Source organism: Bacillus sp. FSL E2-0195 (genome assembly GCF_038003645.1).
In the GTDB taxonomy this organism is placed as follows: domain Bacteria; phylum Bacillota; class Bacilli; order Bacillales; family Bacillaceae_G; genus Bacillus_A; species Bacillus_A mycoides.
Window position 1 is genome coordinate 1 of the sequence record NZ_JBBOPN010000002.1, and the last position, 57,671, is coordinate 57,671.

Consider the following 57,671-nt stretch of genomic DNA (forward strand, 5'->3'; position numbering starts at 1 on the left):
CCTCTACCTTCTTTAGAGTAGGTGGCAGTAAATCTACAGGATTTGTTGTCGTGCCATCGTTTTTATCTTTTTCTGGTTTATCTGGTTCTGTTGTTGTACCACCATTATTATCTTTTTCTGGTTTATCTGGTTCTGTTGTTGGTTTCTCTTTCATATTAATTGCATTGTATAAAAATTGCGCATATTGCTCACGTGTTACAACCATTTTTGGCTCAAACATATTGTTTCCTGTACCAGCAGCAATTTTATTTTCTTGTAATGCACTGATAGCATTCGTAGCCCAATAGTTTTTTTCCACATCTTTAAAAGTGTTAGTTGCTGTTGCTTTTAAATTAAAAGCTCTTGTTAACACAGCAGCTAACTGCTCACGTGTTAAGATATTATCAGGTCCAAAATTCCCATCACCATAGCCACTCATAATACCAGCTTTACTTAGAGATAAGATTTCTTTTTCAAACATATGCCCTTTGACATCAGTAAACGGATTTTTAATATTAGGGTCATCTGCAGGTTTCAAGTATGCATAAATCATTCTAGCTACTTGACCACGAGTTATGTTATCACCAAAACCAAACATACCATTTCCATAACCTGCAATAATATTTTTATTTGCTAAATCTGTAATAGCATTAAAGGACCAATGGCCTTGTGGAACATCATTAAACTTTTTGCCTTCTGCCTGCGCATCTATCATTGGTGTTAATGTTGTTGCTAACATAATACCGCCTGCTAATACCGTCTGTTTAAGTTTCATAAATTATCTCCTTCATTCAAATTACGTTTATATGATTATTTCCCCTCAATATAATACTTGAGTACACTCACTACTTCATCTAAACTAATGTGCTAGACTCATTACAGAAGTTCAATGTAAATCTATATCTTTATATTTTAATTCTATAAATTATAACATGCAATATATTCCTTTTTTCTCACTTTTAAATTTTTTTAAAAGATAGATTATAATAAAGGTCTATAAGCTAAAATTCTATTCGAAATAATAGTTACAATGGAAAAAAATAAAAAAACAGGCAATTGCATGTGAACTGACGCAATTACCTGTTTTTCTCACTTTCACCTATTTATTTTTTAAAATTTCATTAACCTCTTCTACACTTAATTCAGCAGCTTCCGCTACCTTCTCTATAGGTAATCCTACTTTTATCAAGTTTTTAATTAGTTGCTTTTTACCTTTTTCTTCTGCCGTTTCTATTTCAGATATTCGATCTTTTATTGCCTTCTCTCTCGCCTCATATAAGCGTAAAAAATCCTTATCGCTACTTAAACGCTCCCAATCCTCTATCGCCTTTTTCAAAACTGGATCTTTTTCCATTGCTATCGCCTCCAGGATTGTAGTTAAACTCTCATCCTCATGCGCAGGAAATAATAATAACCAACGCGCTAAAGAATCTTCCCATGGATTCATTCGTTCTTCTTGCCATTCTTGAATTACTTTTGGAATTTCAAGAAAATGCAACTGCATATTTTCGGTAATGATACGCTTGGATTTTCTGTTCATCACCGTATTAACATTATGAAATTCCTGCTCTTCTGGAAACAAAATGAAATCCACTATATTAATACAAATTGTTGGTCTTAATTCTGTGTACTTCATCCCTTGAGTCATTTGGGAATAATACATACCTGACCAGTAGAACAAAGAGCGCTCTATCATATCTTTTTTGTCTCGAACTTGAATCTCTATATTAATTTTTATACCACTATTTAGTGTAGCTCGCAAATCTAAAATAGACAATTTATCATCCTTTTGCTCTCTTGGAAGATGCGGATCATCTAAGTGTAAAGAAGTGATTTCTTCATTGATAGATGATTGTAATACCGCATTTAGAAAACCAATTAATATGTCTTCGTTTCCTTCTACCCCAAATAGACGCTTAAAAGCAAAGTCAATTCGTAAATTTACTAGTTTCTTTTTTACATATGCACTCATATTTTCCCTCTACCCTTCTACTTTTAAAAATTTTTATTTAAAGGCATAAAAAAAGATAGAATTACAATTCTATCTTTTTTCCCTTCTATTTATCTCACCAAATATGGCTACTAGCTGTTTAATATATATGAAATATCCTCTTCGCACATATTTGTCGCATTTGCAATCGTCGTAATAGAAACGCCTTCATTATAAAATCTATGAATTAGTTCTATTCTTTCTTGTTCCCTAGCTTTTTTGTCTACGTCCATTAATTGTTGCATAAGATTCATGTACTTAATACACACCTTTCTTTTATATAAAATCCCCTAGCTGAAATTTTACGATTTATTATATTGTGCGGAAAACTGGCTTGAAAAATGCTTGCATAGCATCATCCAAACCTTTTCCTTGTGCTGGATTCCATGCAGCAATCGTCACATTATAGCCCTCTTTCTTTAATTCTGTCGCAAAAGCAATTAAGGCCGCTCTTACTTTCTCGTTCTCTACTAAATCTGCGTCAAATGCTAAATACACATTCTCTACACTCATGTCTTTTAATACAGGCATAGCAAGTCGCCATGCATTTACACCTGGAATTGCAAGTACTGTTGTCCCTACTTTAGATATCTCCTCTTTGTTCAGCCTTTGAGGAATTAAATCAACAACCAAATCAGCTTTCATAGGACCTTCTGTAATCATTACTGATTTTGTTTGATGTAATGTACCCGAATTCCAATGTTTCAAGTGAGAGCTTGGTACCGCTACATGTACAGGAAGTGGATGTTCACTACCACCTGCACCAGTTCCATGATTTTTATTTGCTGATGAGAGCCACAAGTACTTTTGACCTTTATGAATCTTTACAACAATTCTTCCCTCTTGAAATGAAATTTCTACTTTTTTGCTCACTTCTAGTTCGCCTTCAAAGATACAATCACCATTCTTAGTTACCTTTACAACATTAGGTTGTTCAATTAATTCCGCTTGAACTCCAGTAGGTGCAGATTTCACATGAACTGAGTTTTTCACTTCATCCACACGAACCTGCCATCCAACAATTTGATTATACTGGTTTCGAAAAGGAATCAATATACCAGGGGAGCCTGCCATTAAACGAAGCGAAAGTGTACCTTTTTTCATTTCATAAAAGCCTGGCACGCCCTGCCAACAATCTTTCTTCCCAATCTGTTTGAATAACTGCTCCCAAACGGTTGTATACGTATTATCCTCTTCTAACACAATTTGTTGTTTTAAGAAGGAACGATATTGACGTACTTGTATTTGTTCCTCGTTCATTTTTCTATCTCTTAATAAATGTGCATGATGATTATCTTGCAATGGTATAAAATCAATTAACTTACGATTAAACACATCTAATTTCTCATTGCTTTTCTTATCATGAACCTGAACTTCATCCACTTCAGGCAATTGATACTTATCTTTTCCATTTATGTAATGAATGTAGCTTGGATTGCTCGTATTTTTCCCATAGACCCATTTGCTTTCTACACGGGTACATGCTACTTTCTCTTGCGAAACATGCAGCATACAATTGCCTGTATCATGACAAATTGGACAAGGAACACGATAAAACTCCCACCAGCTACCTCTTGGATACGCACTTGTTAAACGAAATTGACCTCTTTGAATGTTATAATTCATGTCTCCCAACTCCTTGTATACTGTTTATTATATATGGAACTATCACTTCCATTAAACTCTTTATACTTCTATTTAGATATTACCCTTGTACTTCTAACGTTTATACAAAAGAATATGTATCGCAAACTAAATAATCGCTTCTATGTTCTTGATCTAACAAAGTCGATTTCACACATCTCAAATCTTAAACTCTCCCCAATAAAATAAAAGGACAGAAATTCATAGTCATTTTTCACTACGGATTTCTGTCATTCCCTCTGTCTGTACACTTTCATATGGTTCTGTAAATCACTCATTACGATACACTAACACCCGTTAAAGAGAATAAGTCCTCTTTTGTCGGATTAAGTGCTTGCAACCAACTATCTACCTGTAGGAAGTTTACTTTTCTTAATTGTTCTCCCTTCTCCGCACGCTTTGCCACTTCTAATCCTCCATGATGATGAACAAGAATTGTAAGATCATCTTTCTTGAAAATACAATCTTCATCTGAAAACTTTACATGATGGCTTCGTAAAATCGGCTTCCACTTCTTAAGTGAATACCCTTCTACATCTAAAAAACCACGGATTGCAGTAAAGCGAAAACTTGTCCCTCTAAAACATCTTTCCAACAAAAAAGGAAATCTCGTACACATCCATTAAAATGAACATGATACAAATAGATTTCCCCTGCTTGTTTTGCTACTTACTGTGACAAGTTTGATGGTTTAATTGAAAACTGATAACAATCCCGTTCCCAAAAAGCTCCTCCTTTTGTAACTCTCAATCGCAATGCTCGTAAACTCGGAATAAAATCATCCGGATGTGCAGAACAAAATATAGATACTTCAAAACTCGTATTCATTATAAATCCCCCTAAATAATAATTTTGCCCACTGTGATAATGGGTTTTACCAATCAAACAGACTTGAAAACAACACAAAAAGGGCTTCTTCAAGTCGATTAATAATGTGCATAGCAAAATAAGCTATATATACACTAATCGGCTCAAAGAAGCCCTTTCAAAATTGAAACAAGACGCAACTTGCTTCTACAACTCAACCACAACACATAAGGTGTGGGAATAAACGGAATCAATTAAACAATAAATATAGTTTTATAATAATAAATTCATACCAGTATTTCAACAATTTTATGCCTCTTTAAATATTCTGATTATTCCTTTTATTTTCATTGAAATAATGTATAATAAAAGTATCCTACGCGAGATATTGAGTCGTATCTCATTCGTCATTCAAAAAAGGCCTGTATATAAAAATAAGGCCTTTTTTATTTATGTAAAAAATATAAATAAAAAGAGCTCAATGTAGCTTTGAAATAAAGTCTTACCGCAGTCAACGAAAGTACGGTCTAGATGCAGAGTACTGATAAAAAGTGAAATAATCAAAAAATTAATAACAGAATTTGTTGTAATTTGACTTGAGTTTCATTTATGTTAAGCTTTTATATTTTTTATAAATTAATTAGGATATAGTTCACTTAACATAGCATGTGGGTTCTTATTCCAAAATCTATCTAATGGGGTTCTTAACCCTTGATTAATTACCCACCTTCTACTATATATCCTTATTAGTTCTTCATTAGTTAATTTTTCTTTTTCCTCTATCGTCCATTTCAATGCTTCTAATGCCTTCTCCTTTGTCCAAAACCCACGAGGGGCCCTATTTAATTCCCATTCTTTAAACTTCCCTGGGTACAACTCGTGTAGCATGGCATATGGACTATTTTTCCAAAATCTATCTAATGGGGTTCTTAGCCCTTGATTAATTATCCATCTTCTACTATAGACTTTTATAAGCTCTTCATTTGTTAACTTTTCTTTTTCCTCTATCGTCCATTTTAATGCCCCCAGTGCCTTTTTCTTTGTCCAGTAGTTTTTAGGTGTCTTCTGGAATTCCCACTCTTTGAAACATCCAGGATATAACTCATCTATCATACTAAATGGACTATCATTCCAATATCTCGCCAATGGGGTCCTTAAGCCTATTTCTGAAAACCAAATTACACTAATTTTTTTTCTTATCTCCTCATTATTCATTTGTTTTCTTTCCTCTATCGTCCATTTCAATGCTTCCAACGCTTTTTTTCTTGTCCATAAACGACTAGGAGTTTTTTTAAAATCCCATTCCTTAAAATGGTCTGGATATAATTCATTTATCATTATGTAAGGACTATTTCCCCAAAAAATTTGGCAAGGTGAACTCAAATTATGCTTAGTTAACCACTGAATATTATAAACCTCCAATAATTTATTATCTGTTAACCTTTCTTTTTCTTCTATCGTCCATTTTAATGCTTCCAATGCCTTTTCCTTTGTCCAATAGTTTCTAGGTGTCATTTGAAATTCCCATTCTTTAAAACAATTCGGATAAACATCATTTATCATGGCATATGGGCTATCATGATATTTAACGCTAAGTACACCACCTAATTTATATTTAATAATTAATTGGGATTTCCAACTCTTAAGAATTGTTTTTTTATCCCTCTTTAAAACTTTTTCTATAAAATACTTAATTACACGTTTTGCTAGATTATTATCATAATCATCACTCCATGTACTTTTAGGAAATTGCTTTCTTTTACCTTCTAAAATTTCTTGATATATTTGTTCAATGCTATACATATTATTTACTCCTTTTGTTGTGCAAATAAAAAATCCATAAAATCATATACATTGTTATTAGATTCTTTAATCAGTTTCTATGATGATTTCCAAAAAGTACAAATAGAACCTATCATCCTTATTCCTGAGGAATAAATTTATATTATGGCGGATTCATCAGCTGTTAAACGTATAATTGAAAATTTAATTACCAATGCAATCAAGCATTCAAGTGAAGAGGTTACCATTCAACTTAATATAATGAATCCTGCTAAACAATTAAAAAAAGAAGAATTTCCTTTTCTTTTTGATCGCTTCTATAAAGTCGATCAAGCAAGGAAAAAAAGGTACAGATTTAGGTTTGCTTATTGCGAAAAGTCTAATGACAAAGATGGATGGTAATTTATCAGCAGAATTAATTGGTGATCAATTAAAGATGAAGTATGAATGGAAAAAAGGAACAATAATTACAAAAATCCCATCTATATAGATGTGTTTTCTCCTGGTGCATTTTTTGTAAATTCGTATAAGGCACATGCACCTAAAATAACGAATATACCTTCAGGAGCATCTATTTGGTATAGTTTTCCATACGTCTGAAATTACTAGTTCATTACCTATATAAGACGTAAAATATGCCTCAATATTACAGATTTCGCGATGTGGGAAAGCCCATATCGCACTTTAGTCCACCTTTAGGCATGGGATGAAAGGATCGCTTTTTCATAGAAAAACAGTTGTTTATTGGTTATACTGAAACGATAGACAAGTACAAGTCTTTAAAACGACATTGTGTTCCTTGAAAACAAGATATCATATGGAGTTCGGTAGCCGAATTCATGCTATCGGTAAAATGATATATGTCGTCAAGAACAAGACGCTAAAACATATGAACACGAACCTATACGGTCTGTCGTGAGAGTGGTGATGGCACACCGCAATCTTGCACGTCAGCGATACCAGAAATGGACTTCGCCTTTGGTAGCAAGAATCCCACTGACGTTTGTCAGCTTGCCCCTTTAGGGGTGGGATTGTCAATTATAGTAAATTGCACAACATATAAAATACCTCTTCTAATTAGATAAAAATATAAACTTTATTATCTTCTTTCTAATTTAAAACATTATATCTAAATATACAACTTTATTATAACTAAATTCTAAGTGAAATGAATATGCAAAAATGCATATTCACTTCACTTAGATTATACCTTTGTTTATCTACATTATTTTAAGGATATCCATTCATAGCTAGACCATTCTTTAGGCTGCTTGTCATACTTGATACGACCAGTGGTACAAAAAGAGGCAAGCATCCATTGAATAAGATTCATCTTTGCATAGGGATCAATACAATCCTCTATTTTTTTCAATTGATAGCCAGTACTATTTTTCTGCCAAATCGTATATAGACGAAAATGGGTAGTAGTAATGAGTCTAGCCCTTGTTGTAACCTGCCATTTTGCAATTTTCGTTAAATCTTCTTTTACCTTTCTTTCGTACTCTTGTTTTACTACCTTGTAACTCTTCTCTTTATTGATTAATCCATTAGAAAATTCTAAAGGCATTTGATGCACCTCATAAACTATGCCTTCTTCCCCCCCTAAAATATTCGATTCCACTAGAAATATATTTTTTAGCTTTAACTGTTCCGTTAATTCTTTTCCTCTTTGATAAAATGGCTTTTTCATCTTCTGCAACAAGACCACCTGTACAATTAATCCGATAAGTAACGGATACGCTAGTACAAACACCATATTAATAAACATGTTTACAAGAAGTACTCCTACTATTGCAAATATCGTAAAGTAAATATACGTTTCTCTTTGATGAATGATTCTACTGTTCAAGCCAAGATACCTCCGTTTTGATATATAGTGAAAGCAACATAAACAAGTGCTCCTAATAAAATAGAACAAGCCCCTGGAAAGCTCTGTATTAGCTGTATTTCTTTCTTTGGCAGTTTCGCACCAAATATAGAGGCAGTATGCTCTAATTGGTCTTTAATAGCTCCCATAAACCCTAAAATCTTAATTAATCGATACATACTAGCAATCCAAAAGAATAGTAAATGGAAAGCTGTTAATGTAATAGCGGTAAGCATAGCCGATTCTTCTACTACGTTGCTAACATATAAAGCTACCACCACAAGCATTTTCGTATCACCGGGTGAAGAAAATTTAAACGTCTCTAGCAATAAACCACATGCTAAGGCCATAACTAGTACAATCGCAATCTCCTTGCCTGTTCGTATTCCAGCAAAATAGGTGATTCCTATACCCATAATTAAGAATAGTAGATGCCACATATTTTTTGTTTTTCTATATTTCAAATCAGTAAATACATTCAGGAACATGTAGCTTAGTAATAATCCTATAATATACAAAGGCATTCTCTTCTCTCCTTTTCTGAATCCATATACAATTGCTGTCTAAAAAAGGGAACCACTTCTAGAGTAGCCCCCTTGATTTTTACATTTATTTTTTGTTCCAAGAATCCACATCTGCATTGCTTGATGCTTTTGTGAATCGAGCTAGAATTGTATCATACCCACCTTGAATTGCTTTCCATACAAATGGCCCAATGACTAGCACAATAATTACCGCTAAAGCGATTAACATACCGTTTTCTGATGATAACTGTGAATCTTCGTTTTTTAACCAATTTTTCATTTTTGCTAACATATTATTTTCTTCTCCTTTATATATAAATGTTAAGAATCTACTAATACAAAAAATCAACTATTAAAAGCCTTTATTTCTTGTTCCAAGAATCTACATCTGCATTGCTTGATGCTTTTGTGAATCGAGCTAGAATTGTTTCATATCCACCCTGGATTGCCTTCCATACAAATGGCCCAATAACAAGTACAATAATTACCGCTAAAGCGATTAACATACCGTTTTCTGATGACAACTGTGAATCCTCATTTTTTAACCAATTTTTCATTTTCGTTAACATTTTATTTTGCTCCTTTATATATCAATTTTAGGAATCTATTAAGATAAGAATTTACCTATTTACAGCTTTTATTTCTTGTTCCAAGAATCTACATCTGCATTGCTTGATGCTTTTGTGAATCGAGCCAGGATCGTATCATATCCACCTTGAATTGCTTTCCATACAAACGGTCCAATGACTAATACGATAATAACCGCCAAGGCGATTAACATACCGTTTTCTGATGATAATTGTGAGTCTTCATTTCTTAACCAATTCTTCATTTTTGTTAACATGTATTTTGCTCCTTTACCTATTCAATTTGGGATAATATCTTTTTATATACTTGCAAATCCTTGTGCTAAGGATTGAATAACAATGACCATTGGATATATAACGATACAACCAATAACCGCAACGTTAAATTTATTCATTTCCATTGGTTTATCTTGAACCAGACGGTTGTAGTTCTCATGTTTTAATTCACGCATCATTTTGATTTGCGAATCCATAATACGAAGACTTTGTACCTTGTCCGTTTTTTGCGCTTGTTGTAACGCAATCGTAAAGGTGTTTACTTCTGGACTATTTAAAGCTGTTGCGAAGTTCCTAAACGGTTGATCCGAACCCGCATACATTTCTAATTCCGCTGTAAGAGTAGATACATAAGGACTAAGATGCCTCCCTGCATATATCTGTGCCTTTTTTACTGCTTCTAATGTTGTATGTGTCTTTAACAACTGCAGCAACGGAATTAAATACTCCGGTAACTCAAACTTTCTTGCCTCTACAGCCTGTTTAATCTTTCTTTTTAATAGATAATCTGGATAGAAGTAAAGCAGTGGCGAAACCAGAAAACCTACTTTAAATAAGTAGTAATCATGGAACACAGTACAACTTAAGAAAACAGAGGTGAAAATGACGGGATACGCAACCTTCATTTTTAAATATTCTTCTGGCTTTGTATCCAAACCAGCTTCTTCTAGTTTTTTCTGAATCTGCTCTTTCTTTTCTTCAGTCAAATACTTATGCGATAGCGATTGGAAAGGAGCAAGCATCATTTGATTCAAATTCTTCTTTTCAATCCGCTTCGCATTTTCTACATAATGGGTAAGTACACTCCCACTGTCTTTTTTGCTTTGTAGAAAGGTGGAGAATACCCAATACATGACAACAAATATGACTAAACCTAAAAACGCAGCCATCTTATTCCCCCCTTTCTGTCGGGTTATAATTTGCAATTTTTTCTACACGTGTTGCTAGGAAAAATATAATAAATATATTTACTGTTAATGTAATTTTCCCCATCATAGAACCTGCTAAAAATCCATACGCTTCTTTTGACATCAACATAATGACAATCGGCATGGCGATGACTATTAAGCAGTTCTGTACAAAAGCACGTTGTGCTTGCGACAAACTAGAACGTAATCTTGCCAGGTATAGCTTTTGTTTTTCGAAATCTTCTGCAATATCTAGCAACACTTGCACTGAATTTGCTCCACCTTCTCGGCTACATACTTCCAACATTTCGTGGAAGAAAACCAATTCTCTAAAATTAAAGGTTTCATTAAATCCTCTAAATGCACGGTGCATCGTTGTTCCACCTTCTAATAAAAGAGAAACTTTTTCTATTTCTTCTTGAATACTGTCATGCATCATCGGTTTCACCTGAACTAATACCCGTTTTGCGTTGTTACTAATTTGAAGCGCATTCGCTACAGCCTTCATATAGATAGATAGACGGTCTATGACAACCAAGTAGTAACGTTTTTTTCTTCGATAGAGAAGAAATCTCGGAACTAAAAACCCACATAAAGCGGAAATCAGTGTAAAAGGATCTCTCCCAAAGGAAAAGTAGAATACTGCTGCAATACTCATGCCTGAAAGTACCGTATATACCCAGTACATACTTTTCGTCAGTTTCCACTCGTACTTTTGGGCTTCCTGGATAACGGATTGTGGAAGATACATCCTTATTCCTTTGATATTCCGTAACTCTAAGCGTCTTTCTTCTTTCTCATTTTCTTGTACAAATTGGGAAAGGGCAGAACCCTTAGATTTTGTAAAAAGTAAAACTAACAATAGTACACTCATGAATATTAGGAAGATACATCCATAAGCTAACAAACTATGCATACTGCACCTCCTGTTGTGAAAGGAATGGTGCATAAAGAGCTGGATTTACAGTAGAAAAACGGAACTTCCTTTCCATATCAGCCGACATTGTCGCTGTAGCGATATGATCTCCATGAATCTTCCCTACTCTCTCATTCATTTCATCATGTTCCTCATATGTCGGGATAAACTGAGAAAGCTGATTGAACTGTATATCATCTTGATAATCCAATAGTTCAATCATCTCTGTAATATAACGATTCCCATCATCTTTCTTCTCTAAAAAGACAATCACATCAAATGTCTGCGAAATTAATTCATATAAATACTGGGCGTCAATATTTGCACCACTTTGCAGACACATGAGCATTAAACGTCTAACTGCTTCTTTTGCACTTCTTGCATGGACAGAAGTAAAACCAGGGTGTCCTGTTTGGAAGAAGTTCAGCATTTTTAATGCTTCTTTCCCCCTTGATTCCCCTACTATTAATCGCTTTGGTCCTTGTCGTAACGCATTTGTTAGCAATCTATCAAAGTCAATTGCATTCTCTTCTACTTCCGATGCCCTACACTGCATCGGAACAAAATGATGTTCTGGAAAAATACGATGTAAATATAATTCAGGGTTATCTTCTACTACGAGAGTACGTTCTTTCTTCTTCCCTTTCGGAATATGAGAAGCAAGATATTTCATAAACTCTGACTTCCCTGTACCTGTTGCTCCCGCCACTAAAATATTCATTTTGGCTTTCACGGCTGCGGCCAAAAAGTCCAACATCTCTCTCGATGCTTGATTTGTAGATAACATCCGCTCTTCAGATGCTCGAAGGTGATCCGCATTCTTACGAATTGTTATCGTTGTACCCAGCCCACCAAGCTCATCTAACGCAATATTGATACGTATATACGGAAATACACAATCTACATATGGCTTTGCTGTATTTAATGATTCTGACGTACTGTTTACCATCTTATAGGCTAAAGCTTTGACTTCTTCTTCCGTTTCAAATCGGTAAGGAAATGTACATTCTCCCTCCCCAATTTTTTCGTAAATAATCTCTTTTGTGCCATTTATATAAATATCGGTTACGTCCTTATCCTCTTTCAAAGACTCTATAATCCCGAATCCCACAATATCATCACATACCATGTTTAATAACTGATCCGAAGGAACATCTGCGATAACAACTTGATTACTTAACAAAAAGTTTTTAATGATCGTTTCTACAGCAGCTCTCTTCTCCTTATTCATAAAGGACTCACTTAAGATATCACGATGTTCTTTTACTAAAAACGCACGAATTTCATCCGTTATATCTTTAATTTGTTGAGCTGTAGTCGTCCCTAATTTTCGAGCCGATTTGGAACGAATCATATAACCAAAATGGTATAAATCCACTCGATTTCGTTTTAAGGAGACTTGTTTTGCCTGTAAATAGCCCCACATACTACTAACCTCCCCTTTTAATTTCGAAAACCAAAGATACCCTTTTTCATAGAGGGTGTATGCTGGGATGCAATATCAAGACCAGCTGCTTCCATAATGTGATGGACCTTTGTATTAATTTGTGGGGAACCAATCTGCATTCCCCATTCATAGCTTGTACGATCTCTGTCATATGGAATGGTCACCGCAATTTTTTGAGAAGAAAGCTTTTCAATATCTTCTACATAGTTCTCATCTCCCATGTTCAAAACATGAATTATACGAGGTAATGTCAGCTTCGCTTCTTCTATCAATTGCAATTCTTGCTTAATTGCTAAAGCACCACGAGGGTTACTATTTAGCACATGAACCACAATATCTGATTGATATAAGATTGGGTAACTCAATACCTCTGATAATTCAGTTGGTACTGATAGAATGATGTAATCGTATTCTGTGGCTACAAGCGATTCTATAAATGTTGTTACAAATAATTCTTTGTTTTGAATCTCAGGGAAGTGAGCCATGTTATATCCTGATGGAAATACCAAAAAATCCATCTTATCGTGCAATTTTTGTATCAACCTAGGATTCAATTTTTTCTCTACCAAATCTTGTTTTGTACAAATATACTGCAAGAGATTGTACTCATTTTCTTTTTTAATAAGCTCTAACATATTTTTGCTGTCATGGGCAAGGCCTGTTCCAACTGCAAAGCTTGGTCTTACTTGGTCTGCTTCTACATAAAGCACCTTTTTCCCTAAATGAGCTAACTCATTTGCCATCGCAATACTTAACGTGCTTTTTCCTACGTTTTCGTTTGTCGCATAAAAGGCAACTATTCCTACTTGCCGCTCCATCTTAATACCCCCTTTCTTATTTGGATTCGTTCAGATACTGTGCAACATATTCTTTTACATTTTTAGAAATTGGATTGGTTGAATGTTTCTCTACATAGTCTAAAATGTTCTTCTGATCAGATATTTGTGAGAATCCTTCAGCTGGTTCTAACCCTTTCCCTGTTTGTTCCACCTTTTGGCCAACTGCAACGGGAATCACATCTCCAAGCGTTTTCGCACGATCTAAGTATTGGAGTTGTTCTGGCGAAACAGCCAGTGTATATAAACGAGTTACCTTCGGTTTTTGTTTCCCCTCTTGTTCCTCTTTGGATTCTTTCTTTTCTAACACGAATGCATCTTCTGTATTACTATCTTTTGCAGCCGTAACACGTACACGCTGGAAAAGACCACCGAATACAACCTTCTCATTGTCTCCTTCTTTCACGACCTGTTTAAAATACAAGTCCACGTATGTGTTAGGAATAATACTATTCCCTGAACTTGTTTCAAGATCGACGAGTAACGGGAAAGCAACTTCTCCATTTTTCAGGTTTAATATAGCGGAATCAGGTAACTCGTCTTTCTTTACTACTTTATTTTTGAAGAGATAGCTGTTTTCGGTAATGGGTTGCTCATCATTTGTCCACTTTCCTACAACCTCTTTTTTACTCACGCGTAAAGCATTGGGTGGAATCGCATCACCAGGCAATGTTCGTTCCACTAGCATATCCTCTTTAATCTCTGTATGAGCAGGTATATCCTTTGCGGCTACAACAATCTTTGTTGGTTTCACTGCATTTTCTACTGCAAAATGATTGTATCCATAGATACCAGCGACTGTTGCAGCAGCTAGACCTACCGCAGCAATCTGCTTCTTTTGAAACTTAGATGGCTTCAATGTTTGTATTCCTCCTTATGTAGTCTTTAAACGCAAAAAAAGGACACACCTATGGCATAATGCGCCTTAGGTGTGTCCTTTTAGCTAATCTAAAGTCTATATGAAAATGTTGGATTTATTTTCTTTAATATTACAATTTCAATATTATGATATATATAGTTTTATGTCAATCATTTCTAAAAAAATATCTGTTTTTTCTATTTAAAAGTACATATCCTACAAATCAAAAAACCTTCAAAAACGTTGTCATATCAAGGTTTACGAGCTATTAAACATCTCGTAAATATGATATAATAAATGTAACGTAACTGAATATTTCAGGGTGGTCGGTTGCTATCCTTTCTCTTTCATTTTATGTGGAAAGGAGGTGACCAAATGGACATTCTTTTCACTATAGCAATTGAAATTTTAAAAGTTATTGCTAGAGAAGTCGCTGTATTTTTTGCAAAACGAGTAGGTAAATTCCTATCAACGTCTTGGAAGAAAATACAAAAAAAGCGACGGAAAACGAAAAGAACCACCCAACGCCGCAAACGTACTAGGTGGTTCAATAAAAATAACTAAATTCTAGTAACCAACCACCTTGCGGTAGCAGTTACATAAGGCGAGATGTTGACGCATCTCGTCTTTATTAGTTTATGCAAAAACTATCTTTGTAATACTTCTACACATATTATAACATCAACTATGGTACATGTCATGTCTCTGCATCCACTATAGTGGACGAAATAAATAAAATTATTTCTAAAACGAAATCAATTTTGTTCCTGTTTCAAAATACTTTGCAGGAGCATAGCTTTTCCCATTACGATCCTGAAATTCACTTCCAATATACAAAGATACAATCATTGCGACAACGCTAATGAGAATCGCACGTTTAACACGATGTTTTTTCTTTTTATCCACTTTAAATTCCCCTTTCTACGAAAAAAAGGCACATCCCAATTAAGGGATGTGCCTTTGGATTATCCATTCAGCTACTAGTTTAAGATGGATTTCTTTTGTCGATTCATCTAATTATACTATATTTAATTTTTATTTCCCATTTTTCATGTAATACCAATCCGTCAGTTTATGAAGTAGTTCTTCTTTACCTACCCAGTTCCAGCCTACTCCACTTCCACCTGGGAATGGATCATCTGGGAAAACTCTTCTTTTTATAAAATCATCATACGCAACACCTTTACTTTCTACCTGCTCTGTTAGACACAGACTCATTTCATTAATACCTGCTGGAGCTGTTTCTACATTGAAAGTATATACCCCATCTTTCGTCTTCATTGGAGTATACCATTTTTGTCCCCCATCAATGATCTTTTCTTGCCCATCCCAATATAAAGACTTAGTTGGTCTTTTACTATCAAATACATGGCCTGTTTTCTCCGAAAGATACATATTTTTTGGAGAAAAACTTGATGTAGAGCCTGTATTTGTCTTACGTTCTAAATCTTGTTTAGATTTTAATCCTTCATCTGCGAACGGATATTGTGCTGTTGCTGCTGTAAATACACCAGGATAATTTGCATTCCAATCATTTTTGTATTTTCCGTTTACTTCATACGAAAAACCATAGCCAGAATGTAGCTTAGATGGTACTAAACTATCAATACTTCCGCTTAATGTTTCATAGTACATTTCTCCAACTGTTTCCTCTTTAGAAACACGTTCGCTGACTGTTTCTACTACACCTTTTACACTTGTTACACCGCACATACCTTTTTCATGCGATGGTGCATAGATAGCCGTTTTAGTTGGGTTATTTTTGTATGTGGTTTCTTCTATATCTATACGATTACCAGCAGGGTTAATTTCCGCTTGAATTGTTCCTTTCCCTTTATGCTGCCAGTCAAGGTTCAATGTTTTCTTTTCTCCCTCTGTTAGTCTTACCTTTTGTAACGCCACTTGTTGTCCGTTATGTTTTAGCACGACTACCGTTTCTGGGTTTGCATATTTTTCTTCTAACGAGTCTAACTTTTTAATTTTCTTCTTCTCTTTATCTAGTTTCTCTCTTGCTTTATCTAGCCTACCCGCAGCGTTGTCCAGTCTATTTTCTTCCCAAGAGCAATCCCTATCATAGTAGTGGTCATTACCTTCTGCATCTACTTCATGGATAGGATTACGTCGGCAATAACTTAGACTAGATTGAGCGCTATCTCTATCTGATTCAGTGCTATTTACTTCCTGCTGGGACTTATTAATATTATTGTTTACCTTCGCTCTATATTGATCACGTTCTGGTTTAAAGTTATCACGTGATACATCTACCCTTGTTTTAATATTCTTTCCTTCTCTTGCTGTCTCTCCTTCAATACGGTCAGCCGAGAAATCAATTTTATATTTATAATCATCTTCATTACCTGGATCTGGGTCTGGTGTAACCTCTGTACCACAGTTACCATCAACATTAAAGTTTACGGTCTTCTCATTTGAATCCCTTTGAACAGCGTCAGTAACTTTAATTTTTGCAGTGTAACGACCACACATTTGCGGCTGCCAGCTTACATCTTCTTTATTAAATTGTCCTGCATCGCCTTCATTTGGTTTCTGGTTATCTTTTTGCGGATTCGAACGTAAGTAATTCTCCTGATGATGCACTGTTTCACCATCTTTTGTAATGTCTAGCATCCATTTCACACGATTTCGTTCTCCAGCAGCTTTTTGATAAGGATTTATAGTTGTTCCATTTGGGTCTCGGTCATTATAACCCTTATTTTTACTTACATACTCAAAACCGTTCAATGTAAACTTCACAGGCATATTTTTTGTACCACTAGAGGCTTTAAAATCTTTTATTTCAGGTTTACTTGTACGTACATACCACAAGTTAAACTTATTAACACCATCTACACCTCCAGATCCTGCATAACCACCAGAAAGGTATGCAATATCTCTAATCCAGTAAAAACCTCCCAAATCCTTCTGAGTTTTATAAGTACTTATAACATGCCTATTTATATTATCTAAAACAAATTCTCCTTCTCCCCCATATTTAGTAGAAATGATTGTTGCATTGATCCTTTCTATTTCGGTTACCATTCGATCACCTGCTGGTACTGAACTATTTAGATAACCTTCATTCGCAATACGAATATACGGTTCTGAATCGTCCACACTTTTCACAAGATTCTCACGATCGTTCCCCCAATTAAAGGAACCATTGTATACAGCAGGATAGTGGATATCTGCTCTATATAAAGACTTCTCTGCCTCATAATCTTTCCCTGGACGATAGAATTTCCCTGTTAACTGTAAGTCTTTTGAAATTAAATACGTATTCTCACTTCCATCTAAGAATGGTACATCATTATTCATCGCTTGCGTGAAAGTAGGTGCAACTAATAAAGCTGATGTGCACACAAGTAAAAATTTCCGTTTAAACCCCATACTTTTCCCTCCTAAAATACAAAAAAGGACAAACCTGTACCTTTGGTTAGGTACGTAAGGTTTGTCCTTTACGTAATACGAATTTACATTAGTATATTTTTACATTCGGAATTATCATATCATTATTTTGGTTGAACGTCTATATACATTGTATGCTCTGTCATAGATTGTCCAACTCGGATTTTAAAATCACCCTTTTTATAATTATTAATAGTTTTAGCATCTACAGTTTCTTGAATTTCCTGATCCAAGTTTAATCCTATTAACATACTAGTCCACTTTTTCGCTAAATCTATTGTTGCAGGATGATTATCTAAGAACAAAATCTTGAAATCATTCGTACTTCCCGCTACAGAAAATTGTGCTCCAAGACTTCCCCCTGGAAGATACATACCTTTATCTATAATATTTACAGAACCTAGAAGGTCATTATATTTAAGATTCGTATTATATTTACTATTAATACCTTTTAAGATATTTTGGGCTTCAGAGGATAGTTGTTTTTTAACCATCGGATTTTCTAACGCCTCAGGGAAATATTCGAAATCCTTAGATACAATATTTGCATCTAACCCCTCTGGTAATTTAGGTGTCTCAGGTTTTGGATCTGGCTTTACTTCTGGTTTTTCTTCTGGCTTCGTTTCAGGTTTTGGATCTGGCTTCACTTCTGGTTTTTCTTCTGGCTTCGTTTCAGGTTTTGGATCTGGCTTCACTTCTGGTTTTTCTTCTGGTTTTGTCTCAGGTTTTGGGTCTGGCTTCACTTCCGGTTTTTCTTCTGGTTTCGTTTCAGGTTTCGGGTCTGGCTTCACTTCTGGTTTTTCTTCTGGTTTCGTTTCAGGTTTTGTTTCTTTTTCGATTACATTAATAGAGTTATATAGGAACTGACTGTATTGTTCACGAGTTACGTGCATTTGTGGAGAATACTTATTACTTCCTGTACCAGCTGTAACACCATTTTCCTCTATTGCATTAATTGCATTATATGCCCAAGAGTTTTTATCAACGTCTGTGAATAATGTTTTTGTAGTTGCTTTAAACTTAAATGCATTTGTAAGTACCTGTGCCATTTGTTCACGAGTTAAAATATCATCCGGACCATATTTCCCTTCACCATAACCACTTACAAGACCTGCTTTAGCAAGTGCTAAGATTTCCTTTTCAAACATATGTCCTTTGATATCATTAAATGGATTTTTGTAACTAGCATCTGCATCCGCTGGTTTTACATATGCATAAATCATACGAGCAACTTGTCCACGAGTTACATTGTCACCAAAACCAAACTGTCCATTTCCGTATCCTGCTACTACTTTACGGTTTGCTAAATCATAGATTGCTTTAGTAGACCAGTGATTTGCTGGAACATCATTGAATTTTAATGAATCTGTATTATCAGCAGCTTTAGCAGTAAATGCTCCCGCCCCTAAAAGTGATGTTCCCATAATTGTTAGTGCTGTTGCTGTTTTTAAAAATTTGTTAGCCATTGTTTGTTCCTCCAAATATATTAGTTTTTTATAGATTCTTTTATTGTACCTAATTTGAACATAAAATCCAGATAATTTAACATATAAATTATATGATATTGTTTTTTTATAACCGTTGTTCTATATGGAAAATATCACCATATAGAAATAGGCTTGTAAAGTATTTTTATATATTTATTTATTTATTTATAAATATATTTTTCTAGCAAAAAAACTATACTTTTCAGCATATTCTTTTATAGCAAGAATCTTATAGACCTCACTTTCATTATTTAAAATATACTTGTCCCATTCCATCCTTACTTGCCCATATCGGAGCCTTTACACCTTCTACTCCAATTAGCTTAAATATGAAGAAATGGTGTTCTGCATTCACCTTGAAAGAGAGTGGCTGACCATGCTCTATGCGACCTTTCGTATACTCATACTTCCAGCCATCCATCTTTTCTTCTTTCATTCTTTTCTCTATTCCAGGGATTAAATCAACCCTTTTCCCATTGTTATCATATTGAAATCCACCCTTATTCTCTGCACTTTCTACCATATCAGAAGCAAAGTTATGTGCTTTCACCAACTGAATCCCATACAATACACCTTCAGGTAGAAGACTAATTAATAATAAAGAAAGTGTAAGGAATAGAGCTGTAGTTACTGTATTTTGCATTCTTTATACACCTACTCTTTTTCTATTATTTTACGTTCCCACCAATTTGTTTTTCTTTTGCATTCGCATCGTAGATAATAATACTTCTTGCTTTACTCTTTATCGTTTCTTTTTTTTCATCAAATTGCTTAAAATAACTAGCAGCTTCTGCATCACCTTCAACAGCGATCATTGCTGGTTTTTCCTGTACAACATGAACAGAAAAGTGACGTTTTGAAGCAGGATCTTTAAAATCTGCATTACTGTTATATGCTTTTTCAAATTCTTTTTCTGCTACTTCTCGGTCAACTGTTATCTCTTCCTCTGCACGGAGAGTACCTACTTTTACAGCCTTAGATAGAGCTATCTCGCCCCCTCTTTCTAAAGACGATTTATTATCAGTATGTGTTGTATCCCCAATCACCATATCCGTTACAAAGAAAAGGCATCCAACAAATAATAGCAACGTACTTGCAGCTACAATAAATTTTTGCATTTTTTATCATCCCTTCTTAATTTTCGGTCTTTCGGAAACGAAATCCACTTAATATAGAGCTTTTCTTCTGGTTCAGCAATTCGTTTGGTAGTAATAACTCTGCTATCTTCTTCATTATTCCTTCTAACTCTCTATAATAGTTACGACTTGATAGTAACGTACTACTATTCAACTGTGCTTCAAATACATCCTCAATCCCATAAGGTGGTATAGCTGCTAATAACTTCTGTCCTAAACATTCTTCCACTACCTCGTGTTTTAACAATGATGATGAAAATTTATTCCCAATTACTTTTGTTTTCTCTAATGCTAAGTAGGAAACTAACTTTCTTTCTTTTTGCGTAAGAGGGTGTGCTATCTTTAACATTTGATGAAGATCTGGCTCCGCTACAAAGAATATGTAATCAGCCATTTCGCATATCTCATGGTATAAATCTTTGTCCCAATCATTCCCTGCATCAATAATAGAAATAGGTGCTTCTTGGTTCCCCAATAAGACCTTAATAAAATGGTCAAAGTCCTGCTCTGTTTCATTTTTTAATTCTTGGTCTACAATCGGATTCTTTACGATAAAGTTTATTTTTCCTTGCTTCCACTTTGGAATCGATAATATATCGGATTCCTTCTGTAACATCTCTTTATAGCGCTGTAACATGAACTCGCTGCGATAATTTTCTGGTGCTTCTGTGTAGCCCTTTAATAGTGGATACGTATATCCCTCATCGTATAGATTCTCTATATAGTTCACATCAATCTGTAGTTCATTCAAATAGGCAGCTAGGAGATGTGAAACAAAAGTAGCTCCACTTCTCCTATTCATACTGGCCACAACAATTGTTTTCCTTGGAATTGCTATACCAATCTGCTTCTCATATACAGGTTCAAACGATAATTTATATTGCTTTTTAATTATTGGTGCTTTTACCGTTTCCTCTTGTACAGACTTACGTTTTTGTTTGTTTTTAAATATTTTTGACTTAGAGGCAGGTTCATCATTGCTTCCTTCCTCTAAGTCACTTGGCACTTCCTCTTCTTCCTCAGCAGGAATGTCCGGTAATTTCGTTTGTTGCGGTGCCTGACTTGTTCCAACAATCTCGGCTACATTCTTAATATCCGACTCCTGTAGCAACTGCGGGATGACTTTATTATCAATATCAATTCTACGAGAGTTGAAAATGTCATAGATACCTAGATAAATCAGTTTCGCCAAAAACTCATCATCATTTTCACGTTCTGTAAAAACTACAATACGAATATCTCGATTAAAACGTATATCCCTTAACTTCTGTAAGATAATCAATTCACGTTTATCTTCCTGTCCCGCATCAATATTTAATCGTTTGTCATTAATACATAGAATCTCGGGTTGTTCCGTATCTAAAATTTCATCTAGATATTTAATATGCATTACATCACTATCAGCCACTTCAAATCCCGCGCCAACAAAATCTTCTCGTAAATATGCCGTATATACAGTATCACTGATGGCTAATACAATTTTTTTGACCATGGTAGACCTCCTTTAACTTTTAGCGTTGGATTAAAATCATGTTTTCAATTGGAATTTGCGCCTGTTGATGAATCTTCCCCAAAATCTCATTCAGAATATACTCCACTTCAACTTGCTCCAATGGTCGTGGTGCCTCAAAATCAGAATTAAGTTTTATTCGTATTTCCAGTCGATCTTGAATTTCATTTAATGATGTATCGAGATAAAGAATTCTGTAGTATAAAACACCATCTTCAATGCTTTTTTGAATCATCTCTCTTGTTTGATAAATAAATGTAACCTCTGCAAGCTCAATGAAAGGATTGTCTATCGTTACTCCGCTATTCCAAGTTAGATTCCAAATCTCACAGTGTTCTTCCGCATGCACAACAACTCCATTTACTGAGGGCGTAATTGCAAAAAGACGATCTACAGGAACTTTAGTTAAAGTAGTGGTATCCCCATTTACTAGTTCCAATCCTTTTTCCAATCGTTCGTGTTCAAACGCGCATTCAGCGCCAGCAAATGCAATTTCGCAAAATACTTGTTCTAGTAATGGACGAATCCCCTCAAATGTTCGTATTGCAAATACACTAAATTCCTGTGTTTCATCCGTTCGAATGATTTCATATAATTCAAACTCAGATGCATTTACTAAAGCAAAAGGAATATCTTTAATAAGATTCGAATCAGTATATAGCTCCTCTGGAATGTGGGTTTCAGGATGATGTACAAACTCAAGGCATAGTTGATATCCTTTTAAAAATGCATTCTTGGCTGCTGCTGGGAATAGAGTTTCAAAGCGCTTTACATTGTTCTTAAATTTCTTTTCTTCAACTTCGTTATTAAACTCCCTTTCTTGTAGGATATTAGCTTTGTTACCTAACAATAAAAAGTAATGATTAATGATACGACTAATACTTTCTTCAAACGTTGAATTATCCTCACAATACTTTGCAAATCTCTCTTTACTCATGCTTACAATTTCATTCATAGTTCTGATTTCTCCCTTTCAAATGTTATTAATACATAAAAAAAGACACACCGATGGCAGGTTATGTGCCTTCGGTGTGTCCGTTTAGCTAAAGAGTAAATCTATTAATTTGTATATTTCTCTTAGTAAATTCTTGTTCATGTATTAGAATACATCTCTGAATTTTAAAAGTCAACAGTTTCAAAAAATCCTAATGCTAATATATTCACTTATATTTTTCTTATTTTTTATGTATCTAATCTAAAGAAAACAATATTTCAAATAAAAATATATTCAAGTATTTTATATAAATAATACAAGAATCATATATAACTAAACTCAAGTATTAAATATAAAGAGAAAATACAAGTGCTTATGAATCCTTATATACCATAAGTTCTTTTATAATAAACCAAATTACATATCGTACTATCCCCATTACATACAAGTAATGAATCATAAAAAACACAAATTAAGAAGCTAAATATCATATTACTAAGAATTCACAGGTTTTAATATATAGTATTAAGATAATCACAAGTATTGAATCGAATTATAAACAAAATGAATCGTATCCAAAAGCAGCATAAACTGTTTACATATTTACGTAAAAGCGCCGGTAAAGACATTTCCTTAACAAAAAAACATGTCCTCAAATTAAAGAACATGCCAAATAACCCTTGCTTTTATGTGATTTTTTAACAAGGGCTGCTGCTTACTATATTTTTTAAGATTTTATGAAGTCTGGATAGGCACCATTTTGATTATAATAATTCATCATTACATCGTATCTTTCTTCTACAGACAAGCTTTTTTCCGTAAAATTAGTCCAGAATTCTCTAAATTGTACTCGCATAAATGCAGGAATAGAGAATATTTCTTGCTCTTTCGTATAATTTTCAACCTGATCTAATGCATAAGTCATTGCGGTAATCAGTAATACGTTTTGTTTTTCCTTTGTTGGCATGTATGCAGCAATGTCCACAATTTCCTGTTTAAATGCAATCATCATATTTTCACGATCTTTCTTTCGTAATGATTGTCCCATATATTTTAAACGAGATACTGCTTCCTTTCTGCATTTCGCAACTGGCCTATGTAAATCTTTTTTATCCTTCTCAACTACGCAGTTTGAAGAAAACACCACATTGAACTTTTCAATGATGACTTGTTTCACCTGTTTTCTAGCACGCGCTATGCGAGAGTCGCTAGACTTCTTTTCCTTAGAATCAATTGCTGTAAATTGCACAATTGGTTTCAAAATTTCTATGTATTGTCGTACCTTCTTTGCATTACGATTCAATTTATCCTTTAAAAAAGTCATTCTTCTTGTAATCTCGAACTCTTGAATCTGGTGCTTATAATGCTCCATACCAATTTTTCTCGAAAAAGTATTTATTAATTCTAATAGGAACATAATCCCTCTGTTATCACGAGCCTTTACAAGACTACTAAGTATAGTTGTTTGAATAAGATGAAATGGAATTCGGAAATATGATAGTGATATATCTGTAGTTTTTGTAGTTTCTGCAGCAGTATGGTTATACAAGGCATAATCTACAACCTCATATACAGTACGATTTCCAACAGGTGTCTCTTTTACGAGCTTACGCCCCAAGCAAACTTGAAACCCCGTATAAATTGTTGTGTAGGGAATCCCACTGTTCTTAGCAAGATCCATGATTTGAAATTCACGTGGTAGCGTTCCTATATCATTACATTCAAAGTGAAGCAAGATATAAGTAGCTAAAGCTGAAGATGGTAATTCTTTTCGTTCATTTTCTAGTTTTACGATGTTCAATAATCCATCGAAAAACTTAACCCCATGTACTTTAAAGTTCTGTTGGGAAAAAGTCATTTGCGTATTCATAGTTTTCTTTTACTCCCCTCCCAAAAAACACAAAAAAGACACACCGCTGGCAGATAATACGCCTTCGGTGTGTCCGTTTAGCAATTTTTTTATTTATTTATTTGTATATAATTCTTAAACAATTGATATTCATGTATAAGATTATCTTTATAAAATTAAAATGTCAATACATTTTCTCATTTAAGTTTTATAAGAAATAAAACCTATACTTGGTTTAATTAGAAGTTGTACCGTAGATATCTTCTTACTTTTAATAATACGCCTTCAACTTCCTATCATTTCCATTCGAACGGACTTTCCCCATAACAACCACACTTTTTTTAGCGTAACACTATCAGTATATCCAAGTTTAGGAGATTACTTGCAAAAACTTTAGAGTTTTTGCACCAAAACCTTGCAACCTTTATATACAGCCGGATTTTCAAAACTACTTAGTACATAATTAACTCACATATTAATGTTATGTAAACAATTAAAGCTCATTCCAGAGAACGCATTCACATTAACATATCAATTGACATTAACATGTGATCAAATTCCCACTGTTAAATGTTGATTTCATATCAACATTTAACAGCATTAGCAACCTTATAAGAAACACTTCTAAATGACTAACACCTATAGAACCTGCTCATGCCCAGGCTTGCACCAGAGTTAAAAGCTAACAAAATATAATAAAACTTATAAACCAATACATACTTCAGAGCATCAATAACCTCTATAACAAATCTCAATTATTTTTTGATATATTTCACCTAAATAAACACTACTTCGATGGAGCTTCAAAATTCACTCTTAACTCTATGAAACTAAACCCTTTACAAGTTGTCCTTTTAGTTGATACAAAATTAACAATAAGTATAGCGTCGTATTCAAATATCAATCTCTTGTTAATAGCATTATAGTTTCATGTTAATGTTAATGATAATAATATAGATATTCTTAACAGTATCACTCAATAACTGGTCAACATGTTAATTTCATTCTCTTTATTCACTTTGTTATTTGCACACATAATTAATCAATTAACACCGAAAAGGTATTGATCGACTTGTTTAGATGATCAATAGGAAACATTAGTATATTTAACCTTCATATCAAAGCGTTCTATAAAATCCATCACTATATATTTATTTTATTTTCATATTAATCAAAGCGATTATTGAACATTCTATATTAAAAGTGCCCCTTTATGGAAGACCACCGTAGATACAGCAGGCGCCTATGGTTATTTTAGTTGATAAGACATTAACATTGATGGAAAGCTGTTCTTATGTAACTTATTTCATATCAATGTCACATTCTGTGTTAATGTCAATACAAACCCAAGATCCGCCCCTGGATCGGATGATTTTCACCTTTATTAAAAAACAAGATGTTTTATGTTAGATAAATAACGTCTTTAAGTTGTTTAAAAGCTACTAGTATTAAATTAACTATGCAAATCCAACCAAGTATCCTATACCATATTAAAATACTCGTACATTTCACATTAATAGCAGCGTAGAGTGGGAATTAACTCTTACAGTTTATTTATCTTGATTCTGATCCTATATCGCTAAGTACATTTAAATTCACCAAATAATACTACTACATTAGTATTATTACCTTTTTTTCTAGTTTTTATACATTATAATTTAAATTCCTTAGTTTAGTATGCTTGTTTTTCCATAGTATACTTTAATTATATCCTTATAACTTATTTACAAAACACCTATATTTCCTTATCATTAATATTAAGTGACATGATTTGTTAATCTCATGGCAACTATCATTAATCTTACTAACATAAAAGATAGGTATTTTCATCGATAGAACATTACCATTTAGACACTTAGAGTTAACAGTAATATCAACAAATCCAGCGTATTACGTATTAACAGTTAATGTTTTGTTAACAAACATTCGGTTACATGTTAATTTTATATTTCATGTCAATTACTGAATGGGTAGGGATTTACATGATTATTATCGAAATAATGCCTAACATGTCAATTTCAGTTTACATGTTAATTACAAATCGGGTGTTTATGAGTTGATTTTTAAGGAGGTAGTTACAGTGATTGACCAAAAAAACGAATCACAAGACCATCAAACTAATGATGATGACATATTAAATGATACTGTTTTTGAAAAAGCATGGCGAATAACTGAATTTTCTAAACTAGTCGGGCGTCATCATAATACTGTTTATAATTGGTTCAACATTCTAGAGGAAAAAGGGCTTCACGAAACTTTAAGAACCCAAAACACAAACGAAAAACTCTATAATACGTTAGATCTTGAAATTGCTCTATTTATAAAACAAAAAAGAGATGAAAAATGGTCTTTAGATGCCATTATTGACCTTTTACCACACCAGTTTGATTTAAGACCAGTTTCACCAGAGAATCAAACAAATGAAGTATCTACCGAATTAAACCTTCAAGCCGCTGCAGAAATTATCGAAAAAATGGTAACTAAGCAGTTAGAAGAAAAAATAAAACATATTGAATCTCATTATGAAGAAAGGGTTGAAAATATACTAAAACAGTTACCACAACCAGAAGATGTAGAAACCATAAAATTACGCCAACGCCAAGATAGACTGGATAATTTCATTATTGAGCATAGAGCACGTCAGGAATTAAGAAAACAAGCAGAAAGCCTGTGGAATAGTAAACCTGAAGAAGAGCGTACTAGAAAAGTAGGGTGGTTTAAAAAAGAGGAAGATTTGAGTAGAAAACAACTCTTCATTGAGCAGTACATACAGGATAATATTATTGATTATATAAAATCTCTTATGAATACTGTGGAATAACAAAAAAGTCTGGATCTTTATCCAGACTTTTTCTTTATTTTGTAGTACCGAACATCTTATCTGGATCTAGGAAATCCGCAAATTCATCATCTTCATTTGCTCCAGCATCTTTATTTTCTTCATCACTACCCATATCAATAAAATCTCCAAATGCAAAGCCTAAGTCGTCATCATCATCTACATTCTCTATTGTACTAATTTGAGACTTTGTGTACTGAATTTGGCTTTGTCTTTCTTTAAACTCATTAAATTCTTCAACTAAACCTTTAGATAACCTTGATGGTAATGCATCAGTTTTATAGAACGTATATACACTTCCTAAGAAATCATTCTTACTTACTAAATACCCGTTAAAAACAGTACCATTTATAGGTAGATTATTTGAAACTTCTACTTTAGCATCATCCATAAAGGAATCATCAATGTTTTTTTGCTCATCTAAGATAGCCAGCATGCCAAAATGATGTACTCTTGACGCTTCAACAGAACCATCGTTATTTTTCTTCATCAAATCAATTGGAGGATGGAATGAGCTTCCTCTTAATGACTCTTGGAACATCTCTATAATTGCATGGCTATTTTCTATCTGGTTCATATTGCGTGAAACCTTATTAATAACTAAACAGCCCGTTTTCTCAAGTAAAATACGTTTAAAGTCTTGAGAATCAAGTATTACAGATGTACCAGATCCATTGGCAGCAGTATTTAACTCATGAATAATCTCACTAATGCGTTGATTTGCATAGTCTCGTGAATTGGCAATACCTTTTTTCTCATTTTCATTTAATTTCTTAAATTCATCATAAAAGTGCTGGTTATCAGCAAATACTACAAATGCTACACCTTTTGATTTATCATTTGCTAATTTCCAAATCTCCTGTGAAAATTTATTTACTTGTCGTAATACATCTGGCCCATCTGCTCGGACAGGCAGTGTTACAACAATCCCCATTTTTATAAAGTCTTTGCGTTCAATAGCATTTTCAAAGGCGATTCTCGTAAACTTCGCTTGATTTGCTTTTATTTCAGCCATTGGGTATTGCTGTGCAACTTTTTGTAATTCTTGTCTAATTACTGGCTTATTATGAAAAGCCGAAAACTCTTCAATGGCCTTAATGATTGTAGAAGTTCCTGTGCCTCCACCAAGTCCTGCAAAAAACAAAACAAGTTCATCAGATGGTCTTACACGTTCAGTTATAAATTCTTTTAATTTTTCTTTTGCGTCATCATTTGAATCAAGAACCTTTACCGCACGCTCAGGGTTTTTACCTAAACCACCTAATTTAAGTGAAACTTGATTGCTTTTTGGTACATTTTTTAGTTCGGCTAGATCCCCATCATTACTATTTAGCGCTAAGCAGTTATATACTGCTGTTCCGTCTGTATGTTTATATTCCGCAAATTTATCTACCATTCTAGTACCAGCTTGACCAAAACCAATCATCGTCATTTTAACTGCTACTTCATTCTTCAAAAAGTTCTTTGCCATTATTTTATCTCTCCTTATTCACTTTTTTTTCTTTTCCCTAATTCAATAAGTACTTGTTGTCCTCTATAAGTTAAGATTAAAAATTTATATGGGTGCATAGTCTTTTCATAAATTAAAGACATTGATGATAATGTACTCACACTTATTTCAGCCGAACGCCTTGATATATTTGTACGTTCAACTTCTAATGAATAAGATTTTCCTTTTGTTTTCTTTACTCTCCTGTCTATAACTACATTTTCCACTATTTCATTAATGGATATGCCCCTCATATATGTTGTCTCTTGAAATTGTTTGTTTACTACGTTTCCTATGTATAGAAATACACTGTATAGTATCTCATCTTGTTCAAGAATATCAGCAAACATGTTTACTACTTCATCTGCAAACTTGATTGTTTGATATTTTTCACTTAAAACCTCGTTCAAGTTGCCCCCCCCTTAAAGCATTGGTTAATTATTCCTAGAAACATAGTACATCATTATACGTCGTATATCAAGTCATTCTATATAAAACTTATATAGAAAACTTATATATAGAACTTATAAGTCTCTTAATAAAAGAAATCCGTATTTTACATAGGTTCTTATATACGACGTATATATAAAGCGTATATATGATATATCAATCTCACACTTCATGTAATTCACATTTTAACAAGGATTGATTTACTATCATGACTACATGAAATGAACATATCAAAAAATAGCTCTATTTTATTAACATAAAACTTATAAATTATCAATCCAAAACCTTGTGCATTTTATATATACACTTTGTATATACAGCGTACATTAAACACTATATATATCAATGAATTCCATTCTTATATATATCAATTTCACATCAACACTACATAGTAAGCGGTACATGTAAGTTGTGTGTATAAGAATTATATGTACCGCTTATATAATAATGAGGGAAAAGTTCTGTATTTTAATAATTAACATTGCACTCATCTATTTATATTGATTAAAAGCTTCCATTAAGTTTCTATAAAAATTCATACTTCATTTTCCCTTCATTAACAATTTGCTTTTACATGATTCATCTCTTGTTAGAAAAGGGATTGTTAATGTTATGTTAATGCATTTCTTCACTTAACTTAACTCTTTTATTAATTCGCACAACTGTGTATGCAGTAAAAACAAGGGTGCTGCATGTGAATCCAATTTCTTATCAATTTCAGTCATTCCTAAAAATCTATTAGGGAAGATTGTTAATTTCATATCCACAAAATTACTCAATCATTTTAAACACTTTGTAGTTTAAAATGATTGAGTAATTTACTTCGATCGTTCTGACATTTTCACTCCATTATTTTCATATGAACAAAAGACGGTATCTCAAAATTTATTATGTAGTTTTATGGTTTAGTGAATGGGGATCTATATTAAGGTAAAGAGCCCATGGACGTATTTATACCATGCCGTTGATTCAGAAAGAAATAACATTAATTTTCATCTAAGTAAATTGATGATTCAACACAAAAGGAAAAGCCTACAAAAAATTGAATCTCGCACTGAACCAGTAATAGAAGTAGACACTCAATCACAAAAAAGAAATTAATAATCTAATACCGAAGAAAGAAAATCACTCTTTGTTTTCAAAATCCTTTTTATAATTCTTGAATAATTTCAATCCATAAAAATCTTAATATTCCTATCTACGTCTTGTTAGGGCGGTATAACATCACCTTATTAGTGATTTTTCTTTTGAATGCTTGTTAGGTATCTAGCAGTACCCCGTCCTAACAATCAGAACAATCTCGTAAATCCCATTAAATCAATAATTTTCTACAGATTTATAAAGCAAGTTATCATCCCAACTTTGGAGTACAAGAGTAGGTATCTCTAGAAGGCAAATCCTCTCATTCATTTTTTCTTGTTTTACAACCAATATTTAGATGTACTAATATATATAAAATGATACTTATTTAGTTTAATTTAAGATACGAGGTGTATATAATGTTCAAAAAACCGTATAAATATAAACGACCAGGTACCCAAAAATATTTTCATCTAAAAGAAGCAGACATATTTGTTTTTACAGTTTTATATTACAAAAGAGCCCTTACAACACGTCAAATCACTACGTTATATAGTGCATTTGAGGGGAGGGAATGTTCAGAAGCAAGCGTATTTACAAAACTCGACCGATACTCCCAATATGGTGCTATCCTAACTAAAAAAATAGATAAAAGGGATGACAGTATAACAAAACGCGCTTTATTTTCCTTGAAAGAGAAAATAATTGAATTCTTAAAAGAAATAGGGAAGCTCCCACCTGGCGCTTCAAAAAAAAGATATTCACGTATAAATTCACTTCACACTTTATGTTCACATGAGGTTCTTGTTCGTACTCTACTAGCTACTACAGAGAAGACACAAAATAATGAGATTTTATATAAATTAGATATCCGCTCTTATTACCTGAAGAAAAATATGAAAATTGAGGATGGCCAGTTACCGGTGATACCTGATGAACACATTTCATATCAAGATAAAAATATCTATATTGAAATGGATATGTGTAAAGAAACCAATTCTACCTTAGTTGAAAAAGTAGGCAAGTATGTAGAATATGCTCAAAAAACGAAGGACAATGTTTCAGTTATTTTTGTCATGTACGACAAATCAATGTTCCTTGCAGAAGAAGCAGAACCACCATACGTACGTATGAAGAATCTATTATTTTCTATGAGGGAGTATCACGAACTTTTAACGACAATACCTAATCTAAATATGTACGTCTGCTCACTTAAAGATGCTGGAGACGTTATTTCAGATATCATTCTTGGAAAAGATGACAACCAAAATTTCGAACAAGATATTCTTGTGCCTTTATCTCAACGTACAGTAGGAGATGCTGAATGGCGTTATGCATTTGTTGAGAACGTACAAATATTTAAGGAACCAATAGATGGCGGTCTACGTCGAACTTATAGGCGAGACAAAGACGTTATACAAGATTTCTTCTTTATTTTTGGGAACGAAAATGATTATCGAATGATCGCTAGATTAGATGACGTCGTGTTTTCAAGAAGAGAAGGGGATGACGGTGTTCCACTTGTAGTTATCTATCCTAAACGTGAAAACCCCAGAGATATTCTTCTGATGGACACTTATGAAAATGTACGACTGCTATCAATCCAAAATGAAAGTATCCATATAGACATGGATGAACAGATCATGGTACGTACTGCAAATAACGTTCATCCGAAAAGACGTAAACTTTTTGAGTTATATTAATCTATTATTTTTTATATAACACTATATAATTTTATTGATTTTCATTATTTAAGGTGGTAGAATAACGTTTGAACATATAATTAAAACTACAATCAAATCAGAACATATGAATTAAGGCAAGCGACACACGCTGTTTTTACAGTGGGTGTCGCTTGCCTTTTTTTATTTAGAGAAAGGTGGAAAATGAAAATGAATTTGCAATTTACAACTGCATCAACAGCCAATGGGGGAGTGCTTTCTGTGAGAGAGGCATTAGCAAATCCAGAACTAGTACTTGAACATATTACAGAAGAAGGTGCGGAGTTCAGCGTTTCACTACAAGATATTAAAATACCTGGTAAGCCTAATTATTATTGGTACGACGTATTGATTGAAACTGCAACTGCTAAGAAAATAGAAGTGAATATTGCTGTACTTTCTCAAGAAGAATATGACAAGCTTTGTGAAAAAGCTAGTATCGACCTATATTTAAAACAGACTGAAGATGCAGCGAAGTTCTTTCTAGAAAAATCAAAAGAGCGATTTAATCCAGAGTTACAAGATCGTTTTATATTCCGCCATAAAGCTCAGCTGTTTCTGTAAGGAATAGGTGAGCCTTTATGGATACGTTTAAGCAAAGGTTACCTTTATTTACAACTATTACACTAATTAGCGCATTTATTATTTCTTTTGGAGTCGGTTTAATAAACTATATAAAGTTACTATACTATGCATTTGAACCACCGTCTTATCCTATAGAAATTACATATGTACCACTTATCTTAATGTTCTTCTCTTTATTTCTAGGAGAATTTAGTTTTCGTTTCTACAGCCGTATTCCAGCTTTACATGTGAAAAATGGGAAACTTTTCATTCTAATTGCTTCACACATCGCAGTTGATATCCAATTCTTATGGTTTGCAACTGCTCCTATTCACGCAAAAGTTATCCCTTATCTCACGGATAAAGCAACGCATGTTAATTTTGGTGAATATCAGGCAGTAGGACAAGTATTAACGGGGAATTTCCACACATTAACCATGATATTTGTGTTTTTACCGACTGTATTTATGATCTTGTTTACTCTTTGGTATAGCGGGCATATTGTTCGTTACCGGGAAGAAATTTTAAAATGGGTACAAAAATATGAATACAAAAACCATAAGTTACAAAAATGGTTTAATAGTCAGGAACAAAAAATATATCCTGATGTAGAAATTGGTCCTCATATTGAGCATAAAGAAATGGTTCGTATTAAAGGGAAAGATCGCACACTAAACGGAATCATTATTGGTCCGATTGGCTCTGGTAAAACATCTAGTTTAATCATTCCAATGATTAATCAAGATTTACACTGGATGGTACGTTTCATTAATAAGTTCGAAAATACTTATAAAAAAAATGATTATGATACGGAAGAAGTAAAAGGGACCTTTTTAAATGGCGTTACTGTAATTGAACCTAGTAATGATCTATGTCAGAAAGTATACAAATTAGTTCAAGCACACAAAATTCCAGAAAGCTCTGTTTACTATATTGATCCAACTAATCCAGATACAAAAAACATAAACATTCTGCGTGGGCCAGTTGATAAGGTAGCAGAAGTGTTCGCGATGGTTATTCAAGGTTTATCTGAATCAAACAATGCATTCTTTGAGCAAGCACAGCGTAACCACCTTAAGCAACATATCTATTTATTAAAGCTGCACAACCCGCAAAAAGATGTAACCTTCGATGACTTGATAGAGATGTATGATGATGTAGAACGTGTCCATCGTATGCATAAACTGTTAAAAGTACAGGTGGAAAAGTTATACGATTTTGTTCAAACTGGCGCTGCTTCCCGGGATCAGAACAACGAATATAAAATTATAAAAGGGATAGACGAGTGGTTTGATAATACCATTCGAGAAAAGACAGACTCTCAAGGTGAACCAGCGGTTTATAAAAAAGGAAAATACCGCGGACATCCCATGCATTATGATAGAGAAGAAGAATATGTAAAAGGATTACGTAACATCTTAAAAGACCTTGCTTCAAACGTACTGATACGACGTGTTTTATTTGGAAAATCCGATTTTGATTTCGATGTCCACTTAGAGCAAGGTGGTATTTTACTAGTGAACACGGCAAAAGGGGAATTAGCCGACCTTTCTAACGTATTAGGAAAATTTGTCTTACTTAGTATGCAGAATGCTGTATTCCGTAGAGAACCAAACTTATCACCGTACCATCATATTATTGTCGATGAATTTCCAGATTACGTTGTGCGCCCGTTTAAAGAATTCCCTGCACAATCTCGTAAATATAAAGTTATCCTGACAATTGCAAGCCAAACACTATCTCAATTAGCTCTCGATTTCACAGAGCAGTACATGTTTACCTTGCTGGGCTCATTCCGTAACAAAATGATATTTGGAGATGTTACGCCATATGATGCAAAGATATTCTCTGACATGTTTGGCGAAAAAGAGGAATTTAAAGAATCTGAATCTGAACAAGGTATTTCTCCTATGCAAGAGAATCCCGTTAGTCGCTTAGGATCAACCTATCAAAAAACAAAAGAAGTGGTTATGTCGCCAGGGGATATTATGGCACAAGGTGCATTTATTTGTGCTGCTCGTATCGTACAAGATAATCATGTGCAGCCTGTACAACAAATCACAAGTAATTTTGTACCCAAAGAAGAGTTTGCTAAAGCGATTATTCAAGTTGACGAAGAACTAGGGCAATATTGGGGAAATGAGCGTCTCATTCTAATTAAGGAATCTATTACTAAAGCAAATCCAATGAAGCACGTAGATGCAGAGAATATGAGAACAATAGAACCATTACCACCTATACAGAATGATACGATGGAGCAGAACAATTCTATAGGAACAGACGAGGGACAACAGCACATTGTCTCATTGGATAATTATAAGGAGAATAAATCTGAACCTGAAACAAAAGAAGTCGAAGATATAGTTGTATTAAATACATCCATTGCTAATGAACAACAGACAAGCCACAACGAGAAAGATGAAGAGGACACTTCTCTATATGAAGAGATTAAAAGCTTCGTAATTGAATCACAGCAAGTCTCGCCATCCCTGCTGCAAAGAAAATTTAGGATTGGCTATATGAAGACAGCGCGATTAATTGAGAAGTTAGAACAAAATCTAGTTGTCAGCTCCTATACAGGAAAAGAACCTCGTAAAGTTCTAATTTCAAAAGACAATAGTAGTCCACTATCGCCAGAGGCGTCTGATATAAATTCTACCGTCTTGTACGAAACAAATTCCGATAAAAGTATTCCTCAAGAAGTAGCCATTCCAAGCGAAGACAAGGAGGCCGCGCTTGAAGAGACAAGCTTTTTTAAAGATATCTTATATGATGATGTTGTAATTTTTGTGAAGCAATCCAGGGCGGCTTCCCTATCGGCATTGCAGGATAAATTTAATATTGGTTCTACACGTGCCTCACGCTTATTAGATGCCTTACAACGTCATGGAGTCTTAAATGACATAGACACGCAACAAAAGTTGGAATGTGTAACACCTGAAATACATGAAGAGGTAGTTGAAGAAATAATCAAGGAAGTAATTGAGCTAAAGCCAGAGGATATAGTAGATTCCTATGAAATAGATATGGATGTGGCCGAACTTAACAAAGGTTTATCCATTTCTATAATGGAACAAGAGTGGAACACAGATGCTTCAATTGAGACGGAGCTTTCAATTAAAACCGAACCATTCCAAGAGGAGTTACAAGAAGAAGTAAATACACTGCAAATAGCGGAAGAATCAGAAACAGATATTGGTGAAAAGCTGATTCCAGTTATAGAAGCAGTAGATTTTACAGAAGAAAACAAACTAGATGACGAAGTTGCAAAAGTTTACGAATCAATTAGTGCTACTGTTCATAAAAACTTAGAAAAAAACATGGTAGAAAACACAAAAAACACTGAAGAGCAACAAGAGTATAGCCGTATGACCTATAAAGAACGTCAAGAACGTCTCAAGGCTCAACAGAAAAATAAGTATAGTGGTGCACAGCCACTGTCATATAGAAATGAACAACCTAAGAAAAATACATCTAACGTGATGAGTAAGGAATTAAACGATATATTTGATTAATATAGCCTTTCAATTAGAACAATACTTTGAAATTAATGAGAGATGTTGACTTGTAATAAAATCACGATGTTATTACAAAAGCTTTATTGCCGATTAATAAAAGAATTGTTGCTAAAGATGGTGTGAATTGGAATTTCACACCTGTACCTTTGAAATAAAGTCTTACTGTTTATAAGAATGAGGTACCTTTTTTAAAAAAGTTATACCACTTTATCCCTTTGTATAAAGGGATATTTTTTGTGTGTATTTTTAATTACAAAAAACATTTTGTCAAAAATACTTTACGAATTGTAAGAAATAAATTACAATCTTTTCAAGAGGTGTTGCTATTGTTACATAATAAAATTGTGGTTTGTCGAGCAGAAAAAAGTTGGACTCAAGAAGAACTGGCAAAAAGAGTGGGTGTTAGTCGTCAAACTATCGCTACTCTTGAAAAAAATAAATATAATCCTTCTCTAATTCTTGCTTTTAAAATTGCAAATATATTTGAAAAGTCAATAACTGACGTGTTCGATTATCAGGAGGAGTGAGACATATGTTGTGGTTAAAATCTTTATTTTTAGTTTTAATATTCATCAGTCAGATGTATGTAATAAAATTTCAATCAAGTGATGAAGCAAAAGACGAAAGAGGAAGAGAAATTCAATATAAAACAAATAATGTGTTGTACAACATCCTATCTTTAGGTATCATTGCCATTATTATTTTTCAATCGATAGATATTGTTCCTTCAGAATTTCTACCTGATTTATTGTTATATTTTGTACTTTCATTAAGTGTGCTAGGCAGTATTATTATATTTATCAACAGAAACAGGAAAAATTACTGATATATTGTACTAGTTAGTTGTTTTATAATGTTCTGTTAGACGATTGAACAGTATTTTTCTTTAAAAATGAATTTTATTAATATCCTTAAACCAACAGTTGCATTTGCTTAAGTGGACAGCATAAAATATTTGAAGTTGATCCAAATAACACTTGCATAAATCCCCTAATACCATTATATTAAAATTAATAATTATATAAACAAAACATAACTTACGTGAAGGACACACCTTACGTACCATTCCAACGGTACAGGTGTGTCCTTTTTTACGTTCTAGGAGGAAAAATAGAATGACAGTAGAGAAAGAAACAACACACATTGCAGAAGAACTAGGGATGGCTTTTGAACAAGAAATCACAGTAGGAGACACACAAGTAGAAACAAACTTTAATCAATTTGAGCGAGTACGTGAGCATGAATTAGAAGAGTTAGCTCGTATGAAACGTGAACGTATTATAGGTAAAGGCTTAATTACAGTAGTCTCTGAAAAGTTGTTCCCAACTAAAAATGGTAAATCAGAACGCATACCCGTACTTACGATGCAAATTGGTACCCATACAACTGCATATTGCCCTATTACAGAGGCAGGGATAACAATTCCTAAAAATCCTCAATGGCTAGTTGGTAGAACAAAACCTGTTATCATTGAGCATTTCCAAAAGACAGAGGAAGGGAACTTTGCTGTTGTATCAATCACAGCAGGAGAGCTCGCATTACAAAAAAGATTATATGATGAAGTAACCTCACAAGGTGGGAATAAAGTATACACAGGAACAGTTTCAGGTCATATTCCAACTGCACAAACCGTTCTGGTTGAAGTCCATGGTGTAACTATAGGGGTAAGGTACTCACATTGGTCACATTCATTTGTACGTCCGGAGGATATTATTATTGGTGATGTTGTAGAGCTCATTATCGATAAAGTATTAGAAAAGAACGGCCGCTATGAATTTAGAGGAAATAAAAAGAAACTAGAAACAGATCCAATGGAAAAGCTATTAGATCTTAAGAAGCGACGTGACCGTTTTGTAGGTATAATTGTAGGTGTAGATGCCATTGCTGGTATTTTCGTAGAAGTTGCACCTGGTATTCAATTTAAAGGATTAAAGAGCCGTAATCTTGCTAATCCAACTCCAGAAGATGCAATTAACCAAACAATCGTTACATGTGAGCTGCTTAATATTGATCCAAAAAATCGCAGAGGAACTGTACGTATTTTAAATTATCCTCAAGGCCAAAGTAAAAAATCTAGTTCTGCAATCTTTCAATTTTAATGAATGACTATGCGTACAATAGAGAATCAAATGTCTCCATATCTCCCTTCCGTCCCACATTTATCAAATGAGGACGCACAGGGACTTCAGGTATATCGGATACATAGTCTGAATAAAACCTATGTATTCCATTCCTATGACGAATTAGTTACGTTAAAGCAGCGTTTAACAGAAGAACAGCATGCAATACTAACTTTCATCGGTATTCATACATCTGTTCGTTTTAATCATTTATTATATCTATTCAAAGATAAGTTTTTGCGTAAGAGAATTAATGATGCACTTCAAGGACTACTTTACTATCGTCTCATTGAAAAATGGCAAGTAGAGATTTTTGATATGGAAATTCTTGAGGAGGCTTATACGTTATCCGATAATGGGTTTAAGCTCTTAAAGTACTGGCAAGGAAATATGTTTTACTTTGCTCCGGAGCGCCTTGATAATCACGGCAAATACGTTCACCTACGTTATTGGCATGATATAGACTTACTCTGCCATCTACGCTATGCTCCGTCCTATGTGGGGCATATTATGCATCCATCTATAAGTAAAGGGGTTTTCACCCCTCCTTTAAGTTTTGTAGTAAGCGGTGGAGAAGATCGTAAATTTAATTTTGTTGTATACTCCACCTTATTATCAGATACAAAGGATCGATTAAAGCGGATTATCGCTAGATGGAAGACTTTTGTAGAGTCCGGGAAAGATGTTATTATGCAAGACTTAGGGAATAATCCTACAATCTTAGTTGTTTATGTTTCTACTGAAAAACAGGCAAAGCAAATTAATAATGATCTACTACTTGATTTAATTCCTGGTAAAGTATTGCTATGTATAGGAGAAACCTTACATTCTCAAGGATTACAACATGCTTTTTATCAGCCTCTTGCAGAAGGGGAGATTAAACAATTAAATACAAAGCTATTCGCAACAAACTAAGCCACCCTTACAAGCTATTGCTTTCTTTTAAAGGGTGGCTTGTTTACTTTTACAAATAGAGATGATTTGCGTGTTTTATCATTTGAAATCATCAAAAACCACGATGTTATCGGTATAGAAGATTTGCAAGTATCGAATATGCTAAAGAATCATAAGTTAGCAAAAGCAATTAGTGAGGTATCATGGTCACAGTTTTGAACCATGTTGGAATATAAAGCAAAATGGTACAGCAAACAAGTCATTGTCGTATCGAAAACATTTGCTTCAAGCCAATTATGCTCTTGTTGTGGATATCAAAACAAAGACGTTAAAAACCTAAACCTACGTAAATGGGACTGCCCTTCTTGTCGTACACACCATGATAGGGATATTAACGCAAGTATCAATCTAAAGAATGAAGCAATACAGCTTCTAACCGCAAGGACTGCGGGGATAGCCTAATAAATTAGAGTTCGATAGAACTCTTTACTTAGGAATCCTCCACTTCTAAACGAAGTGAAAGTGGGGGTAGTTCAATGCTTTGTATTCGCTGCTTAAACTCTTTCGGTAAACAGTTATTTTCTTTTTTAAACAACTTATAAAACTGTGACATGTTTGCAATTCCAACTTCGCATCCGACATCTGTAATACTAAGGTCACTTGTTATTAATAAACTTTCAGCTTGTTTGATGCGCTTATAATTCACATAATCTAAAAAGGAAATACCCATAATTCTTTTAAAGTATTTGATGAAATAATGATAGCTTAAATTTATTAATGCACATGCTTTGGTTACGGTTATCTTTTCTCCTAAATGATCTTCTACATAATCAAGTACTGGTTTTAAACGAGCAAAGTCGTCTTGTTCACTATAATTTAATATGTTATGTGTGTCATTTCTTACTAGTAATAAAAGTAATTTCTTAATGGCAGCACTAATTGCGATTTCATATCCGTTCATTTTCACTTTTGATTCTGTAAAGATTTCTGTAATAAGAGCATAAGCCTCATGTTTCACCACTTCATTTTGTTCAAAAATATAGTTTAACTCATTTAAGGATTTTGTTTGTTCTGAAAAGCAATGTAAATATTGTATAATGCTTCGGTCAAAGTGTTGTTTTAAATTTACTTGAAACACAACGTAGTGTAACGAACCTGCAGAAGGTTTATGTGACCGATGCAACTCAGATTTCCCAAAAATAAAAACATCTCCAGGGCCAAGAACAATATACTTATCTTTATTTTGTATACCTAAATATCCTTCTATAATTGCTAGAAACTCAATCTCTTCATGATAATGCCAAGGGGCACTCTCAATTTGATTATTATAAGAGGTTTCCATAACAATGTCCCATACTTTTAAAAATAGTAATGGATTTTGATAAATAACCTTTTCTTCAATTGCTTCAGCAAGCTTATTACAAATTCCTTCTGACATAGACGTTTACACCTCCTTATTAGGAATATAACACCTTTATCAAAATGCGATAAGTAAGTTGCCTTATTTCTTATAGAAAAAGGCAACTTTTGATAAAAACATAACGATATATAGCATATTTTTTCAGTGAAAAAATTTCTATAATAATTTTAAATCAAGCAAAAGGAGGCTATGATAGTGAATATTTTAAAAGTAGGTGTTATTGGCTGCGGAAGCATCGCACAGTATCGTCATTTACCAGAATACGAAGCAAACCCATATGTACAGATTGTGGCTGTTTGTGACAGTAATAAAAAGCGCGCAAAAGAAGTTGCCAATAAGTATGGTGTAAATATGTACACTGACTATAACGAGCTTATCAATTGTGAAGAGTTAGATGCAGTGAGTGTATGTACACCAAATGATTTACATGCATCAATTTCTATCGTTGCTTTACAATCGGGTATCCATGTACTATGTGAAAAGCCAATGGCGACGTCAAAAAAAGATGCGAAAATGATGATTGAAGCTGCTGAAAAAAGCGGTAAAAAGTTAATGATTGGTCATAACCAGCGATTTGTTACTTCTCACCAAAAGACAAAACAATTGATTGAAAATGGAGAAATCGGAAAAATATATAGCTTCCGTACAGCATTTGGTCATAGTGGTCCTGAAAATTGGAGTGTAGATGGAAAAGAGAGCTGGTTCTTTAAAAAAGATGAAGCGTTTCTTGGTGCAATGGGTGATTTAGGTGTACATAAAGCAGATTTAATTCGGTATATTCTTAATGAAGAAATTACAGAAGTTGGTGCCTTTGTTGAGACGAGCGCAAAAACATTTTCGAATGTAGATGATTGTGCTGTATGTATGTTGAAAAGCGAAAGTGGCATTATCGGAACACTTGCAGCAAGTTGGTCTTACGTTAGCAAAGAAGATAATTCAACAATTATTTATGGTGAAAAGGCCACTCTTCGACTAGAAGATGATCCGACTTACTCACTCATTCTTCAATATAAAAATGGTGAAGTTGTAAAATATGAGCTTGATAAAATTCAATCGAATGCTGCAGTTGGTCAAAGTAATTCACATGTAATTGAGCAGTTTGTAGAGTCTATCCTTTCTGATAAAGAGCCGTTAATTAATGGTGTAGAAGGAATGAAATCGTTAGAAGTCATTTTAGCAGCCATACAATCCAGTGAAGCAAAACAAATTGTTACAATTCCATTATGAGAAAAGGTGAAGACATGAAGAAACTACGCATTGGAATAATAGGGGCCGGAGGAATTGCACAAGGTCGCCATATCCCTGCATTTGTAAAATTACATCAATATTGTACGATTACGGCTATACATGATAGAAACATAGAACACGCAAAACAAATCGCTGAAACATATAACATTCCTTATGTATTTGAAACCTATGAAGAAGTCTTTAAAGAAGTTGATGCTGTTTGTATTTGTACACCTAATAAGTTTCATGCTGAGATTTCTATCGCAGCATTACAAGCAGGGAAACATGTATTATGCGAAAAACCGATGGCTTTAGCAGCGGCAGAATGCGAAAAAATGATAGAATCTGCAAAAAACAACGGTAAAAAACTTGCTATCGCTTATCATTATCGTTACATGAAAGAGTCGCAAGTTGCAAAACAAATGATGATAGGTGAGATTGGCACACCTCTTGTTGTTCGTGTAAAAGCACTCCGTCGCCGAAAAGTACCAGGCTGGGGCGTTTTCACAAATAAAGAATTACAAGGCGGAGGAAGTTTAATAGATTACGGTTGTCATCTTCTTGATTTAGCACTTTGGTTAATTGGAAATCCAAAACAAACAGAAGTCATTGGTAGTGTCTATAATGCCGTTAGTAAGCAACCAAATCAAGTAAATATGTGGGGAGAATATGATTATAAAACGTTTCAAGTTGATGATCATGTTACCGCATATATAAAGTTTGAAAATGGGGCATCATTGTTATTTGAAACTTCTTGGGCAGCAAATATTAAAAATGATGAAGAACATGTGAGTATTTCCGGAGTAAACGGTGGAATAAATGTTTTTCCAATTGAATTATATACAATAAAACATAATATGATATTAAATAGTGAACCAGTCTGGATAGCAAATAACGGCGATCCTGGAATTTTGCAAGCAGAAAACTTTGTAAAAGCTTGCTTATACGATGAAGAATTAATTGTAAAGCCTGAGGAATCGCTGCAAGTATCGCAAATTATTGATGCAATTTACGAAAGTAGTAACACACATGCAGAAGGGACGGGAAGATAAATGAAATTAGGAGTATTTACAACACTTTTCTCTCACATGGAATTTGAAGAAATGCTTGATTATGTACAAGAAGCCGGTTTGCATGCAGTAGAAATTGGTACAGGTTGTTATCCTGGAGGTTCGCACTGTAACTTAGATGTATTATTAGAAAGTGAACAAGCCAGAAGCGTATATATAGAACATGTACAAAAAAGAGACTTAATCATTAGCGCTTTTAGTTGTCACGGAAATCCATTATCCCCAGATGCTGCTTTTGCAACAGAATCTCATGAAACATTGTTAAAAACCATTCAACTAGCTTCACTACTAGACGTACCTGTTGTGAATTGTTTTTCAGGCGTAGCAGGTGACCATGAAAGCGCAAAATACCCGAATTGGCCTGTTGCACCATGGCCAAATGAATACAATGATATTTTAAAATGGCAATGGGAAGAAAAGCTCATTCCTTATTGGAAACAAGTTGGTGAATTTGCAAAAGAACATGGTGTAAAAATTGGTTTAGAACTTCACGGTGGTTTCTTAGTACATACGCCATATACATTACTAAAACTACGTGAAGAAACATGCAATGCGATAGGTGCTAACTTAGACCCTAGTCATTTATGGTGGCAAGGAATTGACCCTGTCGCTGCTATTAAGTTATTAATGAAAGAAAATGCAATTTATCACTTTCATGCAAAAGACACTTACATCGATCAAGATAATGTAAATATGTATGGTTTAACAGACATGCAGCCCTACGGTAAAGTGAAAACAAGAGCTTGGACGTTCCGTTCTGTTGGTTGTGGCCATAGCTTAGAAGAATGGTCGCAAATGATGAGTGCACTTCGTACATATGAATATGATTATGTTGTAAGTATCGAACACGAAGATCCACTCATGTCTATTCAAGAAGGATTTAAACGTGCCACAAAAAATCTTCAATCTATTTTAATTGAAGAAAACCCTTCACAGATGTGGTGGGTGTAACTTCGTTTAAAAAAGAAATAAGTAACATTTTTTTCAGAGAAGCCATTCGTAAAAGAATATTAGCTTCTCTTTTTTTTAAAGAAACGTTTAAAAAAGGAAGAAATATTCAAAAATAAATTGCGAAAACTAATTATCCTGTATCTACCTCTATACAAAGTATGGATTTTACGAAATAATATTGTTTGATACCTGTTTCAACAATAATGATATATACAGATGTAATTATTGTTGAAATAGAATATATAAGAAAGGAGTAATACATTGCTACGTATACAAAGAGGGTACATGTACAATCCAGATGATAATAAGGTAATTGTTAATGAAATTTTCTACGATGCTACATCAGAACAAAAGCTAGGAAGCAAAATGGGTGTGTTCGATGCGGTTAAACTACCTACTGCTATTTTTCAAAAGGTCCAAGAAACTGAAAGTATGTCCTACATGGAGACTGTTGAAGTTGAAGCAGAAACCATTAAAGAAATACTTTGTTATTTAGACCAACATCAAAAGCCAGAAAAACTATATTTTGAAATGCAGTATATGAAGTAACACCAAGAAATGAAAATAAGAGGGGATTTATAGCAGGGGAAACAGGGGCATTATTATACAATACATATAACATCTGCATAATAAATTCCTTCTTATCTTCATTTCATTAAAAACAATTGAATATAATATAAAAATAGTTTAATATAAATTTATATTTATTGTTTAATTGATTCCGTTTATTCCCACACCTTATGTGTTGTGGTTGAGTTGTAGAAGCAAGTTGTGTTCTTGTTTCAATTATGAAAGGGCTTCTTTGAGCCGATTAGTGTATATATAGCTTATTTTGCTATGCACATTTTAATCGACTTGAAGAAGCCCTTTTTGTGTTGTCTTTAAGTTAGGAAGCACATATAAATAGACCTTCGGGGCTAATAATATGCTAAATGAAAAAGCACTTATTTTGTGGTTTTTTTGTTTAATTAAGAGGAGAGATAATATGAAATTTTACAAGATAGGAAGTTCGAAAGAGTTTATGAGAGTAATTTATGCTCGAAATTCATATGAGGCAGCTGGGTACTATTTATTAGAAACAGATCACAATTGTACAGACTTAAATGAGTTATTCATTCAAATAACGGGCCTCTCAGAGCATATTCAGGTTCTGTACAATGGTTATCCTGTTACTAAATCTTTACAAGAAATCTCTAAAGAGAAGCGCTTTACAACATATCCTTGTACTGTAGTAGAGATACTAAACTAAGCAAGAATGAGAAGGCTAGATATTTAGGTATTATAACTAAAAAATACTGTGAAGAAATAGCACATGATTTGTGCTTTTTTTATTTGGAAAAGGAAATATTTATGATGAAACATGAACATGCAATTACATTAGATGAACTAGCATTATCACTAGGGGAACTTATATTAACCTTTCAAAATAAAGAAATCACCGAACCCATTAAAAGTCGTTTCCTGCACACTTAGGTGTACAATTTTCTTATAAAAAAGAATTGCAGGAATTCTATTTCTATTATGGAGAAAAACACTTACCAGGTCTTTATCGTCTCTTACTATTGTTAAAGATTTTTGAATTTGACAGCAAAGAAAGAGATTAATTTCTAATTTATAGTAAACTAGATAAAGAATGGAATATAAAAATTAAGAACTAGAGTATTTATATACGTAAGATACTTGTTGCAATGCTAAAAGCACAAGGGATTAGAATATGAAACTTGAGAGGAGTACTTTAATATGATTACAGTTAACCGAGGATATATGTATGATCCAGATGATAATGAGGTCTTAATTACCGAAATTTATTATGAGGCTGCTACAGATACTAAATTAGGAAGTAAAATGGATAGCTTATCTTACGCAGTTATTCCTAATGAAATTAAAGAAAAAATAGAAGCAGCTGCTTCATTATCCTATATGGAAAGCATTGAGATGTCTCAGCAATTAGCTGTCTTATATCAAAATGAAATTAACATGTATGGAAAACCTGGAAAATTGTACTTTGAGTTAAAGAATATATAAGAGGGAAAAAGACATTGGACAAATTTGTTCAATGTCTTTTTTATTAATCTGCAGAGGAGCATATATAATGAATGTTGTAACTGAAATTGAAACGAGTCTTTGGACAATTTGTGTAGGGGATGTTTTTAGCAATGGCCGTATGCCGTACCATCTAAAAGTTGTAAACATTGAAGTAGAAGATATGACGAAACCAGACGATGCGAAGATATTAGCCATGGGAATGAGGAACAGCTTCCTGCCTTTTCTTCACTAATCGTGCTTACGTCAGAAGGAAAGGAAAGCATTCACCTTAAACCACAAAATTCTCAAGTAGGTACTGCAAGTGTAGAAATTCCATGTAATCAAGTAGAGGCATTTACATTGGCTTGTAATGTGGAATATCTGCTGCAAGCACTACAAACGATATCTTCTGAAAAAATCGCGATAAAAATGATTAGTAATCAGAGACCTATTGTGGTAGTGGGAGCAGAGGATACAATTCATTCTAACTTGCAGTTAATCCTACCGGTTCGTGTGTAAGGGGGCATTCAAATGATTATCAACGGATTTATTGCAAACGAAATGCCTGATTTAGAAAACAGTGGTTATAACGGACAAGCAGTATGTGGAGTTAAATTGAATGGCGAGGTCATTCTTTCACCGCTTGGCGATTTATTTCCAGATGCTTTTACGAAAAAAGAAACGGCTCCAAGTCAATTAAGTTGTTCCGAATTAGCTGCTTCAGAACCACAGCGCGTTATTACAAATAAGTTCGCTGCCATGACTGTTGCACAATTCGTCAACGAACTCTTTGATGAAGGTACTGTATCGAATCACTATATCATTTTCCAAGCTCAAAAAGCGTTTATGAAAGCTGCACCAATTGAGGAGTAATGATATAGGAGGGGACAAGATGAGAGTGTATCAATTAGATTCCACTCAATTACAACACACTTTAACACCAACAAACATGTGTAATGGTGTTCTACGATACTATCAATATAAGAATTATACCGTTGTATCTGTACTTGATTTATCAAAGCAAGATTCCGAAATGATTCCATTGCTTCTGGCTTGTATAGCAGAGGCTCTGATTCATTTCCATCCGGATTCTTTTTTAGCTAAGGATGAATCTAACCTCTTATATTGGTGTAGAAGGAATTTTAAAGGATTTCATAATATCTCTTGCGATGGATTCTTACAAGATTTCAAGCAGGTATATGAATATTACCAAGCATTGCAGAACGTTGGGAAACAAGAGAACAATATAAAAATAAATATGTAATAGCAGGGAGCAGAGAAACGCATGTATAATATAATCAAACGTCAATATAATTCAATTATCCAAGAGGTGATTCGGATTAACGAAGAAGTACAAAGGGAATTAAACCTATTAGTACAAAAAATTTGTGAAACCGTGTCTTCTGTCCAAAAAATTATCCTTTTTGGCTCTCATGCTTATGGCACACCAAATGAAGATAGTGATTTTGATCTTTGTATTGTTGTGGATGGTGTAGGAGCAAGAAAAAGGGAAGTCATTAACCGTATTAATTGGGGTATTTACGATGTAATGGAAACACCAGTTGATATTTTAGTGTATGGACCGGAAGAGTTTCAAGAACGTGCTAACCGCAATGTAACCATGGAGCATAAGATTGCACAAGATGGGAAGATCCTATATGAAGTGCGAGACGTTCTCGAGTAAGCAATACGGAAGTATAAACGACAACGAGGACTGTTCTTAATTGGAAAAACAATCAAAGCAATAAAGAACAGGATAACTGTTCAGATAAGTGGTAGGAATGAAGGGGTAACAGTATCCAAAAACATGAGATAAGTAATGATTCCTTATTTTCACGTCATAATGACATGAAAAATATCCTCTACTTTAATCCGGTTAAATTTTTAACCGGTGATGAGGTATGGATGTTACTTTTAGATAGAGGAGTACTGCCTTTTGGTGTAGATGTGGAAGAAATGAGCATACAGTATGGACAGGCTATGTTTGAATGTGGCATAAAAACAGGTGGAAAACAACAAGAAAATGCTTGTGGAGCTGCAAATTCGCGTAGCGGCTGTTGGACTTGTCTTATGATGAATGGTGAGGATAAAATGCTAACCCAGCTAATAAGTGAGGGGTATACAGACAATGCTTATCTACAATCATGGAAAAGCTTCTTACGGTCCATTAGAAACGATATTCGCTATAGGAATGTAATGATAGACGCAGTCTACAAACACTCCTTATAAGCGAAAATAAGCGTGATTCGGACCTGTTTTCCGTACATAATCATATTGAATACGATTATATTATGTTTGAACGTACAGAAAAAGGGGATTATGCACCAGGAGGACTTACAGTAGAAGGTAGAAGAATGCTTTTAGAGTACCTACTTTATACGCAAGATGAAATGCATACGAGTCTTATATCTGAAGAAGAAATTGAAGCAGTATTACAAGGTTGGTATGAAACCGATGGGATTAGGGTATATCGAGATGAATTAGAACCAATACATCACGCATATCTTGGTGAACTAGTGTTCAAACCTGATTGTACAATAAATGAAGAAAAGACGACTTCCCCATTTCCCGTATTTTTCGTTGAGATTGATATTCATTTAGGAAAGCAGGAGATATTTCGTTGGATAAAAGAAAGACAAAGAATTACGCAGCATAGTTTTTTCTTTTTCCCTTCAAATTATTCAAATGATTTCGCGAAACTAACTTGGAATAAACTTACTTTTGTTGTATCTAGAGTGGATATAACGGATGCAAGAGATGCAGAACGCATTGTACGCAAATGGTTAGGTATGGAGATGTACCACGGTAAGAAAGAAGGGCAGCACAAACAAATGCTTATTCAGTTCTTAATTCAAGCAATGAAGAACGAATCACTGTTCGAAGAAGAAAAAGCTAGTACGAAATCTTTGTATGCTGCAGAGTTTACAAATAGACTTGCTAGGTTAATAGGAGAAGGGGGCCAGTTATCTGAAGAGACCAATCATCTTTTCGCAAAAATTCTTAAAGAATTAGGCGACATTAAAATACAATAATCATATATATGGATCATATGTTTTTATCAAAGCCTAATGTAGATACTGTCGAGTTTGCCGTAAGGACACTTGGCGGTTTACTTGCAATTGGCTTTATATTATGGTCAGAGAAATTTGTAGATATCGCAAAAGTGATCAGTAATTCATTGTAAACAATGTAAAGGGATGAGAGAGTTGTTAAATTACTTTATCATCATCTTTATCAATGAATTTGCAGAAATCATATGTTTTTTACACCTCTTAAAAGCCCAATTATATTTTATATATAATTGGGCTTTTGTTTTTCTATAATAAATTGAAACTATAATTTGAGCGTAGAGAAAGGAATGTAGAATGTCACTTAAGACTCTAATGAAAGAATATAGAGTAAAGTTTAATATGGTTCTGGAAGATGGACGAATTCTGATTTTAAACTAATATGTATAACTAGATTATTACACCAAATAATTAGTTATATAAACACAATAAATATTTCTCAATTTTTTACAAAATTTTCAGTTTTTGCCGATAAAACCGCGTCGCTATAGCGTTTTACGGAAGTTTAACATCAATCAAATTCACTAAATTCAGAATTTTTAATGAAATAGATATAGACCTGTTGTTATTTTTTTCCTATAATCAATCTGTAGTTTTGATATTTAACTTTCTGTGAATTCGCGCGAACTAGGAATTGTTTTAAAATATCTTTTACTAAGTAAAATAAAAACTACAAAAATCAATTATCATTTTATGGAAATAAGGTGATTTTTTGTTTGTTTGCAAAGAACATGTATTAGAAGTGATTCAAAATCTAAATGTACCGCATATTTGTGAAACAGACAAAAATATAAAATGTAGGTACTGTGACCATGTCTCTCAATATGAATTGTATATATTTGATTTCAGGAATATATCAAAAACATTAAGAATGATCAGTACCCAATAGGTTATGTTATTTTTAAAAAACACTATATAGATTATTAGTCTATGCAAATAATCTTTTAATCTAGATTCTGAAAAGAATACATAATCAGATTATTACGTCACTTATATTGCGGTTTAGTAATGTTCACATTATAATTAAAGGGGAGAATAGTTAATATGGCATCTTATATCATTGGTAAATTAAATTTAAACGAGGAATTATTAAAGAAAGATTTAGTTACAATCGCGAACTTTCCAGTTATCCCAGAAGAGTATGATGAATTCAGTTCAGGTTATTGGATGAACAATTCTTTATGGAATGCTTCAAATGATAAAAATGATACAATGTATCGTGATTTTGATCATGCAGCGCAACAAACGGAGTACGGTAAGCAGTTACCATACATTAACTCACTTCTTGAAGAATACTTCACTTTTGACAATTTAAAAATGGTTCGTACACGTAATTTAGTGGATGCAATGGTTATCCCACATAGAGATTTCGTTGAATTCTCTCATAGTACAAAACAACGCTTCCGTGTCTTCTTAGCTTTAGAAGATAATGAAAAGGCTTTCCATTCAGATGAAGAAGCAGTATTCCGCATCAGAAAAGGCGAAATTTGGTTCCTTGATGCAGCAATTGGACATGCAGCCGCTAATTTCTCTAAAGATAGCCGCGTTTTCCTTTGCCTAGACTATGTATTCGATGGTGATTTTGATCCATCTGATATCTTCAAAGATAAAAAGACATATAATCGTGATTTAGAAAGATTTATTGTCAAACGCGATACACTAGATGAAACATTTGAAGAGGAGTTAATTACTTCACTATCTAAAGTAATTTCAAGAATTAATTTTAGAGATGTTGTATTCTTCTTATCAAAAATTCATTTTGAAAAAGATATTCCTGTTGCAAAATGCTACGATTGGCTAGATCAAATCGCAGAAAGAAGCGGTGACAAGGCAATTGTTCAGAAAGCAAAACATTTACGTGCGTATATTATTGAACATCGTGATTTAGGTGAGCGTTTCAGTATGGATAACTGGAAAGAAGAAGTTACCGTCTGATTTTAGAACAGGTAATGTATAGTTCTTCACATAAACAACCGATTTTATCAAAATAAAATCGGTTGTTTTACTATTTTTAATGTAGGAAAGGAGAATAGTTCGTATGGAGATATTAATTGGTATATTGTTTAGTATTTTATGGGCATCAGGTGCTATCGCCACAAAAATTGGTCTTTTATCTTCATCCCCTTTAATGTTTGCGACAACGAGGCTTATTAGTGCTGGTCTTATCATGTTTGTCTTTACTTATTTTATCAAATCCAACAGATGGCCTAAAGGAGTAGAGTGGAGGCAGTTAGTTGTACTAGGTATATTAAATACTACTTTGTATGTAGGCTGCTGTTTCTTGTCGCTAAAGTTAGTATCATCTAGTTTATTTAACTTGTTTATCACTGTAAATCCATTTGTTGTTGCTTTGTTGTCTTCTATCTTCTTAAGTAGAAAAGTAACAAAACAAGAGTGGACTGGGATGTGTATTGCAGCGCTTGGTTTATTCATTGCCGTATATCCCTACCTAAAAGATACGCAAGCCACTGTATCGGGCGTCATTATTCTCGCGATTGGCATGTTATCTATGGGGATTGGGAGTGTATGTTTCACAAAATATGATATGAAGATCGATCGCCTGGTCATTAATACTTGGCAAATCATCTTTGGTAGTCTATTTGCGGTTCCTTTAAGTTTCTTATTAGATACAAATCCGTACGTTTATTTAGATATGAATTTTGCTATTGGTCTATTTTGGCAGGTCGTGATGACTTCAATTGTATCTATGTTACTATGGTTTTATTTATTAAAGAAAGATCCTATAAAAGCAAACAACTATCTATTCCTAACTCCGATTTTTGGTTATTTACTAGCTTGGTTAATACTCAAAGAAAATATTACAATGTATCATCTATTTGGTGCAATTCTAGTAATAGGTGGTTTGTTGATCTCAGGAACTATGAACATAAAAAAACTACTACGGTCAAAAGGAGGAAGTGAAAAACATAAATCTGTTTAAAGTTGAAATAATCGGCCCCTCAATCCAACTATGTACGTAGTGAATGCTCTTGATAACTTCTAATGGAGTTATCAAGAGCATTTTTTATTTTTTAGATTTTATCCCATTCCATTCAAGAATGTATGCCAAAAAGCTACATACGTTATAAAAGGGAGGGAAAGGAATGAAAAAATCTTGGTTCGTTATTTTGTTTTTTGTTACTATGCTTACAGGCTGTTTTGCAGAAGATTCAAATTTGTATCCGATATCACAAGAAGTCATGGCTACTGCACCAAAAGAACTCCCTTTTCCAATATCATATCCTACTAAATTACCTTTTGAAGTAGATTCGATGACGGTTGCAAATGAAAATGCAGAACATGTTTCCATCGTTTATTCAAGTAAAGAAGATCAGAAACTAATTGTTGAAATAACAAAAGGAAAAGAAGTGCTTCCACAAAAATCCTTTCAAGAAATCAATGCATTTGATAAAACTCGTCAAGCATTCAATCAGACAAAGAATGAATTCCATCATATAGATTGGAATGAAAAAAACATTCATTATCAGATTTATTCTTCTAATGAAAAGAAGCAACAATTAACAAAAGCAGAACTTCGTGCAGTTCAAAAATCTTTTTCTGCGAAATAGTATATTCACTTTTTCCACGTAAACATCAGATATAACAGATGCTGAAAGGATTGTGCGTCATTGTTTAGAGATGAAAATGTACCATGGAAAAAGAGCAGAGCAGCACAAACAAATGCTTATTTAGCTCTTAATTCAATCCATGAAGAATGACACGATATGGTTAAAAGAAGTAGACAGTATTGCTCTTCAATCCACATTAAAACAGCTAGCAGATGCTTTTTCTCGTTTTTTTAGAAACAGAACGATCCTCCACGATTCAAGTCCAAACGCAATAAAATTCAATCTCACACGACGAAACAAACAAATGGAAACATTGCTGTAATAGGCAATCAAATGAAATTACCTAAAATTGGACTTGTGAAGTTTGCAAAGAGCCGTAAGGTAACGGGACGTATTATGAGTGCTACCATTAGACGGAATCCAAGTGGTAAATACTTTATATCTTTGCTAGTTAAGACAGAAGTAAAAGAACCTCCGAAAACAGAATCTTCTGTCGGTATTGATATGGGCTTAAAGGACTTTGCTATTCTTTCAAATAGAACTACATACAAAAATTCTAAATTCTTTCGTACATTAGAAAAAAAGTTAGCGGATGCACAACGCATCCTTCCCAGAAGAACGAAAGGTTCTTCTAACTGGAATAAACAACATGTGAAAGTGGCACGAGTCCATGAACATATTACGAATGCAAGAAAAGATTACTTAGATAAAATTTCTACTGAGATTATCAAAAACCACGATGTAATTGGTATTGAAGATCTACAAGTAAAGAATATGCTAAAAAACAGTAAACTTGCCAAATCAATCAGTGAAGTATCTTGGTCACAATTTCGAAATATGTTGGAATACAAGGTAAAATGGTACAGGAAGCAAGTTGTAGTTGTCTCAAAAACATTTGCCTCTAGTCAGTTATGTTCAAGTTGTGGTTACCAAAATAAAGACGTTAAAAATCTAAATCTTTGTGAGCGGGATTGTCCTTCTTGTGGCACACATCACGATAGAAATATTGACGCAGGACTGAACCTTAGAAACGAAGCGATTCGGTGCTACTATTCCCAAATTTTTTATCCGTTTTGTTAATCAGAGAATCATATAGTGAGGTTAATATGTGTAATTTAAATCAAACATTTTTATAAAAACCAATCTTAAATCTACTGGAAAAGAATCTAATTTGATTAATCTTTCTTCAAATTAGATTCTTTTTATATTCCGTAGAATAAGGGTGGTGTAGATATTTTTAATCAAACTTTATTTTAAAACTACATTCGATAGAGTAAAGCCCATAATAGAGGAGAAAAAAATAAATGAGCAAAATGTGTATTATTTTAAACGTGCTTGAGTTGAACTTGTTGTAAATATCGGAAATATCTTTTTAGAGATACCTTAGTTTTGAACCCCATTCTACTTACCAATTCATCTTCATTTATTCCTCATCTGCTGTGCAGAAATACGCCTATTTCCCCCCGCACGTTTTACTTCAAGTCGTATCATTTTTTGCACAGCAACCTCAGACAATGCCTTTGGTGCATCATTTTCATATACCCATCGATATGTTCCCCGATTAAAGTCAAATGCAACAAAGAAGGGATTATCTGTATACTGCCGAGGCCTTACTGGTTCCGGAATCATTTTATAATATTTATATAGTTGTTTTGTATCCTCTCCCGTTAAAGAGATAGATCTAGTCATACCATTTTCCACTGGAACAATTAAAGTATTACTAGCAAACTGTATATGGCTCATATTAAGCGATACAAGCTCTTGCAAGGATAACCCATAGTTTACTACTAAATTTATTATACAAGCGTTTCTATCCATAATAAGAGGGCGATATTTAGCTTGTCTTTCTGTTAATCCCTTTGTTGAAAGTATCGTTTGTTTTAAATGCTTTTCTTCCGTTGCAGTAATAAAATCCTTATCACATAGTGATTGATCAGGAATTAAGGAGAGGTGAAACTCATCTAATGGACTATCTATCCCTAAAAACATGTTCAATTTCTTTAAAACCACCCATATTCTGTGCCTTGTTTTCTGGGAATATTTGCGCTTGCTTTCTAACTCAGAGAAATACCCCTGATAATCTTTTGGAGATAATTCATTCCACGATTTAATATGAAAAAGTATCTCATTTACTTCTAACCATTTAAAAAAATCCTTAATATCGTAAGAATAACGTTGTATCGTAGAATGTTTTCGACCTTTTTCAATTAAGTAATTAGAAAAAGCTTATAATGTTTCTTCTAACCTAATTGTCTCGTTCATTATAATCACCTAATTTCTTTGGGTATATTATAACAAAAAATAGGTGAAAGACCTGCTACCGCCCTCTGCTACGCAAGGTTGCTGGCATATCAAAAACGCAAACGGACAAACAACTCTTTGCATTTTTGATATGTTGATTATTATTTACAAAGCCAAATGAATAAGGCTATCATAATACTCCAAAAAGGGAGTACAAGTAATAATCCCCAAAAAATCCCTTTAAAAAATCTAATTTCGTTATATTCATTCATTGCTATATTAGTTGTATTCTTTAGTACGACCATGTTTAATCCTCCAATTATTAATTGATTATAAAATGAAAAAAGGACAAACCTCGTCCTGGTAGGGATACGTAGGTTTGTCCTTTTGTATGTGGGTAATGATATGTTTAATTACCATTATTATAACTTAATTAACAAATATTTTCAATTAGGTCAGACTTCTTATTAACAATCATACTAGTAATAATAAAATCTATTATAAATATATATCTTATATATTAAAAAGAAATAAAGATAAAACTTTTATAGGTTATCAAAAATAGGGAAAAGACCTACTCCTACAAGGGATAATTTGATGTTAGAACGTAAAAAATCATAATTAGTAGAAAATGTATCCGTAGATTCAACGATTATTAGACTTTCAATTCTACAAAAAAGCAGAAAGGAAATCATATGTTACTACATGAAATCGGAAAGAAATTGATACAAATCACATTATATTTATTCAACTGTGGAAATAGGGCTTATTTTCTTTATTTTGGTAAATGGAGCAGTATTTAGCGTCCAATTATCCACAATTTGTTCAGATAATGGAGCTATTTGTTAACATTACTCAGTATTTACACATAACTCACATTATTATTGATGATTTTTATTAGATAAATGCAACGACACTAGTATTCTCAAGGATATTGAGGAAATATTATTCACATTTGATCATATTTGTCCTCATATCCACTATTTTTATAAATATCTTTCTGATTTTTTGTAGATATAAAATCGGATGTTTTACTACAGATGAAGAATATTCAATGTGTAGTGTGGAGATTCTTCTATAGGTAGAAGAAGATTTGTATAGAAATGTATAAAAAAAGACTCCATTTTACATGAAGTTCTTCTGATTTGGTATTTATAAATAGAGTAGTAGAAAAGGGGTGTTAATGAAACAAACACGAATAGCTCTCTACTTTCGATTTTTTCAAAAATAGAGAGCTCGTTGCTATTTTTTTATTTCCATTGCAGTTAGCACCTGATCTGGAGCTGTTATTGTTACCCCAGCACGTACTAAACGTTCGAAGGTACGCATAAACTCCAGTAAATTAAACTGCTTTGGTAGCTCAATAACACGAAGTTTTTCTTGTGGCAGCTTATCAATTGCCTCGATAAACCATTCACGTATATCACTTGGAATCGTGCGTTCTTTATGGCCACGAACTTTTAATTTTTCACGCATTTCAATTTCTAAAGCGATATATGTATGGAGATTCACTCCCTGATCATATGCATATTTTCTAAATAACGTTTCTTCCTGGTATTTTAGATAATTACGGTGATAAGACTCTTCCGTCACTGGTATCGCAAACTTCTGCTTCAGTAGTGCATGCACATTTTTAAACATCTTCTTAATGTTGCGAAGAGAGTACATGGAATAATGTAGACCAAAATTAAAGACAGCTTGTTCACGGTCACTATTTCTCTCTTTTGGTACATGTTGAGCAATAAGAGGGTAGATGCCTTCTTTCGCCGCAGTATCAAGAATTTGATATTGAGATGTTTGATGCAATAATTTTTTCAATGTATATACAATTTTCGTTGGATATCCTTCTTTTCGATCAACCATGTCACGAAGTCCACGAATTACACCACGAATTTGACGATGACAAGTATGCTTTAAAACATGAATGAATTTATTCATGTCTGAAGACAGTTCACCGATATTCATTTCTTGTAGGACTGATTCAATAAATTTCGCTTTACGAGCATAGGTAGCTTTTGGTGTAAATGGATCCCTGTGTTGCTCTTCTCCAAATTCTTTCGTACATAAGAAGTCCGAATGGATAGATAGATATAAGGTTGTATATCGTTTTGTATGCCTTACACCTTTTTGCATTTTGCAAATTTTGAATAGGGGATTACCCGTACATGGTAAAGCAGTTGTTAATTCTTCGATAACCGCACGGATTTGGTGCGGATATTTTTTATGTAAGAAACGATACATCCCACCAAAGTGAGTTTTGTTGCCCCTTTCGTCCTGCTTGTCTAAAGAACGCTTTAACGTTGTTTCGGTATGTTGTTGCATAGCAATGTCTAAGAATAGTTTCTTAGCTGCTACAGATAGCTTAAAGAAAGCCTTTGTAAATACAACAGGACTAATATATACGTATGGATTAGCCTTTTCTGTTTCTTCATTCATAAAATGAGTCAATTTGATTGTATATCGACCATCTACGCCATTTTCGATAGAGATTATGTTATGTATACTTAATTTCTTTAGAGCAATATAGAACTGAGAATGCTGGATGTATGCAAATTCTTCTTTATATTGCTTGTAATCTTCCCACATCATATGTATCGTTACATTTGGAATGATACCATTAGTAAAGCATTTTTTATGTAGATATAAGAACACTTCAAGATCTGCATTCGTAATACCATATAACTT

Annotated in this window: 52 protein-coding genes and 8 pseudogenes (1 of these 60 running past the window's edge); 28 read left to right on the forward strand and 32 right to left on the reverse strand. The window is 33.6% G+C overall.

Features of this window, described 5'->3' with window-relative positions:
• The 7 genes and pseudogenes from MHH59_RS27425 to MHH59_RS27455 all read right to left on the reverse strand — a co-directional run.
• A partial coding sequence (locus MHH59_RS27425; protein ID WP_340853111.1) for an S-layer homology domain-containing protein occupies positions 1–754 on the reverse strand: 754 nt, incomplete at its 3' end.
• A gap of 324 nt (positions 755–1,078) precedes the next feature.
• Positions 1,079–1,951: an Rpn family recombination-promoting nuclease/putative transposase gene (locus MHH59_RS27430; protein ID WP_340853113.1), complete on the reverse strand. Its 873-nt coding sequence runs from the start codon at positions 1,949–1,951 to the stop codon at positions 1,079–1,081.
• A 110-nt stretch (positions 1,952–2,061) separates the two neighbouring features.
• A complete protein-coding gene (locus MHH59_RS27435; RefSeq protein WP_340853115.1) occupies positions 2,062–2,223 on the reverse strand; it encodes a hypothetical protein in 162 nt (53 codons plus the stop codon).
• A gap of 58 nt (positions 2,224–2,281) precedes the next feature.
• Complete coding sequence (locus MHH59_RS27440; protein ID WP_340853117.1) at positions 2,282–3,595, reverse strand: DUF3854 domain-containing protein; 1,314 nt, start codon at positions 3,593–3,595, stop codon at positions 2,282–2,284.
• Positions 3,585–3,767, reverse strand: a pseudogene (locus MHH59_RS27445) (LPD1 domain-containing protein); the annotation flags it as partial. The gene MHH59_RS27440 and the pseudogene MHH59_RS27445, both read right to left, overlap by 11 nt.
• Positions 3,768–3,890: 123 nt before the next feature.
• Positions 3,891–4,441 (reverse strand): annotated as a pseudogene (locus MHH59_RS27450) (hypothetical protein).
• Between the two features lie 615 nt (positions 4,442–5,056).
• Positions 5,057–6,223 (reverse strand): DUF4046 domain-containing protein, encoded by a 1,167-nt coding sequence (locus MHH59_RS27455; protein ID WP_215561204.1) that lies wholly within the window; start codon positions 6,221–6,223, stop codon positions 5,057–5,059.
• 286 nt (positions 6,224–6,509) lie between these two features.
• Here MHH59_RS27455 and MHH59_RS27460 point away from each other — a divergent pair, with 286 nt between their 5' ends.
• Positions 6,510–6,692: a hypothetical protein gene (locus MHH59_RS27460; RefSeq protein WP_340853123.1), complete on the forward strand. Its 183-nt coding sequence runs from the start codon at positions 6,510–6,512 to the stop codon at positions 6,690–6,692.
• On the opposite strand, the gene MHH59_RS27465 is transcribed toward MHH59_RS27460, so the two are convergent.
• From MHH59_RS27465 to cpaB, 11 genes are all read right to left on the reverse strand, one after another.
• Complete coding sequence (locus tag MHH59_RS27465) at positions 6,685–6,777, reverse strand: DUF3937 family protein (RefSeq protein WP_404467989.1); 93 nt, start codon at positions 6,775–6,777, stop codon at positions 6,685–6,687. The two genes, MHH59_RS27460 and MHH59_RS27465, sit on opposite strands and share 8 nt — an antisense overlap.
• A gap of 650 nt (positions 6,778–7,427) precedes the next feature.
• Complete coding sequence (locus MHH59_RS27470; RefSeq protein WP_340853124.1) at positions 7,428–8,051, reverse strand: hypothetical protein; 624 nt, start codon at positions 8,049–8,051, stop codon at positions 7,428–7,430.
• Positions 8,048–8,593: a hypothetical protein gene (locus tag MHH59_RS27475; RefSeq protein ID WP_340853125.1), complete on the reverse strand. Its 546-nt coding sequence runs from the start codon at positions 8,591–8,593 to the stop codon at positions 8,048–8,050. Before MHH59_RS27475 ends, MHH59_RS27470 begins: the two co-directional genes overlap by 4 nt.
• 85 nt (positions 8,594–8,678) lie before the next feature.
• Complete coding sequence (locus MHH59_RS27480; RefSeq protein ID WP_000879954.1) at positions 8,679–8,885, reverse strand: hypothetical protein; 207 nt, start codon at positions 8,883–8,885, stop codon at positions 8,679–8,681.
• A 70-nt stretch (positions 8,886–8,955) separates the two neighbouring features.
• Positions 8,956–9,162, reverse strand: coding sequence for a hypothetical protein (locus tag MHH59_RS27485; protein WP_215561200.1), 207 nt, complete (start codon positions 9,160–9,162; stop codon positions 8,956–8,958).
• A gap of 68 nt (positions 9,163–9,230) precedes the next feature.
• Entirely contained in the window at positions 9,231–9,437 is a 207-nt protein-coding gene (locus tag MHH59_RS27490) for a hypothetical protein (protein WP_215561199.1), read from the reverse strand.
• Positions 9,438–9,479: 42 nt separating this feature from the next.
• A complete protein-coding gene (locus MHH59_RS27495; protein WP_215561198.1) occupies positions 9,480–10,346 on the reverse strand; it encodes a hypothetical protein in 867 nt (288 codons plus the stop codon).
• A gap of 1 nt (position 10,347) precedes the next feature.
• On the reverse strand, positions 10,348–11,280 hold the full coding sequence (locus tag MHH59_RS27500) for a type II secretion system F family protein (RefSeq protein WP_340853130.1): 933 nt from the start codon (positions 11,278–11,280) through the stop codon (positions 10,348–10,350).
• Positions 11,273–12,706: a CpaF family protein gene (locus MHH59_RS27505; protein WP_340853131.1), complete on the reverse strand. Its 1,434-nt coding sequence runs from the start codon at positions 12,704–12,706 to the stop codon at positions 11,273–11,275. The genes MHH59_RS27500 and MHH59_RS27505 overlap by 8 nt, the downstream gene beginning before the upstream one ends.
• A 17-nt stretch (positions 12,707–12,723) precedes the next feature.
• Positions 12,724–13,545, reverse strand: coding sequence for an AAA family ATPase (locus MHH59_RS27510; RefSeq protein ID WP_340853133.1), 822 nt, complete (start codon positions 13,543–13,545; stop codon positions 12,724–12,726).
• A 16-nt stretch (positions 13,546–13,561) separates the two neighbouring features.
• Positions 13,562–14,422 carry a Flp pilus assembly protein CpaB gene (cpaB, locus tag MHH59_RS27515; protein WP_340853135.1) on the reverse strand — a complete coding sequence of 287 codons (861 nt, stop codon included), beginning with the start codon at positions 14,420–14,422 and terminating at the stop codon, positions 13,562–13,564.
• Between the two features lie 375 nt (positions 14,423–14,797).
• Between cpaB and MHH59_RS27520 the strand changes: the two genes are divergently transcribed.
• Positions 14,798–14,986 (forward strand): hypothetical protein, encoded by a 189-nt coding sequence (locus MHH59_RS27520; protein WP_215561193.1) that lies wholly within the window; start codon positions 14,798–14,800, stop codon positions 14,984–14,986.
• Positions 14,987–15,166: 180 nt separating this feature from the next.
• Here MHH59_RS27520 and MHH59_RS27525 read toward each other — a convergent pair whose 3' ends face one another.
• The 8 genes from MHH59_RS27525 to MHH59_RS27560 all read right to left on the reverse strand — a co-directional run bounded on the left by MHH59_RS27525 (position 15,167) and on the right by MHH59_RS27560 (position 24,761).
• On the reverse strand, positions 15,167–15,328 hold the full coding sequence (locus MHH59_RS27525; protein WP_215561192.1) for a hypothetical protein: 162 nt from the start codon (positions 15,326–15,328) through the stop codon (positions 15,167–15,169).
• Positions 15,329–15,457: 129 nt separating this feature from the next.
• On the reverse strand, positions 15,458–17,806 hold the full coding sequence (locus MHH59_RS27530; RefSeq protein WP_340853138.1) for a hypothetical protein: 2,349 nt from the start codon (positions 17,804–17,806) through the stop codon (positions 15,458–15,460).
• 122 nt (positions 17,807–17,928) lie between these two features.
• Positions 17,929–19,290 (reverse strand): S-layer homology domain-containing protein, encoded by a 1,362-nt coding sequence (locus MHH59_RS27535; protein ID WP_340853140.1) that lies wholly within the window; start codon positions 19,288–19,290, stop codon positions 17,929–17,931.
• A 268-nt stretch (positions 19,291–19,558) separates the two neighbouring features.
• Positions 19,559–19,954, reverse strand: a complete 396-nt coding sequence (locus MHH59_RS27540) for a DUF4320 family protein (protein WP_002169981.1) — start codon at positions 19,952–19,954, stop codon at positions 19,559–19,561.
• Positions 19,955–19,979: 25 nt separating this feature from the next.
• The gene (locus MHH59_RS27545; protein WP_340853146.1) at positions 19,980–20,429 is read right to left on the reverse strand and encodes a hypothetical protein; all 450 of its coding nucleotides are present in this window, start codon (positions 20,427–20,429) and stop codon (positions 19,980–19,982) included.
• Between the two features lie 16 nt (positions 20,430–20,445).
• The gene (locus tag MHH59_RS27550) at positions 20,446–21,939 is read right to left on the reverse strand and encodes a hypothetical protein (RefSeq protein WP_340853147.1); all 1,494 of its coding nucleotides are present in this window, start codon (positions 21,937–21,939) and stop codon (positions 20,446–20,448) included.
• A 19-nt stretch (positions 21,940–21,958) separates the two neighbouring features.
• A complete protein-coding gene (locus tag MHH59_RS27555; RefSeq protein WP_098342184.1) occupies positions 21,959–22,912 on the reverse strand; it encodes a hypothetical protein in 954 nt (317 codons plus the stop codon).
• Positions 22,913–23,618: 706 nt separating this feature from the next.
• Entirely contained in the window at positions 23,619–24,761 is a 1,143-nt protein-coding gene (locus MHH59_RS27560; protein ID WP_340853153.1) for a hypothetical protein, read from the reverse strand.
• A gap of 2,059 nt (positions 24,762–26,820) precedes the next feature.
• Between MHH59_RS27560 and MHH59_RS27565 the strand changes: the two genes are divergently transcribed.
• The gene (locus MHH59_RS27565; RefSeq protein ID WP_201055017.1) at positions 26,821–27,561 is read left to right on the forward strand and encodes a MerR family transcriptional regulator; all 741 of its coding nucleotides are present in this window, start codon (positions 26,821–26,823) and stop codon (positions 27,559–27,561) included.
• A 34-nt stretch (positions 27,562–27,595) separates the two neighbouring features.
• On the opposite strand, the gene MHH59_RS27570 is transcribed toward MHH59_RS27565, so the two are convergent.
• Both MHH59_RS27570 and MHH59_RS27575 read right to left on the reverse strand, forming a co-directional pair.
• Positions 27,596–29,050, reverse strand: a complete 1,455-nt coding sequence (locus MHH59_RS27570) for a hypothetical protein (protein WP_002069458.1) — start codon at positions 29,048–29,050, stop codon at positions 27,596–27,598.
• A 14-nt stretch (positions 29,051–29,064) separates the two neighbouring features.
• Positions 29,065–29,478 (reverse strand): hypothetical protein, encoded by a 414-nt coding sequence (locus tag MHH59_RS27575; protein WP_078205620.1) that lies wholly within the window; start codon positions 29,476–29,478, stop codon positions 29,065–29,067.
• 1,539 nt (positions 29,479–31,017) lie between these two features.
• Between MHH59_RS27575 and MHH59_RS27585 the strand changes: the two genes are divergently transcribed.
• From MHH59_RS27585 to MHH59_RS27620, 8 genes and pseudogenes are all read left to right on the forward strand, one after another.
• The gene (locus MHH59_RS27585; RefSeq protein WP_340853158.1) at positions 31,018–32,301 is read left to right on the forward strand and encodes a replication-relaxation family protein; all 1,284 of its coding nucleotides are present in this window, start codon (positions 31,018–31,020) and stop codon (positions 32,299–32,301) included.
• A gap of 189 nt (positions 32,302–32,490) precedes the next feature.
• Positions 32,491–32,883 carry a hypothetical protein gene (locus MHH59_RS27590; protein WP_340853160.1) on the forward strand — a complete coding sequence of 131 codons (393 nt, stop codon included), beginning with the start codon at positions 32,491–32,493 and terminating at the stop codon, positions 32,881–32,883.
• Between the two features lie 17 nt (positions 32,884–32,900).
• Positions 32,901–36,398 carry a DNA translocase FtsK gene (locus MHH59_RS27595; RefSeq protein ID WP_340853162.1) on the forward strand — a complete coding sequence of 1,166 codons (3,498 nt, stop codon included), beginning with the start codon at positions 32,901–32,903 and terminating at the stop codon, positions 36,396–36,398.
• Between the two features lie 329 nt (positions 36,399–36,727).
• Positions 36,728–36,928, forward strand: a complete 201-nt coding sequence (locus MHH59_RS27600) for a helix-turn-helix transcriptional regulator (RefSeq protein ID WP_002166831.1) — start codon at positions 36,728–36,730, stop codon at positions 36,926–36,928.
• 5 nt (positions 36,929–36,933) lie between these two features.
• Complete coding sequence (locus MHH59_RS27605) at positions 36,934–37,227, forward strand: hypothetical protein (protein WP_002166832.1); 294 nt, start codon at positions 36,934–36,936, stop codon at positions 37,225–37,227.
• Positions 37,228–37,516: 289 nt separating this feature from the next.
• Positions 37,517–38,500 (forward strand): RNA-binding protein, encoded by a 984-nt coding sequence (locus MHH59_RS27610; RefSeq protein ID WP_340853168.1) that lies wholly within the window; start codon positions 37,517–37,519, stop codon positions 38,498–38,500.
• 9 nt (positions 38,501–38,509) lie between these two features.
• Positions 38,510–39,436 (forward strand): hypothetical protein, encoded by a 927-nt coding sequence (locus MHH59_RS27615; RefSeq protein ID WP_340853170.1) that lies wholly within the window; start codon positions 38,510–38,512, stop codon positions 39,434–39,436.
• A 75-nt stretch (positions 39,437–39,511) separates the two neighbouring features.
• Positions 39,512–39,877: pseudogene (locus tag MHH59_RS27620) on the forward strand (RNA-guided endonuclease TnpB family protein); the annotation flags it as partial.
• 28 nt (positions 39,878–39,905) lie between these two features.
• Here MHH59_RS27620 and MHH59_RS27625 read toward each other — a convergent pair.
• Positions 39,906–40,853, reverse strand: a complete 948-nt coding sequence (locus MHH59_RS27625; protein WP_078205629.1) for a helix-turn-helix domain-containing protein — start codon at positions 40,851–40,853, stop codon at positions 39,906–39,908.
• A gap of 177 nt (positions 40,854–41,030) precedes the next feature.
• Between MHH59_RS27625 and MHH59_RS27630 the strand changes: the two genes are divergently transcribed.
• From MHH59_RS27630 to tnpB, 17 genes and pseudogenes are all read left to right on the forward strand, one after another.
• Positions 41,031–42,062, forward strand: coding sequence for a Gfo/Idh/MocA family protein (locus MHH59_RS27630; protein ID WP_340853171.1), 1,032 nt, complete (start codon positions 41,031–41,033; stop codon positions 42,060–42,062).
• A gap of 14 nt (positions 42,063–42,076) precedes the next feature.
• Entirely contained in the window at positions 42,077–43,114 is a 1,038-nt protein-coding gene (locus MHH59_RS27635; RefSeq protein ID WP_434087959.1) for a Gfo/Idh/MocA family protein, read from the forward strand.
• Positions 43,115–44,083: a sugar phosphate isomerase/epimerase family protein gene (locus MHH59_RS27640; protein ID WP_340853174.1), complete on the forward strand. Its 969-nt coding sequence runs from the start codon at positions 43,115–43,117 to the stop codon at positions 44,081–44,083.
• Between the two features lie 261 nt (positions 44,084–44,344).
• Positions 44,345–44,632: a hypothetical protein gene (locus MHH59_RS27645; RefSeq protein WP_016096929.1), complete on the forward strand. Its 288-nt coding sequence runs from the start codon at positions 44,345–44,347 to the stop codon at positions 44,630–44,632.
• 436 nt (positions 44,633–45,068) lie between these two features.
• Positions 45,069–45,332 (forward strand): hypothetical protein, encoded by a 264-nt coding sequence (locus tag MHH59_RS27650; RefSeq protein WP_340853177.1) that lies wholly within the window; start codon positions 45,069–45,071, stop codon positions 45,330–45,332.
• 101 nt (positions 45,333–45,433) lie between these two features.
• A complete protein-coding gene (locus MHH59_RS27655) occupies positions 45,434–45,556 on the forward strand; it encodes a hypothetical protein (protein WP_002069431.1) in 123 nt (40 codons plus the stop codon).
• A 267-nt stretch (positions 45,557–45,823) separates the two neighbouring features.
• Positions 45,824–46,108 (forward strand): hypothetical protein, encoded by a 285-nt coding sequence (locus MHH59_RS27660; protein ID WP_340853179.1) that lies wholly within the window; start codon positions 45,824–45,826, stop codon positions 46,106–46,108.
• A 67-nt stretch (positions 46,109–46,175) separates the two neighbouring features.
• Positions 46,176–46,361, forward strand: coding sequence for a hypothetical protein (locus tag MHH59_RS27665; protein WP_340853181.1), 186 nt, complete (start codon positions 46,176–46,178; stop codon positions 46,359–46,361).
• Positions 46,334–46,627, forward strand: a pseudogene (locus tag MHH59_RS27670) (DNA polymerase III subunit beta); the annotation flags it as partial. The gene MHH59_RS27665 and the pseudogene MHH59_RS27670, both read left to right, overlap by 28 nt.
• A gap of 48 nt (positions 46,628–46,675) precedes the next feature.
• Positions 46,676–46,981, forward strand: a pseudogene (locus MHH59_RS27675) (ThiF family adenylyltransferase); the annotation flags it as partial.
• A 19-nt stretch (positions 46,982–47,000) separates the two neighbouring features.
• Positions 47,001–47,372 (forward strand): hypothetical protein, encoded by a 372-nt coding sequence (locus MHH59_RS27680; RefSeq protein ID WP_113937392.1) that lies wholly within the window; start codon positions 47,001–47,003, stop codon positions 47,370–47,372.
• Positions 47,373–47,393: 21 nt separating this feature from the next.
• Positions 47,394–47,792 (forward strand): nucleotidyltransferase domain-containing protein, encoded by a 399-nt coding sequence (locus MHH59_RS27685; RefSeq protein ID WP_113937391.1) that lies wholly within the window; start codon positions 47,394–47,396, stop codon positions 47,790–47,792.
• A 101-nt stretch (positions 47,793–47,893) separates the two neighbouring features.
• A pseudogene (locus MHH59_RS27690) lies at positions 47,894–49,140 on the forward strand (phosphoadenosine phosphosulfate reductase); the annotation flags it as partial.
• A gap of 1,080 nt (positions 49,141–50,220) precedes the next feature.
• Positions 50,221–51,111 (forward strand): aspartyl/asparaginyl beta-hydroxylase domain-containing protein, encoded by an 891-nt coding sequence (locus MHH59_RS27695; protein ID WP_016096917.1) that lies wholly within the window; start codon positions 50,221–50,223, stop codon positions 51,109–51,111.
• Between the two features lie 103 nt (positions 51,112–51,214).
• On the forward strand, positions 51,215–52,117 hold the full coding sequence (locus tag MHH59_RS27700) for a DMT family transporter (protein WP_340853186.1): 903 nt from the start codon (positions 51,215–51,217) through the stop codon (positions 52,115–52,117).
• Between the two features lie 163 nt (positions 52,118–52,280).
• A complete protein-coding gene (locus tag MHH59_RS27705) occupies positions 52,281–52,745 on the forward strand; it encodes a hypothetical protein (RefSeq protein WP_340853187.1) in 465 nt (154 codons plus the stop codon).
• Positions 52,746–52,893: 148 nt separating this feature from the next.
• Positions 52,894–53,825, forward strand: a pseudogene (gene tnpB, locus MHH59_RS27710) (IS200/IS605 family element RNA-guided endonuclease TnpB); the annotation flags it as partial.
• A 245-nt stretch (positions 53,826–54,070) separates the two neighbouring features.
• Here tnpB and MHH59_RS27715 read toward each other — a convergent pair.
• The 3 genes and pseudogenes from MHH59_RS27715 to MHH59_RS27725 all read right to left on the reverse strand — a co-directional run.
• Positions 54,071–54,953 (reverse strand): annotated as a pseudogene (locus MHH59_RS27715) (tyrosine-type recombinase/integrase).
• 194 nt (positions 54,954–55,147) lie between these two features.
• Positions 55,148–55,291 (reverse strand): hypothetical protein, encoded by a 144-nt coding sequence (locus MHH59_RS27720; protein ID WP_340853191.1) that lies wholly within the window; start codon positions 55,289–55,291, stop codon positions 55,148–55,150.
• 937 nt (positions 55,292–56,228) lie between these two features.
• Positions 56,229–57,671: the 3' portion of a hypothetical protein gene (locus MHH59_RS27725; protein ID WP_340853194.1), read on the reverse strand. 270 nt of this gene lie beyond the right edge of the window; 1,443 of the gene's 1,713 nt are visible here — the last part of the coding sequence; the start codon falls outside the window, past its right edge; its stop codon occupies positions 56,229–56,231.

Excerpts from the sequence above, each read along its gene's own strand:
- MHH59_RS27430 (WP_340853113.1), bottom strand. The coding sequence starts at position 1,951 with ATGAGTGCATATGTAAAAAAGAAACTAGTAAATTTACGAATTGACTTT.
- MHH59_RS27435 (WP_340853115.1), bottom strand. The coding sequence starts at position 2,223 with ATGAATCTTATGCAACAATTAATGGACGTAGACAAAAAAGCTAGGGAA.
- MHH59_RS27440 (WP_340853117.1), bottom strand. The coding sequence starts at position 3,595 with ATGAATTATAACATTCAAAGAGGTCAATTTCGTTTAACAAGTGCGTAT.
- MHH59_RS27455 (WP_215561204.1), bottom strand. The coding sequence starts at position 6,223 with ATGTATAGCATTGAACAAATATATCAAGAAATTTTAGAAGGTAAAAGA.
- MHH59_RS27475 (WP_340853125.1), bottom strand. The coding sequence starts at position 8,593 with ATGCCTTTGTATATTATAGGATTATTACTAAGCTACATGTTCCTGAAT.
- MHH59_RS27480 (WP_000879954.1), bottom strand. The coding sequence starts at position 8,885 with ATGTTAGCAAAAATGAAAAATTGGTTAAAAAACGAAGATTCACAGTTA.
- MHH59_RS27485 (WP_215561200.1), bottom strand. The coding sequence starts at position 9,162 with ATGTTAACGAAAATGAAAAATTGGTTAAAAAATGAGGATTCACAGTTG.
- MHH59_RS27490 (WP_215561199.1), bottom strand. The coding sequence starts at position 9,437 with ATGTTAACAAAAATGAAGAATTGGTTAAGAAATGAAGACTCACAATTA.
- MHH59_RS27495 (WP_215561198.1), bottom strand. The coding sequence starts at position 10,346 with ATGGCTGCGTTTTTAGGTTTAGTCATATTTGTTGTCATGTATTGGGTA.
- MHH59_RS27500 (WP_340853130.1), bottom strand. The coding sequence starts at position 11,280 with ATGCATAGTTTGTTAGCTTATGGATGTATCTTCCTAATATTCATGAGT.
- MHH59_RS27505 (WP_340853131.1), bottom strand. The coding sequence starts at position 12,706 with ATGTGGGGCTATTTACAGGCAAAACAAGTCTCCTTAAAACGAAATCGA.
- MHH59_RS27510 (WP_340853133.1), bottom strand. The coding sequence starts at position 13,545 with ATGGAGCGGCAAGTAGGAATAGTTGCCTTTTATGCGACAAACGAAAAC.
- MHH59_RS27520 (WP_215561193.1), top strand. The coding sequence starts at position 14,798 with ATGGACATTCTTTTCACTATAGCAATTGAAATTTTAAAAGTTATTGCT.
- MHH59_RS27530 (WP_340853138.1), bottom strand. The coding sequence starts at position 17,806 with ATGGGGTTTAAACGGAAATTTTTACTTGTGTGCACATCAGCTTTATTA.
- MHH59_RS27535 (WP_340853140.1), bottom strand. The coding sequence starts at position 19,290 with ATGGCTAACAAATTTTTAAAAACAGCAACAGCACTAACAATTATGGGA.
- MHH59_RS27540 (WP_002169981.1), bottom strand. The coding sequence starts at position 19,954 with ATGCAAAATACAGTAACTACAGCTCTATTCCTTACACTTTCTTTATTA.
- MHH59_RS27545 (WP_340853146.1), bottom strand. The coding sequence starts at position 20,429 with ATGCAAAAATTTATTGTAGCTGCAAGTACGTTGCTATTATTTGTTGGA.
- MHH59_RS27550 (WP_340853147.1), bottom strand. The coding sequence starts at position 21,939 with ATGGTCAAAAAAATTGTATTAGCCATCAGTGATACTGTATATACGGCA.
- MHH59_RS27555 (WP_098342184.1), bottom strand. The coding sequence starts at position 22,912 with ATGAATGAAATTGTAAGCATGAGTAAAGAGAGATTTGCAAAGTATTGT.
- MHH59_RS27560 (WP_340853153.1), bottom strand. The coding sequence starts at position 24,761 with ATGAATACGCAAATGACTTTTTCCCAACAGAACTTTAAAGTACATGGG.
- MHH59_RS27570 (WP_002069458.1), bottom strand. The coding sequence starts at position 29,050 with ATGGCAAAGAACTTTTTGAAGAATGAAGTAGCAGTTAAAATGACGATG.
- MHH59_RS27585 (WP_340853158.1), top strand. The coding sequence starts at position 31,018 with ATGTTCAAAAAACCGTATAAATATAAACGACCAGGTACCCAAAAATAT.
- MHH59_RS27590 (WP_340853160.1), top strand. The coding sequence starts at position 32,491 with ATGAATTTGCAATTTACAACTGCATCAACAGCCAATGGGGGAGTGCTT.
- MHH59_RS27595 (WP_340853162.1), top strand. The coding sequence starts at position 32,901 with ATGGATACGTTTAAGCAAAGGTTACCTTTATTTACAACTATTACACTA.
- MHH59_RS27605 (WP_002166832.1), top strand. The coding sequence starts at position 36,934 with ATGTTGTGGTTAAAATCTTTATTTTTAGTTTTAATATTCATCAGTCAG.
- MHH59_RS27610 (WP_340853168.1), top strand. The coding sequence starts at position 37,517 with ATGACAGTAGAGAAAGAAACAACACACATTGCAGAAGAACTAGGGATG.
- MHH59_RS27615 (WP_340853170.1), top strand. The coding sequence starts at position 38,510 with ATGCGTACAATAGAGAATCAAATGTCTCCATATCTCCCTTCCGTCCCA.
- MHH59_RS27625 (WP_078205629.1), bottom strand. The coding sequence starts at position 40,853 with ATGTCAGAAGGAATTTGTAATAAGCTTGCTGAAGCAATTGAAGAAAAG.
- MHH59_RS27635 (WP_434087959.1), top strand. The coding sequence starts at position 42,077 with ATGAAGAAACTACGCATTGGAATAATAGGGGCCGGAGGAATTGCACAA.
- MHH59_RS27640 (WP_340853174.1), top strand. The coding sequence starts at position 43,115 with ATGAAATTAGGAGTATTTACAACACTTTTCTCTCACATGGAATTTGAA.
- MHH59_RS27650 (WP_340853177.1), top strand. The coding sequence starts at position 45,069 with ATGAAATTTTACAAGATAGGAAGTTCGAAAGAGTTTATGAGAGTAATT.
- MHH59_RS27655 (WP_002069431.1), top strand. The coding sequence starts at position 45,434 with ATGATGAAACATGAACATGCAATTACATTAGATGAACTAGCATTATCA.
- MHH59_RS27660 (WP_340853179.1), top strand. The coding sequence starts at position 45,824 with ATGATTACAGTTAACCGAGGATATATGTATGATCCAGATGATAATGAG.
- MHH59_RS27665 (WP_340853181.1), top strand. The coding sequence starts at position 46,176 with ATGAATGTTGTAACTGAAATTGAAACGAGTCTTTGGACAATTTGTGTA.
- MHH59_RS27680 (WP_113937392.1), top strand. The coding sequence starts at position 47,001 with ATGAGAGTGTATCAATTAGATTCCACTCAATTACAACACACTTTAACA.
- MHH59_RS27685 (WP_113937391.1), top strand. The coding sequence starts at position 47,394 with ATGTATAATATAATCAAACGTCAATATAATTCAATTATCCAAGAGGTG.
- MHH59_RS27695 (WP_016096917.1), top strand. The coding sequence starts at position 50,221 with ATGGCATCTTATATCATTGGTAAATTAAATTTAAACGAGGAATTATTA.
- MHH59_RS27700 (WP_340853186.1), top strand. The coding sequence starts at position 51,215 with ATGGAGATATTAATTGGTATATTGTTTAGTATTTTATGGGCATCAGGT.
- MHH59_RS27705 (WP_340853187.1), top strand. The coding sequence starts at position 52,281 with ATGAAAAAATCTTGGTTCGTTATTTTGTTTTTTGTTACTATGCTTACA.
- MHH59_RS27720 (WP_340853191.1), bottom strand. The coding sequence starts at position 55,291 with ATGGTCGTACTAAAGAATACAACTAATATAGCAATGAATGAATATAAC.